The organism is Streptomyces sp. NPDC030840, from assembly GCF_055572015.1.
On sequence record NZ_JBVIEE010000001.1, the window covers coordinates 573652 to 631322 of the forward strand.

The following is a 57671-nucleotide window of genomic DNA, read 5'->3' on the forward strand; positions in this document are numbered from 1 at the left end:
GGGTTCCGGTGCCTGAGTCCTCGGAGCGCGGCCGGCCCGCCCCCGGCGGGTCCGAGACCCCCGCGGTTCCGCCCAATGACTACGGGATGGACGGCGGTGAGGCCGTCGCCATCCCCGACGTACCGCTGCCGCATGCTTCAGCAGCGACATTCCTGGAGGTCGCCCCCGTGCAGACCCAGACCCTCACACAGCACGAGAACAGTACGGACAGTACGGAGCCCGACGCGGAGACCGCCGTCATCACGGCGGTGCCCCCACAGAGCCGGGCCGCGCACCACCCCGAGGCGGGCCCGGAGAGCCCGCCGGAGTTCGATGAGCCGCCGGTGGCCGCCGTGGAAACACTGGAAGCGGCGGAACCCGCAGAGCCGGTGGAACCCGTGGAGCCGGTGGAGCCGCCGCGCGGACGCGCCGACACCACCGGGCCCTCCTCGGACCTGTTCCGCCAGTACCTGCGGGAGATCGGCCGCATACCACTGCTCACGGCCGCCGAGGAGGTGGAACTCGCCCGCAGGGTGGAGGCCGGACTGTTCGCGGAGGAGAAGCTCGGCAGCACCCCCGACCTGGACACCCAGCTGGCCATGGACCTGGACAGGCTGGTCGTGATGGGCCGGATGGCCAAGCGGCGGCTGATCGAGGCGAACCTGCGGCTGGTCGTGTCGGTGGCGAAGCGTTACGTCGGGCGCGGGCTGACGATGCTGGACCTGGTGCAGGAGGGGAACCTGGGCCTGATCAGGGCGGTCGAGAAGTTCGACTACGCCCGGGGCTACAAGTTCTCGACCTACGCCACGTGGTGGATCCGCCAGGCCATGTCCCGGGCCCTGGCGGACCAGGCCCGCACGATCCGCGTCCCCGTGCACGTGGTCGAACTGATCAACCGGGTGGTCCGGGTCCAGCGCCGTATGCTCCAGGAGCGCGGCTACGAACCGACCCCCGAAGAGGTGGCCGCCCACCTCGACATCCCCGGCGAGCGCGTCAGCGAGGTCCTCCGCCTCGCCCAGGAACCCGTCTCCCTCCACGCTCCCGTGGGCGAGGAGGACGACGTGGCCCTCGGCGACCTGATCGAGGACGGCGACGCGGCGAGTCCGGTGGAGTCGGCGGCGTTCCTGCTGCTGCGGGAGCACCTGGAAGCGGTGCTGTCGACGCTGGGGGAGCGGGAACGGAAGGTCGTGCAGCTCCGCTACGGCCTCGCGGACGGTCGCCCGCGCACCCTGGAGGAGATCGGCCGCATCTTCGGCGTCACGAGGGAGCGGATCCGCCAGATCGAGTCCAAGACCCTGAACAAGCTCCGTGACCACGCGTACGCGGACCAACTGCGGGGCTACCTGGACTGACGGAGGGGCTCAGTTCTCTCCGGCCGGGGCCGGCATGCGGGGGCGCGGGGATGTGCGCGGTTCGTCAGGGGCGCGGGGAACTGCGCGGTCTTTGAAGGGGCGCGGGGAACTGCGCGACCAGCCACACACCACCCGCACCAACCCACCCACCCCAACCACTTCCATGGAGGCTGGGGGCGGAGCCCCCGAGGATGGGACGGGTAGGGGCGGCGGGGGCGAGGAAACCCCCGGCCCCCACCCGCCCCCGCCCCACCCCTCAGTCCACCTCCGCCACCGCCTGCGCGAACTGGGCCTTGTACAGCCGGGCATACGCCCCGTCCGCCGCCAACAGCTCCCCATGCGCGCCCTGTTCGACGATCGACCCGTTCTCCATCACGAGAATGGTGTCGGCGTCCCGGATCGTCGACAGCCGGTGCGCGATCACGAACGACGTGCGCCCGTGCGCGAGTTTCGCCATCGCCTTCTGGATCAGCACCTCCGTCCGCGTGTCCACCGAACTCGTCGCCTCGTCCAGCACCAGGATCACGGGATCGGACAGGAACGCCCGGGCGATCGTGATGAGCTGCTTCTCACCCGCGCTCACCCCCGCTCCGTCGTCGTCGATCACCGTGTCGTACCCCTCGGGCAACGTACGGATGAAGCGGTCCGCGTGCGCCGCCCGCGCCGCCTCCTCGATCTCACCCCGGGTCACCTCCCGCGAGGCCCCGTACGCGATGTTCTCCGCGATCGTCCCGCCGAACAGCCACGTGTCCTGCAGCACCATCCCGATCCCGGCCCGCAGTTCGTCGCGGGACATGGAGGCGATGTCCACACCGTCCAGCGTGATGCGTCCGCCCGTGACCTCGTAGAAGCGCATCAGCAGGTTCACCAGCGTCGTCTTCCCCGCCCCCGTCGGGCCGACGATCGCCACCGTGTGCCCCGGCTCGACCTTCAGCGACAGGTCCTCGATGAGCGGCTTCTCCGGGTCGTACCGGAAGGAGACCCGCTCCAGCGCCACCCGCCCCCGCAGTTCCTCCGGCCGCGCCCCCGGCTGGGGGTCCCCCCGCTCGAGCGAAGCCGAGAGTGGGGGAGGGTCGGCTTCCTGCTCCTCCGCGTCCAGCAGCTCGAAGACGCGCTCGGCCGAGGCGACGCCCGACTGCACCAGGTTCGCCATCGACGCCACCTGCGTCAGCGGCATCGAGAACTGCCGCGAGTACTGGATGAAGGCCTGCACGTCACCGATGGACAGGGCCCCGGACGCGACGCGCAGTCCGCCCACCACCGCCACCAGCACATAGTTGAGGTTCGACACGAAGAACATCAGCGGCTGCATGATCCCGCTGTTGAACTGCGCCCTGAACCCGGCCTCGTACAGCCGCTCGTTCTCCTCGGCGAACTGCTTCGCCGACTCCTCCTGCCGCCCGAACACCTTCACCAGCGTGTGCCCGGTGTACATCTCCTCGATGTGCGCGTTGAGTTTGCCCGTGGTCCGCCACTGCTGCACGAAGTGCGGCTGCGACCGCTTGCCGACCCGGGTGGCCACCACGAACGACAGCGGCACGGTCACCAGCGCGACCAGCGCCAGCAGCGGCGACACCCAGAACATCATCACCAGCACGCCGACGATCGTCAGGAGCGAGTTGACGAGCTGCCCCAGCGACTGCTGGAGCGTCTGGCCGATGTTGTCGATGTCGTTGGTGGCGCGGCTGAGCACCTCACCGCGCTGCCGCTGGTCGAAGTACGACAACGGCAGCCGCGACAGCTTCTCCTGCAGCTCCTGGCGCATCCGGGCCACGGTGAGGTTGATCGCCCGGTTGGACAGCCGGGTGGCCGCCGCCATCAGCAGACCGGCCACCAGGAAGACGACGAGCGCGATCAGCAGGACGTGCCCCACGGCGGTGAAGTCGATGCCCTTGCCGGGCGTGAAGTCCGTGCCCTGGAGCATGTCGGCGACAGCGCCGTCGCCGCGCTCCCGCATCGACGCGAGCACCTCGGCCTTCGTGGCGCCCTCGGGCATCTCACGGCCGACGACCCCCGCGAACACCAGGTCCGTCGCCCTGCCGAGGATCCACGGGCCCAGCACCGACAGCCCGACACTGAGCACGCCGCACACGAGCATCGCGTACATGGTGGCCTTCTCGGGCCTGAACTGGGCGAGCAGCCGCTTGCCGGACCCCTTGAAGTCCATGGAGTGCTGGTCCGGGCCGCCCCCGGCCATCATCCGTCCCATCGGCCCGGCCATCAGGCAGCCTCCGCTTCCGTGAGCTGGGAGAGGACGATCTCCCGGTACGTCTCGTTGCCGGCCATGAGCTCGTGATGGCGGCCCGTACCCACGACCCGGCCCTCGTCGAGGACGACGATCCGGTCGGCGTCCCGGATCGTCGACACGCGCTGGGCGACGATCACGACGGTCGCCTCGGCGGTCTCCCGGGCCAGCGCCGACCGCAGCAGAGCATCGGTCTTGTAGTCGAGCGCGGAGAACGAGTCGTCGAACAGGTAGATCTCCGGGCGCTGGACCAGTGTCCGGGCGATGGCGAGCCGCTGACGCTGACCGCCCGACACGTTCGTCCCGCCCTGCGAGATGGGGGAGTCAAGGCCGTTCTCCAGGCTCTCGACGAACTCCTTGGCCTGCGCCACCTCCAGCGCGTGCCACAACTCCTCGTCGGTCGCGTCCGGATTGCCGTACCGCAGGTTCGTCGCGACGGTGCCCGCGAAGAGGTACGGCTTCTGCGGCACCAGCCCCACCGTCCGCGCCAGCAGCTTCGGGTCGAGGGTCCCCACGTCCACCCCGTCGACGAGGACCTCGCCCTCGGTGACGTCGAACAGCCGGGGCACCAGTCCGAGCAGCGTGGACTTGCCGCTGCCCGTCGACCCGATGACGGCGGTCGTCTCGCCCGGCCGTGCCACCAGGTCGATGGACCTGAGCACCGGCTCCTCGGCACCCGGATAGCGGAAGCCCGCGCCCCGGATCTCCAGCGTCCCGTGCCGCCGCAGCTCCGTCACGGGCGCGGCGGGCGGCACGACACTGCTCTCGGTGTCGAGGACCTCCTGGATGCGCTCGGCGCAGACCTCCGCGCGCGGCACCATCATGAACATGAAGGTGGCCATCATCACGGACATGACGATCTGCATCAGATAGGCGAGGAACGCGGTCAGCGCGCCGATCTCCATCCCGCCGCTGTCGATGCGGTGCGCACCGAACCACACCACCGCGATCGACGACAGGTTCACCACCGTCATGACGATCGGGAACATCAGGGCCAGCATCCGCCCGGTCCCGAGCGACACCTCCGTGAGGTCGGCGTTCGCGCCCCGGAAGCGGTCCTTCTCGTACTCGTCCCGCACGAACGCCCGGATCACCCGGTTACCGGTGATCTGCTCGCGCAGCACCCGGTTCACGGTGTCGAGCCGCTCCTGCATGGAACGGAACAGGGGGCGCAGCCGGCGCACGATGAGGCTGACGGAGATACCGAGCACCGGCACGACGGCCAGCAGCACGCCCGACAGGGGCACATCCAGCCCGAGCGCCAGCACGATGCCGCCCACGCACATGATCGGCGCCGACACCAGCAGCGTGAACGTCATCAGGGTGAGCATCTGCACCTGCTGGACGTCGTTCGTCGTCCGCGTGATCAGCGAGGGCGCGCCGAAGTGTCCGACCTCACGCGCCGAGAACGACTGCACCCGGTCGAATACGGCGGCCCGTATGTCCCGGCCGACCGCCGACGCCGTACGGGCGCCGTAGTACACGGCCCCGATGTTGCAGACGACCTGTGCCAGCGAAATGCCGATCATCAGCGCGCCGAAGGACAGGATGTAGCCCGTGTTCCCCTTCACGACGCCGTCGTCGATGATGTCCGCGTTGAGAGTCGGCAGGTAGAGGGTGGCGCAGGTCTGCACGAACTGCAGCAGCACCAGTAAAGCGATGGGTTTCGTGTACGGACTGAGGTGGGCCCGTAGGAGTCGTATGAGCACGCGAGATCTCTCGGTCGGCGACGGGGATGGATGCACCACCCACCATCGTCGGACACTCCACCTGCGTTACCCCAACCAATTAACCCAAGAGTGGCCCATGGTCCGGCCAGGTACTGGTCCGGTCACCTACACGCGGAACGCCCCGGGGTGCGTCTGCTCCCGGACCGACACGTACTGCTGCCGCACGGCCTGGCCCACGGCCAGGTCCTCTCCCGGCTCCAGGTACTGCGCGGGCGCGCCCTGCCAGGGCGGAGGGGTGCGCGGGTCGAGGGTGCCCTGGGTGACACCGAGCGCCCAGGCCGCCTGCCGGGCCGCGCCGATCGCCGCGTAGTCGCCGGGCTGCGGCACGACCACCTGCACGCCGAACAGCGCGGGCGCCGCCGCCTGCACGGCCGGCAGCTCCGCCGCAGCGCCCAGCAGGAAGATCCGCCGTACGTCGACCCCGCGGCCCCGCAGCACGTCCAGCGCGTCCGCGAGCCCGCACAGCATGCCCTCGAACGCGGCCCGCGCCAGGTGCTCGGGCTTCATCGCCTCCCGCCGCAGCCCGGTCAGGGTCCCGGCGGTGTGCGGCAGGTTCGGCGTCCGCTCGCCCTCCAGATACGGCAGCATCACCAGCCCGTGCGACCCCGGCGTCGACTTCATCGCCAGGTCGGACAGCCCCTCCAGATCGGGTACGCCCAGCATCTCGGCGGTACCGCGCAGGGTGCGCACCGCGTTCAGCGTTGTCACCACGGGCAGGTGCATACCGGTGGCGTCGGCGAGCGAGGTGATCATTCCACTGGAGTCGACCAGCGCCTCCGGATGCACGGCCATGACGGACCCGGAAGCGCCCAGCGACACCACCGCGTCCCCCAGCCCGATGCCCAGCCCGAAGGCGGCGGCCATGGTCTCGCCGGTCCCGGCGGAGATGAGGAGCCCCTCCGGTGTCGTACCCGCCGCGTCGGACGGCCCGAGCACCTCCGGCAGCATGGCCTGGTGGCCGAGCGCGAGCTCGACGAAGTCGGTGCGGTACGAGCCGGTGGCCGCCGACCAGTACCCGGTACCGGAAGCGCCACCGCGGTCGGTCGTTCTCCTGACCGGCCGCCCGAGCAACTGCCACACGAGCCAGTCGTGCGCCTGCATCAGCACGGCCGAGCGCAGCGCGGCGTCGGGATCGGTCCGGGCGAGCCAGCGCAGCTTGGTCACCGGCTGCGCGGCCTGCGGTACGCACCCCACGGCCTCCGCCCAGGCCTGCCGCCCGCCGAGCGCGTCGATCAGATCGGCGGCGGCGACCTGCGTCCGCTTGTCCCCGCCGACCATCGCCGGACGCACGGTGTTGCCCTGCGCGTCCAGGGCGATCAGCCCGTTCTGCTGCGCGGAGACCCCGATCGCCTGCACACCCTCCAGCAGCCCGCCGCCGGCCGCCTCGCCGAGGGAGAGCAGCCACGCCTGCGGGTCGACGTCGGAGGGACGGCCGCCGCTCTCCGTCTTCTCCAGCGGATGCGGGGCATACCCCTGCCTGAGCACGGCCCCGGTGTCCGTGTCACAGACGACGATGCGAGTGAAATCGGGCGAACTGTCCAGCCCGGCGACTATCCCCATGGCGGAAATTCTGCCGTACGGAACCCGGTGGGGCTGCCGCACGGGACGGACCCCGGCCGGTGTGCGACAGCATGGCCGAAGGGCCACGGCGGCGCGGCCCGAAGAGGCCCTTCACGCTGCCGCGGCCCTTGGCGTCGGCGGATACCGCGTACCGGTGCCGTACCGGTGCGCGGGGCACCGGCCGTGGCTCCCCGGCTAGGTGGTGCTGGTCCCCCAGTCGTCCGTACCGCTCCCGTTCGTGTTGCGGTCACGCAGCGAACGGACCCGTGAGGCGACCGAATCGGGCACGTGCACGTGATCCCCGACCTTGTCGCTCACCACGTGGTACGCCTTGCCCGCGAAGGCGCGCCCCTGCTGGGCGGCCGATTCGGCGGTGTTGCGCACCGCGGGGTTCTCGGCGACCTGGCGGGCGGACTTCTTCAGTTGCTCGTACCGCTCGCGCCCGGCCCGCGTGCCCAGCACGTAGCCCAGAGCGATTCCGGCGACGAACGTGAGCCGATAGCGCATGGCGGCCACCTTCCCTTCCGTCTGCGTCGGACGTGTCCTGCCCTTGTCATGTCCTGCTCTGCTCTGCCACGGGGTACTGATTGGCGAAGCACCCCCCTGCTTGCGCTAATGTATGTGTCGCAGCGAGCGCGCGCCCCCTGGCGGATACCCAGGAAGGTACGTTCGATGCAACGAGGCATTCCTCCGTAGCTCAATTGGCAGAGCAGCCGGCTGTTAACCGGCAGGTTACTGGTTCGAGTCCAGTCGGGGGAGCTCGGTCCTCCGTAGCTCAATTGGCAGAGCAGCCGGCTGTTAACCGGCAGGTTACTGGTTCGAGTCCAGTCGGGGGAGCAGCCTGAAGGGGACCCCGTTGGGGTCCTTTTTCATGTCCGCCGGAACCGGTGGAGCCACCGGCGGGCTCCTTGAGGGCAGGCGAAGCCGACCATCCGAAGCAGGAGATCGTATGAGCGGCTATGCTGCGGCAGACGGCGCGCACACATGTACGCGACGCGCCGTGACGGGGCGGTAGCTCAGCCGGTTAGAGCAGCGGACTCATAATCCGTCGGCCGTGGGTTCGAGTCCCACCCGCCCCACCAGTGCAGTGCTGTGACCTGCGGAAACGTTCCTTTTTGGGTGTCGGAGCGTCAACTTCGCCCGAACGGACTGAATCCGCTGCTCGTGAGATTGGTGCCAGGATGGGCCTGCGTCAGTCGATGCCCCTCTGACCTGCATGGATGTGCCTGGCCCCGTGGCGGGCTAGACGTGGTCTGGTCCGTCTCGCTGCGGCAGCGACAGTTATTGAGGCCCGCCTGAGGCCGGAGGGCGGGGAGAACCCCCAGAAGTGGGGTGCGATCCGCTGCACCGAGCGAACCGTGGAGATCAGTGGATTGGTCGGGACCCGAGGCGTTGGTAGCACCGTTTCAGGACTGCAGGACGCCGTCAGTGCGGCGTATAGCCCGTGGCCGATGCTCCCGGACCTACGGAGGAGGATGAGCATGACGGGGCGCACAAGGCACCGGCACATACCGTTGTCAGTACGTCGAGCCGCCAGACGTCGGTCCAGTTGCTCGCTGTCGACTCAAGCTGGGACGCTAGCCGTGGGCCAGTCTCGGCGACGGAGGGTCCCGGCGGCAGTAACGGTCGGATGAGGGCAGAAGAGCCTGCGGCAGCGGGTGCTGCGCCCGGCGGACGGCGTCGTAGCCGGGGCACGGCAAGGGGCACCAGGAGGTGTCCGCGCCCTCTGAACTGGCGGTCTCCAGGCCGCCTGTCAGGCTGCCTGTGTGGTCAGGGGACTACGCGGGGCTACGGCGGTAAGGCCATCCGTATTACCGTTTCCGACGTTCTTCGACGGCGAATACGGCCACGTCATTGCCGAAGCCGACACACAAGCTATGGACGTCGGCGAACGCGAGGCTCTGTGCCGCGCGCGGCAGGAAGAGCGAGTCGAGCGGGGTGGGCCCGGTTTCATGGAGAGCCCAAAGACGCACGGTGCGGTCGTTTCCAGCGGCGGCGATGACAGGAGCGGTTCCGGGGGCGGCGGTCGCCGCCAGCGCGCGGACGGGACCGGCAGCACCTGCCAGTACATGCCGAGGGCTCCCGTCGCTCATGTCCCAGAGGCGGATGCGGCCGTCCTCATCTGCCGATACAAGGTCGGAGCGGTCGTTCGGACCCGGTATGGGTGCCAGTGCCAACACCGCTCCTGTGTGGCCGCGTAGCACTCCGGCAGGACGCCGGGAGCCCACGTCCCAGTAGCGGATCTCACCGCTGTCGTCCCCGGAAACCAGGCCGGGACCACCATCAGCGAGGGGAAACGAGAGGAGGACGTTGATCCTGGCCCTGTGCTGTCCCAGAGGCCTTAGCCACAGCTGCCGACTCTGTAGATTCCATACGCAGATGCGCTGGCTGTCCACGCCGGCGACCAGAGGCTCACCACCGACAGGAACCTCGACGGCTGTCAGCTTGCTGATGGACCCGACATGAGGGAAGCCGTGTCGGCTGCGGGTGCGCGGTGCCGGCAGGGGCTTTCCGTGGATCCTCTGCCGGTACAGGTCCCAGACCTCCACATGGGACGGCTCACCGACAACGAGTGCCAGTGTGGCGCCCCCCGGGGAGCCGGCGAGCGTGAACGCGTTCGAAGAGGAGGGATGGCCGGCCTTCAGCGGCTCCTGAACCAGCTGCCCGGACCCGAGGTCCCGTACCTGCACAGAACCGTTCTCGGCTGCGCTGACCAGAACCGGCGACCCGTTCTTGTGCGCCGTGACAACGGCGGCCACGGGCTCGAGGTATCCCGGTAGCGGCTGGGCCTGCTTGTCGTCGAACGCGGGGAGCGCCGACGCCAGGTTCCAGCAGCGGACCGTACCGTCTCGGGCAGCCGTGACCGCCCGCGGGGAAGTGCCGGAAATCCCGCAGGCCGCGACCTGGACCACCGCGTTGGTGTGCCCGTGCAGTTCCCGGCCGGACGCCTCCGACGACCCGTCCAGGTCCTGGACACTCACCATGCCCGTCTCATCCACGATGACCACGACGGGCCCGGCGGCAGACGGTACGGCGGCGATCGACACGACCGAGCTGCCCGTGGCGCCGCGGACCTGAGCGCGCGACGGACCACGGACCTCTGCGTCCCACAGCCGGACGCTCCCGTCGAGGTGTCCTGTGGCGATCACCAGCCGCTCCTCCCCGAGGGCGAACGACGCGACGGCGGTGACTCGTTCCTCCGTCGGCAGTTCCGAGGAGGAGCCGTCGGGGTCCCAGCGGCGTGCGGTCCCGGCTTGGTCGACCGTGACCGAGACAGGGCCGGCGGAGCAGGGCACCACGATGATCGCCGTCACCGCGCCCCGGTGACCGCCCATGGGCGTGGACCGGGGCAGACGGGACTCCAGGTCCCAGAGCTGGGCTGTGCCGTCCCGGCTCCCCGTGGCGAATATCCCCGTTCCGTCAGTGAGCCGCGCCGAGGCCACCGACGTCACGGGAGCGGCATGGGCGAGAACTGCCTCGCCCAGAGGCTGTATGGTGCGCAGATCCCACAGCCGGACACACAGGTCGTCGCACGCGGTGACGGCGACCGGCGTGCCGTCGGCCCGTGTCATCGCGGTGACGGCGGTGGCCCGGTAGCCGGAGGCCGGGGGTACGTGGCCCACGGGGGCGAAGGTCTGCAACGTCCAAACCCACAGGCCCCCTTCATCGTCCAAGGCCACTGCCAGGGCGTCCGATCGCTCTCCTGACACGGTGGCGACTGCGGTCAGCGGTCCGCTCCGGCCCGACATGGTTCCGAGCAGACTGCGACTGAGCAGCGAGCCGGTGGCCCAGCGGACCCCCCGAAGGGCGGTGTGCCCGGGAAGTCCGGAGTCCGCCTGCGCCCACAGGCTTTCGGACAGTGTGACGGCGCCCCAGCGCGAGGCGTCCAGTGCGAGGATGCGCAGTCTGTCCTGCGGGCTCAGGCTTCGGTGCACCTCGGCGGATGTCCGGTAGACAGCGGCGTGGAGTCGCGCGTCGGGCGATCCGGCCCTGTCCAGGTACGGCAGTACCGACGCGGGATCCGCGTACATCAGGAAGCCGGGATCGGACAGCAGCCGCTCGAGCCTGTCGGCCTTGACAGCGTGGGCCGCCGCGTGGCGCAGCAGGTAAGGCGGGGCGAAGTGCCAGCCTTCCGCCTCAGGTCGGATGTTCCCGGCGGTGCCCTGCAAAAGGTGGGCGAGCACGCGCTCCGCATCGGCCCGGGGATCACTGGTGGGTTCGGCGGGGCCCATGGGGTGGCGGACCAGATGGTCAGCGAGAGCTTGGTGGAAGAGCCGGTAAAGGGTGCTGCCGTCCTCCTCGACAGAGCGACGGAGGTAGAAGGAAGCGATGGACAGGCACTCCTCGATATCCGCCTGCGTCGGGCTCTCGGAGTCACTGCCCGGCGCCAGCGCAGCGGCGGTGGCACGCAAGAGGGATCGGGGCAGGCCCGCACCTTCCGCGTGCGCGAGGACGGCCAGGACGGGACGCAGCCAGGGTCTGCCCCGGCCGAGGCCTTGCAGGTCCAGTTCGAGCATGCCCGCGAGAGTGGTGGGTACGGCGGCCTTCAGGGCCACAGGGCTGATGACCTCTTGGCCTCCTGTGGCCAGATAGTGGGCGAAGAGTCCGGCGACGAGAAATGCACCTTGGTGTTCGGCTGCGTCGGTGAGGCGGTCGGCGATCACTCGGGCGGTCGCGTCGACCACCTCACGTCCAAGACGCGCGTACGAGGAGGTCTCCGGGTCTTCCAACACTTCCGCGACGTAATCCGACAGTTCCTCGCGCAGCTGCACGGCGTCGACCGCGTCCAGGTCGACGAGAGTCCCGTCATCCTCGGCCGATCTGAGGAGTCTGTCGAAGACCTGCCAGGGGCGACAGCCCACGAGAAGCCGGCACAGGGGTCGGCCCTGGGCATCCGGGTCCTTTGCGCGTGCCTTGGTCAGTCGTAGGACGAGATCGGCCAACAGCGCGGGCTGTGCCGCCTCGTCGAGGGCGTCGATGACGAGCACAGGAGTCCGAGCCGTGTCATTGAGCCGTGCGACGAATTGATCGATGCCGCCCTCCTGGGAGCCCGGTGCGGGGACGGGAAGGCCCAACTGCCGTGAGATCGAGGCCATGACCTGTTCCAGCGACAGCCCGCGGGCATGCACGGCGGCCAGTCCCGCCCGTCGTCCGGCCGGTCGCTCCTTTCGCGGAATCCGGTTCTCCAGCGCGTCGACGACGCCGTCGAGAGAAGGATGCGCGAGGCATACGAGCACTCCGAGCAGCGCCGATTTGCCCACGCCCGGGCTACCGGTGACGACTACGAGGGGTTCCTGGTCGCCAGGCGAACCCAGCCAGGCGCTCAGCCTGCGCAGTTCCTCGTGGCGTCCCGTGAACAGACAGCGTCCGCTGCCTCGTGATTCACGTGGTGCGGCGAAGGCACGGCCGAGGAAGTGCGGTGCGTCCAACCCTGGGTCGAGCGTCTCGAGAAAACCACGCAGACCGCTCTCCGCCCTCTTGCGATACCACTCCGCGGGCGCTTGGTCATAGGCGGGATTACGGAAAAACGGCTCTGTGGGATTGGCGACCTCGGTCAGTCCGGTGAAGGAGACCGTCTGGCGGTTTGTGGTCCCCTCCGGATCCATCGCCGCGATCGCGCGGTGTATTTCGCGGGCCACCGTCTCCACAGGGACGAACTCGTAGGAGAAATGGATGTCGAGCGCGCCGTCTGCGAGTCTCCGTAGTACGGAGACAGCCGCCTTGGTGAACTTTCCCGAGTAAGCCGATTCTCTGTCGGTGGAGGCCCCGATGATCCAGCACTTTCGGGCAGGTTCTGGGATCGCGAGCCCCCCTTGGATTCTCGCGGCCTGGCCGGCATGACAGATATCGAGCAGAAGGAGTACACGGGGGCCCGCTGCATTCGCCTCCACGCTCCGGATGAGCGCGCCGACTTCCACGGCGGAGTCGCCGATGCGATCGGGATCAGTGTCGCCAGCGACGAGATGGAGTGAACCGAGGCGTGAGTCCCGCACGCCGTGGCCGATGAAATGGATGACAAGCCCGTCGTCCTCTGCTCCTTCCCGCCGAGCCGCGAGCAGGGCGTCCGAGAGTGCCGCCCGGTCGGGGTCGTGCAGTGCGCCACCACCGTGCAGCTCATGCCCCAGGTCGCTGAGGACCGAGGCCATTTCGTCGGCCAGGCCGCCCGCGAACTCCAGGCGGGTGTACGGCTCGGGAGCATGGGGATCGGGTTCGCCGGGAGGTGAGGTGCGGGAGAAGTCACCGACCGCCGCCACCAGTGCTCGCGTAATGGCCAACTCCCCCTTGTGTCACGCCCGGCGCCGGGTGCAAACCGCTTTCTCAGGGGTCTCGTCCCGTCCTCAGCAGCATAGACTCGGCGCCTGCCCGCCAGGGCTCGGAACGGAGAACATCGAAACAGCGCACAGGGGGGGGCGATGGCAGACATCGTCGCGGTACACGGCATCTGGAACCATCAGTCGCATCGGAAACCCGCGCAGGCTGCAACGGATCTTGGCAGGGGGTGGGAGGAGAAACTCCGCTGCGGATACCTCGAGGCGGGCCTCGGGCACCTTCGCGAGCCGAGTATCGCCGCCGCGTACTACGCGCACCTTCTGAGGGATGAAGGCGAGCAGGCGGGTGTTCTGGACCCCGAGAGTCTGACGCCGGCTGAACGGCGTCTCCTATGGGATTGGGCGCTCGCGCATGGAATGCCGCAGGAAGCGGCTCAGGGACTACCCACTGCGATCATTGAGCCCGCTCTGAGCTGGGTCCTGCGCGCCTCCGGAGGCGTGGGGAGACGAACGGCGGGCCTTGCCGCGAGGGCCTTGCGAGAAGTCCGCACCTACCTGGACCAGCGGGACCGCCGGGAGGCGGTGCAGGAGGTGGTGCGCGACACACTGACCGAGCATGCTCCGGCCGTGGCGATCGGGCATTCGCTCGGCTCGGTGGTCCTCTACGAAAGTCTGTGGCGCGAGCCGTACCCGGAAGTGGACCTTCTCGTCACCCTGGGGTCACCGCTGGCCCTGCCCGGAGGGGTTTTCGACTTGCTCGACCACGGTGGGCTGACCGTACGGGGCGCCAGACCACCCGGCGTGAGGTGCTGGGTGAACCTGGCGGAGGTAGGCGACCTCATTGCCGTGCCGCGTCCGCTGTCGGACCGGTTCGACGGCGTGCACACGGACGAAGTCGTACACATGGCACACGTTGACTGTCACACCATGGGCATGTACCTGTCCTGCGGCATGGTCGCCGCAGCGATCGCCCCCTATCTCGGCTCGCCGGAAGGACTTACGTTTTCGGCATCCGCGGACTGAGGCCGATCAGCCGTCCATGATCAGCAGTCCAATCGGGACAGGCTCGTGCCGTGGCTCATCGCAGCCTGGAGCACAAGGGACGCCACTCGGACGACGCCGGCAGGGGTGGCTCCCCCACAATGCAGGGATCAAGCACATCGTTGGTCTGGGCGTATCAGGACACCAACACAGTTGAGGTTCAGAAGTTCACCAAGGACTTCCTCAAACACCTCAGGGAGCAAGCACAGCCGAGAGCGGTTGTCCGTTGGGCACTGCTGGCAACCCAGTCGTTCAGTCGACGAGTCCGTACTCAGCCAGAACAGAAGGGAATCTGCGCAGCAAAGACTCCAGCTCGCTGGAGGACCACAAGTCGATACTGGGTCGGAGTGCCGCTCCGTTGTGCTTCTCGACCCACCGAACAGCCTCTTGAGTAAAGGCCCCGGTAGTAGCCACGATCAGTACTGGGACAGGCTCCCCTTCCCATAGCGGAAGTTTGGTGTGCACAAGGTCTCCGATCTCGGATGCACCAATACCCCGAGTCGGCCAGTGCTTCGCTTGCACGATTACTCGTTCATGATGCTCTGCCAGAAGGCCGTCGCTGACCCGGACCCCTCGATGTCTCGTCCAGCATCGGCCGCGTTGACATTCATCAGCCTCGAGATGCGAAGGTACGAGCCGGACTGCTCCAACAGACGAGTAAGGAGACGCTCGAAAACATCGGCATCGATACGTTCCCAATGGACCTTCGTGGGCACAGGCGCGCTCGCGGACCTGCCAACGCTGACCAACTCGTCAGCATCAACCGAGACGGGATCTTCGTCCCCGTACAGGGCGAGTTCGACGTGCGGCCGAAACGCAGGCCAGTCCATCATCGCAATGTCCCGCAGATCGTGAGGCTCCCCAAAACCAAGGTGCCGATACAGATCCCCCCTTCGCGGGCCAGCCTCAAGAGACTCGCCAAGCAACCTCTCGATCTCATTGATCGCCACCTTGATCGCGTTGACGGCGACCGTCACCTCCGTCGCCGGAAGCTCTTGATCGATGCCTTGAGGCACCGGCGCCAGGATCTCATCCACGACCCGAGCCGGGAGTGTCTAATCAACGGCGGATCTGCTGATCAAGGGAGAGACGCCAAGTGAGCGAGACGATCGAGCACGAGTCCGTGGACGAGCCGGCTGGTGGTGCGATGCCGTCACCGCGTGGGACGAGCAGCTCGTCGCGATGCTGGTTGACCGGGCACGTAGCGAGGGCCTGCAACTCACCGGTGGGAGGGCGGGCTGTTGCAGATGTTGACCAAGCGGGTGCTGGAGTCCGCCCTGGAGGGCGAGATCACCGATCACCTCGGCTACGAGAAGCACGACCAGTCCGGCTCACCGGGACGAGCTTGCTGAGGAGTTGCACGCTCTCTGCATGCTCTCGCCGGTCCCGAAGAACGCCTGGCGCTGGGTCGAGACCGCCCAGTACAAGCTCAGGCAACAAGGCCAGCATCGGGCGGCTGGAGCGATCGATTTGCTGGTGTGCGCGACCGCGCTGCACCACGGGCGCACCGTGCTCCATGTGGACAACGACTTCGCAACGGTCGCCGGGGTGCTCAAGGAGGTCCAGCAGCGCGACGTGCGAACCTGACACTGTGACCCGCGGTCAGCTGTACTTGCTTCAGCTGCTCTTGGTTCACCGTCAAGTTCTGGGCGCGTGGGTGACTGCCTCGACTCGCCGTGCGGAGGGCCTTTGGTAGGCGCCCTCTGGGCAACAGTCATCCTCCGCCCTACGCGCCCGGTCCTCCGCCTCCCGGACCCTCGAACGTAGCGATCACCGGCAGTCGGATGCCAGGGGGAGCCGAAACGCTGATCTCCTGCTGCTGAGGCCTTTGGCTCAGCGGCGCAAGGTGGTCTTCCGCTCCAGATGCGACAGCTTCTCGGGATTGCGCACGGCGTAGAGGCCGGTGACGAGGCCGTCGTCGATGCGCATCGCCATGACAGTGTCGATCTCGCTGCCCAGCCGGACGATCAGCGCCGGGTCGCAATTGACCCGTGTCGGCTGCAGCGACGTCGCGGTGGCGATCCTGCCCAGCACGTGGGCCACCTGGTCGGCCCCCACGACGGGCGCCAGCGCGGCCTGCACGACTCCGCCGCCGTCGGTCAGCAGGACGACGTCCGGCGCGAGGATGTCGAGCAGGCGTTGCAGGTCGCCCGTTTCGACCGCCTGCCGGAACGCCTCGACGGTGCGGCGGGTCTCGGCGGCGGAAGCGACCCCGCGTGGCCGGCGCGCGGCGACGTGGGCCCGTGCCCGGTGGGCGATCTGGCGGACCGCGGCCGGGCTCTTGTCGACCGCCTCCGCGATCTCGTCGTACCCGAGATCGAACACCTCGCGCAGCACGAACACCGCCCGCTCGGTCGGGGCCAGTGTCTCCAGGACCAGCATCATCGCTATCGAGACGCTGTCGGCCAACTCGATGTCCTCGGCCACGTCGGGCGAGGTCAGCAGCGGCTCGGGCAGCCAGGGGCCGACGTAGGACTCCTTGCGTCGGCCGAGGGCGCGCAGATGGCTCAGGGCCTGCCGGGTGGTGATCCGGATCAGGTACGCACGCTGATCCCGCACGGTGTCGAGATCGACGCCCGCCCACCGTAACCAGGTTTCCTGTAGGACGTCCTCGGCGTCGGTGGCCGAGCCGAGCATCTCGTAGGCGACGGTGAACAGCAGGTTGCGGTGGGCGACGAACGCTTGGGTGACGCTGTCCATGCGGTCGCGACGAGCGACCGGCTCGGATGGGTCCCTTGTCCCGTCGCTCATGGTTCGATCGTTCATCGTCGGCTCCTGCCCGTTCGCTCTCGACTTCGCCGTACACCAGACGCCGGCCCCCACCGCTTCGTGACACCGGCGGCCGGTGACGCACGCCACATCACTGCGCCGTCACAGGGGTCGGGCCGTCGGCATCTTGTGTTCGTCCAGTGCGGCAGCACGCAACACCACGAGTGAGGATGACGTCATGGAACCCCGCTTCAATCTGTTCGACAGCCCGACCGCCGCGAAGGTCGCCAAGCGGTTCTACAACACCTCGTTGGCCCTGGAAGGGTCGACGCTGCCGAAGGCCCTGCGGGAACTGGTGGAGCTGCGGGTCGGCCAGATCAACGGCTGCGGCTTCTGCGTCGACGTCCACACCAAGGAGGCTGCAGCCGCTGGTGAAACCGCGCTCCGGCTCAACCTGGTCGCCGCCTGGCGGCACAGCACCGTGTTCACCGAGGCCGAGCGGGCCGCGCTGGCGCTCGCCGAGGAAGGCACCCGGCTCGGCGACCACGGCGTGTCCGACGAGACCTGGACCGAGGTGCGCAACCACTACGACGACGACCAAGTCGGTGCGCTGGTCTGCCTGGTGTCCCTGATCAACGCGGCCACCCGGATGAACGTGATCGTGCACAACCCGGGCGGCTCCTACGAGCCCGGCATGTTCGCCGGCGCGTCGAGCTGACCCGCGGGCGAAACGGGGCCCGTCCCAGGACCGTTCGAGCCGGGCCGGGCCGCGCATGCCACACACAACAAGGATTCGCACCGTCCCTTCCTACGAAAGGAATCGCCAGGTGGTGTACCAGGTGGTGGCGATCTTCAAGCTGGACCCGGCCAACGTGGCCGAGGAGGTGCGCCGCGCCGAGACCACCGCGGCGGTGCTGCGCGAACAGAGCGGCTTCATCTCCTTCGACGTAATGAAGCCTGATGAGGAGACGGTCGTCGTGACTCAGCACTGGACCTCACAGCACGTATTCCTCGATGGCATGAACGCGATGCGTGAAGCGGCCGGGCAACTGCCCCCGCCCATCGTCAACACCCGCTAGACCTACAGCGGCGAAGTAGCGGTCAGCGTGCACTGACCCGATCGTCATCGTCTCCACGGACTCGGGACCGCCCCAGCCTCGCCGCACTGGCTCACGCTGGTGTGGGTCGCCGCTGAGCGATAACCGGTGCCGAAGACGTTGGCCTACTGAAACGGCCACAGAGGCTCTGCCCTGACACCGGGGGGCGGAGCCTCTGCGCGTTGGAAGGGGGATCCGCTGCGGACAGGGTGCGAGACCCGCTCGCGAGCTGGAGTGACCGTCCGCCCTTGGCCTTCGTCCCGGGCGCCCAGGGCCTCATTGAGGCCGCGTTGAGGCCACAAGGACAGGCACAGACTGACAAGGGCTGCGAAGGATCAGCAGAGGTTCGCAGCCCTGACCTGCAAAAATGCCAAGAATGAGTGAAGACACGCAAGGACCGCCAAGATCCTCAAAGGACTCGTAATCCGTCGGCCGTGGGTTCGAGTCCCACCCGCCCCACCAGTGCAGGGCTGTGACCTGCGGAAACGTTCATTTTTGGGTGTCGGAGCGTCAACTTCGCCCGAACGGACTGAATCCGCTGCTCGTGAGATTGGGTCCGGGTCGGCCTGCGACGGCTGGAGGGCGCGTGACCTGCACGGATGCGGGCAGACGCGTAGCTGGGGAGACCTGTTCTGCTGGGCCGTGCTGCGATAGCGCCATGAATTGAGGCCATCCTGAGGCCGCAGGTAACAGGAGTGTTCAGGCATGCGCCCCGGCTGCGGTCGGGTCAGGGCTTCCCTGAAACTTCTTGTCGAACACCGGGTTCAGGACATGGCGGGGCGCTCCGTCCTGGCGGCCGTCCTGCGGTAGGTGGCGGGGCTGGTCCCGAAGCGGGACTTGAACGCCCGGGAGAAGTGGGAAGCGTCCTTGAACCCGACGTGCAGGGCGATGCTGCTGATGTTCTGAGCGTCGCCTCCGGGCCCCGACAACATCGCGCGGGCGCGGTCGAGTCGCTGGGCGTAGAGCCATGCGCGCGGTGTGGTGTCGGCCTCGTGGAAGAGCTCGTGCAGATACCGCAGTGAGAAGCCCAGGTCGTGGCTGGCGGCGAGGAGGGTGAGGTCGGGGTTGTGGAGCCGGTCGGAGAGGTAGGCCTTGGCGCGCCGAAGGTCACGCCGGTGGACGGCCGCACTCGCCTTCCCGGAGACGTCCGAGCCGATCGCGTTACAGGCGGTGGCCAGGAGATCGAGGAGGTTGCTCATGAACGATGCGGCGGTCGTCTCGTCGAGGTCATTGGCCTGCTGGGCCAGGGCGCGCAGGACGGGACTGACGAAGGCGCCCGTGCCGTGCGCGGTATGGAACGGTACGGCGGTGATGTGCTCGGCGGCGGCGCAGCGGGAGGTGAGCATCGCGCGGGGGATCTGCAGGACCACCGAGCGGAACGGGCGGTCGAAGCGGAACACGTAGGGGTGGGCGCTGTCCACGAGGGCGAAGTCGCCGGGACCCACCTCCGCGGCGCGGTCGCCCTGCCGGAGTCTGGCCGACCCTTCGGTGAGCAGCGTGAGGAAGAAGTCCTCCCCTGCCGCTCGCTTGATCAGATCAGGCGTACGGGCGGCCTCGTGCGGATCCGCCCGCATGGTGCTGAGCGGCAACCCGCCCGTCACCCGGGCGGCGGCGGAGGCGGCGAAGCCGCGCTTCCCGGAGACGCGGGCCGCGTCGGGCAGCGCGGCCGCGCGCATGGCGACGAACGCCGTACGGGTCACCTCGCTCCAGTAGTCCCACTGGTCACGGTCCAGGCCGAGCGTGGTGAAGCGCCGCTCGGCGTCCGCGCCGGCGTCGCCGCTGCGCTCCGGTGCCAGAAACGGCGCGCTCCCAGTCATGTCACGGATTCCCAGGTTTCCTTAGCGTTACCGCACGGCCCAGAGGATGCCACGCACTGAGTGGAACGAAAAGGGCCGGTCAGAGAGGAATGCTCCATGATCACCGATATCTTCTCGGAGCAGCGAGGCGGACTTCGTTTCGATGTGTTCGCGGGCTCCGAAGCGGCTCTGTCGCCGAACTGCGTCCTCGTCAGCGGCGAGCACGACGCGATCCTGATCGACGTGCAGTTCGTCATCGATGAGGCACGTGAGCTCGCCGACCGCGTCCGTGAAAGCGGCAAGCAGCTCAAGGCGGCCTTCATCACCCACGCGCACCCGGACCACTACGGCGGCATGGGTGAGATCGCAGCCGCCTTCCCCGACGCGCCGATCCTGGCCCGGCAGGGCGTCATCGACGGGATCCTGGAGTGGCCGGCCAAGCGCCTGCACTGGCAGGAAGCCTACGGCGACCAGATTCCCGACGACATGCCGGTACCCGAGCTGCTGACCGGGGACAGTTACTCCCTCGAGGGGCACGAAGTGGTGTTCGTCGACCTCCCGGTGGCCGAGACGGTGCACGCGACCGCCTTCCACGTGCCCGACGCGCAAGCCCTGATCGCCGGGGACCTGCTCAACCACCACTCGCACTGCTATATGGCGGACACCAACAACCCCGCGTCATGGCTTACCGCACTGGACAAGGTCCAGGCCCTGGGAGAACACCGGATCGTGGTCCCGGGCCATGGCCCGGTGGGCGGGGAAGAGGTGATCGACGACACCCGCGCCTGGCTGGAGGACTACCAGGAGGTGGCCAAACCACGGGTACCTGTCGCCGACATCGCCCGCGAGATGAGCCGTCGGCATCCCGACCGTGCCCTGCCCATGCTGCTCTGGCTCACCCGAGGTCCTTCGTTCGGGCTTGTCGGGCCCAAGGAGCTCGGAGTGCCGCCGGAGGTGTTCGGGGGTTGAACCCGGTCGTACGCGCCTCCCACTTCCCCGCCGCTGGCGACGCAGCCGAGTCGGGAACGGCGCGAGGTGCTGCTCTGTACCCGACCACGGCATGACCGCGAACGGGCTCCAGAACCTCGGGAGAAAGCAGCTTCCAGATACTGCCTGAGGAGAGCCCGAAGAAGCCGTCGTGAATGCGTCGGCTTCTTGGGTCGGAGCAGGCCCGGACCGGGCTGTCGGCCACCTGGGCCTCGTCAGGGGCCGGGGTCTGTGGAAAGAGGTGGCCGTTTTGAACGTCGAGGGTGCCGTCCCTCGTTGCGGGGAACGCCTCCAGAAGGGCCTCTTTGGTTTCCTCGACGGAGGTGGCCGAGGCCAGCAGGGGGAGCGGGTGAGGCAGTCGGGGACCTCAGGGCCGCCCGGCGCGCAGTGGCCGGGCAGAGAGCAGCGGTGGGACCTCTGGCCAGGCCCCTGTGCGGGCACACGACCCAGACATCGATCGGAGCGATCGGTGGCGGCCAAGCGGCGCCGCGCCCCAGGCTATGTTGGTGATGTACCGTACCTATGTACATCGTGGATGTGGAGGTGCCCGGTGTCGGTGACCCAGATTGATCTCGATGACGAGGCGCTTGCGGAAGCCATGCGGCTCATGGGTGCTACAACGAAGAAGGAGACTGTCAACGCGGCTCTGCGAGACTACGTGGCGCGGATCAAGCGGCTTGAGGCCGCGGAGAAGCTGGCTGCGCGGGGCGCGCGGGGTGAGTTCGAGCAGGCGTCGGCGGCGCGTGACGCGCAGAAGCGTGGGCGGCGAGCGGCCTTCGAATGATCACGTACCTATTGGACACCTCTGCCCTGTGGCACTTGTTCCGCATCCCGGGTGCGTTGCGGCCCTGGGAGGGGCACATCGCTGCCGGGGTGTTCCACATCTGCGAGCCGACGCGAACGGAGTTTCTCTACTCGGCGATCAGTCCAGCTCACCGGGACGAGCTTGCTGAGGAGTTGGACGATCTCTGCCTGCTCTCGCCGGTTTCGAAGACCGCCTGGCGCTGGGTCGAGACTGCCCAGTACAAGCTCACGCAACAAGGCCAGCATCGGGCGGCTGGAGCGATCGATTTGCTGCTGTGCGCGACCGCGGTGCATCACGGGCACACCGTGCTCCATGTGGACAACGACTTCGCAACGGTCGCCGGGGTGCTCAAGGAGGTCCAGCAACGCGACGTGCGGACCTGACACTGTGACCCGCAAACGTTCCGCTGCGACCGGGTACCTCCTGACCTGCGGAAATCACAGGTAGGTCGTCGCTGAGCGATAACCAGCACCGAAGACGTTGGCCGCTGAAACGGCCACAGAGGCTCCGCCCCGACACCGGGGGCGGAACCTCTGCGCGTTGGAACGGCGATCCGCAGCGGACAGGGTTCGAGGCCCGCTCGCGAGCTGGAGCGACCGTCCACCCTTGCCTTCGTTCCGGACGCTAAGGGCCTCATTGAGGCCGAGTTGAGGCCGCAAGGACAGGCACAGACTGACAAGGGTTGCGAAGCATCAGCAGAGGTTCACTGCCCTGACCTGCAGAAACGCCATGGATGGGCGTTGATCGGCAAGGACCGCCAAGATCCCCAAAGGACTCATAATCCGTCGGCCGTGGGTTCGAGTCCCACCCGCCCCACTTTCGCAGGTCTCTGACCTGCGGAAACGTTCATTTTGTCCTGTCGGATCGTCAACTTCGCCTGAACGGGCTAAATCCGCTGCGCGTGAGTTCGGCTCCGTTGTGGTCGGCGTTAGTCCACGCCGCTCTGGCCTGCACAGATGTCGTGCACCGGCGATGGAGCAGGTTGCCGCGGGTGGCGTGTGCGAGGCGTTGGGCGCCGGATTCTGGACGCTGGCTGGACGCGAGGATTCAAAAGTGCTGCCCGGGGGCCTTCGAGAGGCGGCTCTGCCGGGCCGGCGGCTGGGTAGGGGGCCGGCCGATGGGGTGCGGTCCCTCCTGGGGAAGTGACGGCTGCCGCTCAGGTGCGACGTGATCCGCTGCCAGGCGTCGGTGGACTCAGGCCGACTTCGGCGGAGCCGTGCGGCCCGTGCGTTTGACGGTCGCCAGCAGCGGGGTGGTGTCGATGGCGTGACCCCGTAGAGGGGGGCCGGGCAAGCTGGCCGGTTCCGCGAGCGTGGGGAACTCACGGGCGAAGGCCTTGCTCGGTCGCCTACCTTGTCGACCGAATGACGCATGGCCATCGTCCGCGACCACCCGCGCGCCGACGATCTCACCTTCGCCGCCGCAGACAACCGCCGGGAACCTGGCGGCAGAGGAAACGACGGCCGCAGAGACGTGCCCCCTCCGGCACCTCGTCGAGCATGCCGTCGGCCTCGGCCTCGGCATCGACATGGAGATCACTCAGCGCAAGGCCGGGACCAGGGGGTTCACCTCGATCCCGAAGCGGTGGGTGGCCGAGCGGACCTATGGCTGGCTCATGCTCCACCGCCGCACGGCCCGCGGCTGCGAAACCCGGCCCGCCAGATGACGGAAATTGGCGCCTCTAGCACCCGTCAACCACTTCTGGCACGGGAGCAGCCTCGGGGACGTCTCGGATCGGGAGGGCGTGTCCCCCGACAACGACACGCTGCACTCCTGGGCCTGGGTGGACCTGGGTGCCCGAAGGTGGCGGTGGCGGCAGGCGAGCGAGTATCGGAGAGCGGGCAGGTGCCCGTGCTGTCCGGGGCCGCGGATGAGGACACCGCACGGCATCGAACGGGGACACAAGCGCATGGCGTCAGCATCCGAGCGGCTGCGCGTACCGCCGCGAGCCCCTCCGGCTCCTGTTCGATGGCCGGCCGACGGCGTTCCGGGACGTGGGTACGCAGCGCACCTCGCACATGCGTGGACATGAGTTTGTAACGAGCCATTGACAGGAGCTTTGGCCGAAGGCACTCTCATGTCCACACGGTTGGCTAAACGGTTAGGCAACCCGGTTTCAACCAGTATGGGCGGGGATGATGGTGCGCCGGATCGGGATCAAGGACGTGGCTGCGGCGGCGGGTGTGTCCACCGCGACGGTGTCGCACGTCCTGAACCGGGTCGAGGGCAAGCGGATCAGCCAGGAGACCCAGCAGCGCATCTGGCGGGTCGCCGAGGAACTCGGGTATGCGCCGAACAGTCTGGCGCGCGCGTTGAAGACGCAGCGGTCGCAGACCATCGGCTTCGTTAGCGACGAGATCGCCACCACCCCCCACGCGGGCCGGATGATCCTGGGTGCCCAGGAGGCCGCCGCGGCCAAGGGCCTGGTGCTGCTGCTGGTCAACACCAGCGGCGATGCCGACCTGGAGAGCACCAGCATCGAGATGCTTCTCCAGCGGCAGGTGGACGGCGTGCTGTACGCGGCGATGTACCACCAGGTCGTGCGCCTGCCGGACAGCCTTCGCTCGACGCCGACCGTGCTGCTGGACGCGCGCTGCGACGACACGGCTGTCCCCTTCGTGGTGCCCGACGAGGTCCAGGGCGGTTACACGGCGGTGCGCGAGCTGATCGGCCATGGTCACCGCAGGATCGGTGCGACCGTGCAGACCCGCGACCTTCCCGCCCGGCAGGGGCGTTTGGAGGGCTACCGCAAGGCGCTGGCCGAGGCCGGCATTCCCTACGACCCGTCCATGGTCGCCGCCGAGTCGGCGGTGCCCTTCGACACGGTCGGCGGTGATGTGGACTCGGGTTACCGGGCCGCCCGGCGGCTCCTGTCAGCGCAGCCGCGCCCGACGGCGCTGTTCTGCTACACCGATCGGATGGCCGCCGGCGCTTACCGGGCTGCCGCCGAGTTGGGACTGTCCATCCCCCGCGACCTGTCGGTCGTGGGGTTCGACAACCAGGAGCTGGTCGCCGAGGCGCTCTACCCCCAGCTGACCACGGTCCAGCTCCCGCACTACGAGATGGGAGCGCGGGCCGTCGCACAGCTGCTCGCGCTCACCGGAACGCCGGGTTCGCCATCAGGCCCGGTCGCACAGGAAATGCTGCACTGCCCGCTGGTGGCGCGGGCATCGGTCACTTCGCCGCCCCGGCTCTGAACCCGGGACGGCGAAGCATTTCGCACAACGACAGGCGACCGTCGCAACCGGTCGTCATCCCTGTCAGTACTTGAAACACAGTGAGGGTACACGCATGTCCTCTGGGATAATCAAGGAGCCGTTCAGCCGCCGTGGCGTGCTAAGAGCCGGCGTCGCATCCGCTGCGGTGGCGGGCGTGGGCGGGCTGGCCTCCGCCTGTTCCTCCGGCTCGTCCAGCTCCTCCGGCTCGAAGGTGCTGAACGTGCTGGTCTTCACCGACCAGGCGTCCGCGAACAAGCTGAGCAAGGCGGCCGCGCCGTTCGAGAAGGCGCACCCCGGCTTCAAGGTGAAGTTCACCGGCATCACGGGCACGGACTGGAACGACTTCTTCAGCAAGCTGCTCACCCAGATCGCCGCCGGCAATGCCCCCGACATCGTCTCCGTCGCCACCGAGGGCCTGCAGCTCTTCGCGGCCAAGGGGCTGGCCGAACCGCTGGACGACTACGTGAAGCGGGACGCCGCCGAGCTCAAGTCGTACTTCGCCGATGTCCACCCGGCGCTGGTCGAAGCGATGATGTATCAGGGCCACCTGTACGAACTGCCGACCGATTTCAACGCCGGCAACATGTTCTACAGCACCTCTCTGCTGGAAAGCGCCGGCGTGGGACGCCCGGCCGACGACTGGACCAAGGACGACTTCTACGACATCGCCAGGAAGATCGCCCGCAAGGGCGGTTCGGCGGTCCCCTACAACTGGGTGGTCCGGCTGTGGGGCAGCTGGACGTCCTGGATGTACGCCAACGGCGGCAACCTGCTGACTGAGGGCAAGTGGGACGGTGGCGATTGGATGTGGAAGACCTTCTACCCGAACGACCCCGCCGCCTCGGGCCGCAAGGGTGGCTGGCGCTGGGGGGATCCGACCGCCGACTCCGCTCCGGTCGTCGAGTCCCTCGACTACATGATCCAGCTGCAGAAGGAGGGTCTGTCGGCCAAGCCTGACGTCGGTGGCGGCGCCACGCTGCAGGGCCTGTTCGCCAGCAACAAGATCGGCATGTCGATCGGCGGCGGGTTCTGGGCGGGCGGCCTGCACAACGCCGGCATGGCGGACGGCTCCTTCGACGTGCAGTACTTCCCCAAGTGGCGCTCCCAGCGCCATCTGTTCGGCGCGGGCGGCTACGGCATCCTCAAGTCGTCCAAGAACAAGGACCTCGCCTGGGAGTTCGTGAAGTCGCTGGTGTCCGCGAAGAACCTGGAAGTGCTGATCCCGGGCAACACCACCACCTTCCCGCGCAAGTCGATGATGACGGCCGAGAGGTACTCCACCACCGGTCCCAAGAACTGGCAGGTCTTCTACGACACCCTCACCAAGTTCCCCGAGACCGCGCCGATCCCGGCCCCGCCGTACTACCAGGCGATGGCCATCGCGCTGAACAAGCGCACCACCCAGGCCATGTCCAGCGGCAACGCGAAGTCGGCCCTGGACGGCCTGCAGGGCGACCTCGAGACCGCCATGAAGACAGGGTGAGGCGTTGATGTCACAGGTTGTCCGCAACCGTGGCCGTGCGTCCGTCCCGGCGGGCGCACGGTCCGGCCACCCTCCTGAGCCCCAGGCCCCCCAGAGCACGACGCTGCGTCGCCGCGCCCAGAACAGGCGCGCCCGCCGCGAGGCGCTGTTCGGCTACGCCATGGTGGCCTCCGCCCTGGTCGTGGTCGTCGTCTTCACCGTGGCACCGATCATCGCCTCGTTCGTCCTCGCCCTGTTCAAGTGGGACGCCATCTCCAGCCCTCAGTACGTCGGGCTGGACAACTTCGACGCGCTGCTGAGCGACAAGACGGTCACCCACTCGCTGCTGGTGACCTCCGGCCTCGCTGTGATCATCGTCTTCCTCCAGGTCGCCCTCGGCCTGGGGCTGGCGCTGCTGGTCGCCCAGCGGACGTCGAAGATCGTGCAGAACCTCTTCCGCGCGGCGTTCTTCCTGCCGTTGCTGGCCTCCGCGGCGTCCATCTCGATCGTGATGGCGTATGTGTTCAACGATCAGTTCGGCGTCATCAACTACTACCTGAACCTGCTTCATCTGCCCGAGGTCTCGTGGCTGAGCTCCAACGGGGGAGCGACGGCGACCATCGTGCTGGTCGCCGTGTGGCAGCAGCTGGGCTTCACCTTCATCCTCTTCGTCGCCGCCCTCGGCTCCGTGCCGGGCGACGTCCTGGAGGCCGCACAGATCGACGGCGCATCGTCCGCCCGCATGTTCTGGCGGATCAAGCTACCCCTCATCAGCCCCACCGTGCTGTTCGCCTCCACCGTCGGACTGATCAACACGATGCAGCTGTTCGACCAGCCGTACGTGATGACCAAGGGTGGCCCCGGCGAGTCGACCTACACCACCGTGCTGCTCGTGTACCAGACGGCTTTCCAGAACCTCCAGTTCGGCTATGCCTCGGCCATCTCCGTGGTGCTGTTCGCCGTCCTGCTGATCATCACGGCCGTGCAGTTCACGGTGAGCCGAAAGTGGGTGTTCTACTCGTGACCGCCATCCTCGACAAGCAGCCCGCAGCCACCGCCCGCGCCCCGCGCCGGCACCGACGGGTGCGGATCGGACGTCTGCTGTCGCTCACCGTGCTGACGGTTACGGCCGTGCTGGTGGTGGCGCCGCTCGTGTGGGCCCTGGCCACCTCGCTGCGTACCCCGGCCACCTCGTTCGACAATCCGCCGCAGTGGATCCCCACGGATCCGGTCTTCTCGAACTACCAGGCCGTCTTCGACAAGGTCCCCCTGGCCGGGTTCTTCCTCAACAGCGTGTTCGTCACCGGGCTCATCGTGGTCGGCCAGCTCATCACCTCCACGATGAGCGGCTACGCCTTCGCCATGGTCCGCTTCCGTGGCAACAAGGCCCTGTTCGCCATCATCCTGGCGACCCTGATGGTGCCGATCCAGACGACCATCATCCCGGTCTTCCTGATCATCAAGTACCTGGGCCTGACCGACAGCCGCATGGCGCTCGTCCTGCCCGCCGTCGGAGGCGCCTTCGGCACCTTCCTGATGCGGCAGTACTTCCTGCAGATGCCGCGCGAACTCGGCGAGGCGGCACGGGTGGACGGGGCCTCCCACTTCCAGGTCTTCGCCCGCATCTACGCCCCCATGGCGCGTGCCCCGATGGCCACCCTGGCGGTGCTGACCTTCTCCGCCTACTGGAACGAATTCTTCCGCCCGCTGATCTTCCTGCAGTCGACCGACAACTTCACCCTGCCCCTGGGCCTGGTGACCTTGCAGGGCAACCTGGGCACCGGCAGCATCTCCATCGTGCTCGCCGGAGTGATCATCGCCCTCATCCCCAGCGTGCTGATCTTCCTTGCCGCACAGCGGTACTTCGTCGAGGGAATCGTGGCCGGCTCCTTCCGCTGAGCCTTTCCCACCGATGGCCTCCCGCCGAGTGGTGCAGCCATCCAGGCCGCGCCGGTCCCCATCGCCGTTGACGGCCGACGCGGCCGCACGACCGCGCCGTTGCGTGAGCCGGTCGGGGCGGCACGGGCCGCCCTGCGCCCGGGTGCCAGGCCGATCACCGCTGCGACCTGCGAAGCCGCGAAGGCTGACCGCCCACACCACTCGGCGGGACGTGCCTTCTCACTTCCCCGGCGTTCTCCCACATACCGAAAGGCACGCGTGTGTCCACCGCGCCCTTTGACGCCCATCGTCCTGTCGCGCACCTGCGCCCGCCTCGTAACTGGATCAACGACCCCAACGGGCTGGTCCACCACGACGGCCACTACCACGTCTGCTACCAGTACAACCCGTATGGAGCCGACCACGCCAACATGCACTGGGGCCACTTCCGCAGCCCCGACCTGATCAGATGGGAACCGCTGCCGATCGCCCTGACCCCCACTCCCGGGGGCGAGGACGCCGACGGCTGCTTCTCCGGCAACGCGGTCTCCGACGGTGACCGGATCGTCGCCTTCTACTCCGCGCACCGCCAGGAGCGCCCGCAGCATCAGCTGATCACCACCGCCACCTCCCGTGACGGCGGCCTGACCTTCCATCCCCGCGGCGACCTGCTCATACCCGAGCCGCCCGACGGCACCACCATGTACCGCGACCCCTACGTCTGGCAGGACGGGAACATTTGGCGGATGCTGGTCGGCGCCGCACTCGCCGACGGCCGCGCCGCGGCCCTGCTGTACGAATCGCCCGACCTGCAGACCTGGGCCTATCGGGGACCCTTCTGCGCCGGCGAACCAGAGCCCCTCGGCGACAGGGGACTGCTCACCGGCGAAGGCTGGGAGTGCCCTCAGTACCTGCCGGCGGCCGACGGGCGAGGCGCCCTCATCCTCTCCGCCTGGTACGAGCGCGACGGCCCGCACGGCGTGCTGGCCCTGGCCGGCGAGGACCGCGGCGACGTCTTCGAAGCAGGCCCGCCCCAACTCCTCGACCACGGCCCGGACTTCTACGCCCCCGCCCTGCTCCGCGCACCCGGCCACAGATGGCTGCTGTGGGGCTGGTCCTGGGAAGCCCGCGACAAGGAGTGGTCCGAGGCCGAAGGCTGGGCCGGAACGCTCACGCTCCCCCGCGAGATAGAACTGACCGAGGACGGTCACACGTACCAACGGCCCGCCGCGGAACTGCTCGCGCTGCGCGGTGAACGTACCCTCCACGCAGCCGGGCTGGCCTCGAACTCCACCCCCGTGGACCTGGGCGAAGTCAGCCGCAGCTTCGACCTCACGGCCCGTCTCGAAGCCACCGGCAAGACCGGCCTGCGCCTGGTCACCGCCCCCGACGAGACCGAATACCTCGACATCCTCCTCGACGCCGACGCAGGCCAGCTGATCGTCGACCGCGACCGTGCCTCACTGGACCCGCGCGCCCACGGCGGCACCTACACCATGCCCTGCCCCAGCGGCCGGCCGGTCGACCTCCGTATCGTCGTCGACCATTCCATCGCCGAGATCTTCCTCTCGACCGGCCAGGTCCTCACCGTCCGCTTCTACCCCGTGGGCGAAAGCCCCTGGCACCTGCAGGTTCACGCCGCGCCCGGCGCCCAGCTCAGCTACACGATCGACACATGGCAGCTCCTGCCGCTCGAGATCAAAGAATCCGGCATCGACACGCCCAACACGAAAGGCCGCGCGGCGTAGCCGCCTCGATCAGCGTGCGATTACCCCAAGATCCGGCAGAACCCGGCCGTAGAGGACGACACCCCCACGATCTCCAGTCCCGCCACGCCGCCTTCCTGCCGTTCCCGAATGAACCATTCGACCTGAAAGCGCGCTCTCCACCACCTCGCTCGCCCACATCCTCAAACCGGGAGAAAGACCCATGACGCCTGCCTCGAACTCCTCCTCGCCCGGACGTCCAACCGTCGCCCGCCGCACCGTTCTCGGAGCGGCAGGCGCCGCGGCCGCCGCCGTGGCAGTCACCCTTCCCGTGCCGGCGTCAGCCGCCCCCCAGACCAAGCGGCAGCGGCCCCTGACCGGCGGCGGCGATCTCGGCCCGAACGTCATCGTCTTCGACCCGTCCACCCCTGGCATTCAGACCAGGCTGGACGAGGTATTCGAACAGCAGGAGGCGGACGAGTTCGGCACCGGCCGCTACGCGTTCCTGTTCAAGCCCGGCACCTACAACGGGCTCAACGCCCAGATCGGCTTCCACACCTCCATCGCCGGCCTCGGGCTGACCCCAGACGAGACGACCATCAACGGGGACATCACCGTCGACGCCGAATGGAACGGCGGCAAGGCCACGTCGAACTTCTGGCGGTCCGCCGAGAACCTCGCGGTGGTACCGGCCAACGGCACGAACCGCTGGGCCGTCTCCCAGGCGGCGCCCTTCCGGCGCATGCACGTCCGCGGGAACCTCAACCTCGCCCCCTCCAGCTATGGCTGGGCCAGCGGTGGCTACATCGCCGACAGCCGCATCGACGGCCACGTCGGACCGTACTCCCAGCAGCAGTGGTACACCCGCGACAGCGTGATCGGCGGATGGCTCAACGCCGTCTGGAACATGGTGTTCTCCGGCGTCCAGGGCGCACCCGCGCAGAGCTTCCCCAACCCGCCCTACACCACACTCGACACCACCCCCATCTCACGGGAGAAGCCGTTCCTCTACCTGCGAGGAAGCGAGTACCGGGTCTTCCTGCCCGCGAAGCGCACCAACGCCCGCGGAGTCAGCTGGGGCAACGGCACGCCGCGAGGCACCTCACTGCCCCTGTCGCGCTTCTACGTGGCCAAACCCGGTGTCAGCGCGGCCACCATCAATCGGGCGCTCTCCCAGGGACTCCACCTGCTGCTGACGCCGGGGATCTATCACCTCGACGAGACGGTTTGCGTCAGGCGGCCCAACACGGTGGTGCTCGGACTCGGCTACGCCACCCTGATCCCGACCAACGGCGTCACCGCCCTCAAGGTCGCCGACGTCGACGGGGTGCGCCTGGCCGGCTTTCTCATCGACGCCGGGCCGGTCAACTCCCGGACCCTGCTCGAAGTCGGCGAACGCGGCTGCTCAGCCGGCCACAGCGACAACCCGATCACCGTGCAGGACGTGTTCATCCGCATCGGCGGAACCGGCCCCGGCAAGGCGACCACCAGCATGGTGATCAACAGCCGTCACACCATCATCGACCACACCTGGCTCTGGCGCGCCGACCACGGCGACGGCGTGGGCTGGGAGACCAATCGCGGCGACTACGGCATCGTCGTGAACGGCGACGACGTCCTCGCCACCGGCCTGTTCGTCGAGCACTTCAACAAGTACGACACGCAATGGAACGGAGAACGCGGCCGCACCATCTTCTACCAGAACGAGAAGGCGTACGACGCCCCGAACCAGGCGGCCATCCAGAACGGCTCCGCCAACGGCTACGCGGCCTACAGGGTGGCCGACTCGGTGACCACGCACGAGGGATGGGGGCTCGGCAGCTATTGCAACTACAACGTCGACCCGACCATCGTCCAGCACAACGGTTTCGTCGCCCCGAACACACCGGGCGTGAAATTCCACCACCTCCTGGTCGTCTCACTCGGCGGTAACGGCCAGTACGAGCACGTCATCAACGACATCGGCGCCCCGACATCAGGCACATCGACCATCCCGTCCACCGTGGTCTCCTATCCCTGAGCTGTCCGCTCACTGCTCATGCGGCGGTCCACGGCCCCACCTCCTACCTTGTCGACCCGCTCCTCGAACCCCGTGACGAGCAGGTTCTGCTCTGCTGCTCCGTTCCGGCGGCCGATCTCATGGTCGACGAGAGCTGACGGATCGCGTGCCCAAGGACTACAAGGAGGGTGCTGTGAAGGACCGTTGCGTCAACGCACACGAGGTTGAGCTCGCCCCGCAGCCACCGGAAGCGCACGACATCCTCTCGGGATGTCCGGTGGCAGCCGCGAAGATTCTTGGCGAGTTCGGGGGCACCGAAGCCGGAGTGTGGACATTGACGACCGGTGCGGTGTGCGATGTCGAGGCCGACGAGGTCTTCGTCGTATTCGCCGGCGACGCGACCGTGCGATTCGAAACCGGGGACAGCATCGAGCTGACCCCCGGCGTCCTGGTACGCCTGCGGGCGGGGGAGCGGACCGAGTGGGAGGTCCGCTCCCCCCTGCGAAAGGTCTATGCCGCTGTCGGCTGAGACGCCGCTGGGGCGCTGACGGCATAGATGCTGCGCTTGACCACAGGCATGGAGTCTCGAGGGGTCGGAAGCTGCGGCAGCTGAAATCCCATCCGGGACGCGTTCTGGACGCAGGTTGGACACAAGGATCGGAAACGACTGACGAGGACCGAGAATAGAATTCAACAGCAAACAGCGTCTGAGCTGGTGAAACGGCCAGGATGAGCATGAATCGACAAGGGTCGCCAAGATCCTCAAAGGACTCATAATCCGTCGGCCGTGGGTTCGAGTCCCACCCGCCCTACCACTCGCTATGCCTGGAAAATCGATCTGACCAGCAACTATGCAGGTAGGGCAGCGAGTGTGAGCCATGCTGGTAGCGCGTCTCGATGCGAGTTTTCATGATCGAAAGGACAGATTCGAAACACCGATTCCAGTCAAGTCGGCCATGGGCTCCATGGGGTCATTCGTGTCGGGATGCAGCAGACCCAGCTGATCCGTCCTGCGTCGGGAAGCAACCCAATCGAAGCCCCTCGGCACCCAGCGCACCCTTGAGCGATCGTTGCGATCGGTGGCCGTATTCGATGTTGGCGATGTATCTTGGATGCATACATTGTGGATGTTGGAGGGTGTCCGGTGTCCGTCACGCAGATTGATCTCGACGACGAGGCGCTGGCCGAGGCCATGCGGCTCATGGGTGCCACGACGAAGAAGGAGACCGTCAACGCGGCTCTGCGGGACTACGTGGCACGGATCAAGCGGCTTGAGGCTGCCGAGAAGCTGGCCGCGCGGGGCGCACGGGGTGAGTTCGAGCAGGCGTCGGCGGCGCATGAGGCGCAGAAGCGTGTGCGGCGAGCGGCCTTCGAATGATCACTTACTTGCTGGACACCTCCGCCCTCTGGCATCTGTTCCGCATCCCGGGTGCGTTGCGGCCCTGGGAAGGGCACATTGCTGCGGGGGTGTTCCACATCTGCGAGCCGACGCGAACCGAGTTTCTCTACTCGGCGACCGGTCCCGCTCACCGGGATGAGCTTGCGGAGGAGTTGGATGCTCTCTGCCTGCTCTCGCCGGTTCCGAAGAACGCCTGGCGCTGGGTCGAGACCGCCCAGTACAAGCTCACGCAACAAGGTCAGCATCGGGCGGCGGGAGCGATCGACCTGCTGGTGTGCGCGACCGCGGTGCACTACGGGCACACCGTGCTCCACGTGGACAACGACTTCGCAACGGTCGCCGGGGTCCTCAAGGAGGTCGAGCAACGCGACGTGCGGACCTGACACTGCGACGGCAGTCAGCCCGCAGTAGGCTGCAGCAGCTCTTGGCCTGCCGCCAAGTTCTCGGCGCTGCGCTTGGCGGTTGCTGCCGTAGACCTGCCACCCTGGCAGGGGGCTGTCACCATGGGCGTCAACGGAGCCGCCACGACCTGTCCTCGGAGTGTCGGTCGTCCTTGGAGGTCGGGAACGCGCCGCTCTCGGGTGCAGCAGCCATGCGATCGAGCCTACGAGGTGACCCGTCGAGAGTCTCCGAGGCGGTCGGCTGCCGATGACGCGTCGGTGTTGCGCAGGGCTAGCTCCGCGACCGCCTGCGCGTCGAGTGTCCGGCCGGCGTCCACCGCTTCCTCGTGGGCGTCTTCTCCCAGCACGGCCCGTGCCGACCCCTCGGCCGCGGCCCGCAGGCTCTGGTCGGGGTGGTAGTACGCGTAGACGTCGGCGCCGACCGTCTCGCGGAGGCCTGTCGCGGCCCCGAGCAGAGTGGCGACGCGGATGTGGTTGCCTTCCTGCGATTCGATGACCGCCAGCGTCTCGACGAAATAGGCGAGGTTGGCCAGGTCGCGGGTCTCCTGGGAGAGGGCGATGCCCTCCTCGACGTGCCGGCGGGCGAGGGGATGATCGCCGAGGGCGAGGGCGGCCTGAGAGAGGTTGTAGAGGGCGACGTACGTCGACAGCCGGTCGCCTCGGGCGCGGGCGAGGCGGAGGCCGCGTTCGATCTCGGGTACGGCGGTCGCGGGTGCGCCGCGGAGTAGGTGCACCGTGCCGAGCCAGACGTGGGCGAGGGATGCGGTCCAGGGCGAGCCGCGGTCCTGGAGGGCGAAGTCGAGGGCGGCGTGGAAGCGGTCCTCGGCGGCATCGAGGTCGCCGTCGGCGAGAGCGGAGAGGCCGGTGCCGGCGCGGGCCTTGCTGCGGACCTCGGGGTCGTCCTGACCGGCTGCGATGCGGTCGGCCTCGGCCCAGCACGAGGCGGCCGTGGCATGGTCGCCGGCGGCGTACGACATCGTGGCACCGGCCAGGTGGACACGACTGCGTTCCCAGGGCGGGAGGTCGGTGGTCAGGCACCGGTCGGCGAGGCGACGGCCGACGCTGAGCTGGCCGCGCAACCACCAGTAGAGCCACATGAACCAGGTGATACGGGCGGCGGTGCGGGGGTCACCGGCGTCGAGGGAGCGGTCGACGGCGACGAGGATGTTGGCCTCCTCCTCTTCGATCCGGGCAAGCCAGTCCACCTGGTCCGCGCGCTCGTAGCCGGTGGCCGCCTGCTCGGCGAGGTCGAGGTAGACGCGGGCGTGGGTGCGCCCGATGCGGGCGGCGCGGTCGCCGACGAGGAGGCTGCGGGCGTACTGCGCGATGGGTTCGAGCATGTCGAAACGGTCGCTGCGGGCGCGCACCAGGGAGTGCTCGACGAGCTCATGGAGGATTCCGAGTGCGTCTCCGGCGGCGATCTCGTCGCCGGCCTCCGCCACGGCCTCTATCGCTTCGAGTGTGGCACCGCCGCGGAACGCCCCGAGCAGCGTGAAGAGGCGCTGCTGACCGGGATCGAGCAGGCCGTAGCTCCAGTCGAGGGTGGCCCGCATGGTGCGTTGCCGCTCGGGCAGATCGCGGGCTCCCGACGTCGTGCCGGCCGCCTCCAGCCGGTTGAGGAGGGCGGTCGGAGACAGCAACCGTAGCTGTGCGGTGGCGAGTTCGATGGCCAGGGGCAGGCCGGCGAGGCGGTGGCAGAGCTCGGCGGTAGCCGGCACGTCGTCCGCGGACGGTCGTGCTCCGACCGACCGTGCCCGGTCCAGTGCCAGGGCACCGGCGGGGTGGGCGCGGAGCTCGTCGACCGTCCTGGCGTCGCGGGCCGGCAGGCCGAGGGGCTCCACGACGTACTCGCACTCGGCCCTCACCCGCAGTGGCGAGCGGCTCGAGACCAGCACGGTGAGCTCCGGGCACAGCGCGGTGAGCTGCCCGACCCGGACGGCCGCGCTGAGCAGGTGCTCGAAGTTGTCGAGCAGCAGTAGGAGTCGCGATGTCCGCAGATGCGCGGCCACCAGGTCGTAGGCGCCTGGGCCATCGACACCGGCGAGTCCCAGCGCGCGCCCGATCGTGGCCATGAGCGCGGAGGCGTCGGCGAGGGGCGCGAGGGAGACCTGCAGGACACCGTCCGGGAATTCCCCGGCGAGTACGTCCGACACCGCGGCGGCCAGCCGGGTCTTGCCGACCCCGCCGGGTCCGGTGAGCGTGACCAGGCGGGCTCCGGAGCGTACGAGGTCGGCGACGGCGGCGATGTCGTCGTCGCGGCCGAACAAGGGAGTTGGCGGGATCACCAGGCCCGACGGCCTGCTCACGCTCGCCACGCTTGTCACGGGTTCAGCGGCGGACCGGCGGCGGGGGACCGCGGCGAGGAGCGCGGCCCGGTCGCCCTCACAGGCGCCGAGGGCGTCGGCAAGGGCGCGGACGGTGTGCGGGTACGGGCGCGTCCGGGTTCCCCGTTCCAGCGAACTGATGGCGTGTGGGGTCAGGTCGGCGCGCTCGGCGAGCTCCTGCTGGGTGAGTCCGGCGCGTTCGCGGAGGGTGCGCAGGAGGCCGCCGAAGGTCCGCATCGGTCTTCTCCTCGTCCCCCGGGCACGGATGGCGCGTAACTGATGGCGCATAAGTGTCCTACACGGACGCTCAACTGTGCGAGCAGTGTGCGAGTGCTGCCCGTGGTCTGTTGCGCGCGCGGCCATGAGGCTGGGTGCCATGACAGCAACCGCTTGGCTCCCGGAGGGGTGGGACCACCCCCTCCGGGTGCCGCTGAAAACAGGCCACCACCTGCGCCCGATTCGCGCCACCGACGTCGATCTGGACATGCAGGCGGTGATGGGCTCACAGGAGCGGCTCTGGTCGCTGTACGGCGAGGCCTGGGGGTGGCCTCCCGCGACGATGACCGCCGAGCAGGACCGCGAGGACCTGGCCCGGCACGAGGCGGAGACGGAGCGGCACGAGTCGTTCAACTACGCGCTCTTCGACAACGGCGAGACCGAGTTGCTCGGCTGCGTCTACATCGACCCGCCGATCCACGACGGGACGGACGCCGAGATCTCGTGGTGGGTCGTCGACTGGCTCGTGGGCGGACCGATCGAGGCGGCCCTCGACGAGCTCGTACCGCGCTGGATCGCCTCGGACTGGCCCCTCACCAACCCGCACTACACGCACCGCCCGAACCAAGGAGATCCGGCATGAGAAGAACGTCCGTCACGACCTGCGGCGCCGCGCTGGCGCTCGCACTGCTCGCGGTCACCGCCCCCTCGGCCACCGCGGACCCACACGAGGTGGTGGTGGAGAATCCCGAGCCGACGGCGTCGTGCGACGGGACCACCACGGACGACTCCCTGATCGAGTTCCATCTCGTGACGAACGCCGAGGGGCAGGTGACGGAGAGCTACCTCCAGATCATCGAGGCCGGCTGGGGCGAGCACCTGGCCAAGGGCGTTCCCCTTGAAACCACCTTCGCCGACGGCAAGGTCGACGCCGCCTTCGAGCTCGTGGACCCGTCGGGCGATTCGGTGGGGACCGCTCGCTTCGTCGGCACCTACACCGTCGGGGAAACGGTGACGACGAAGGACCGCTGGCGCTCGAACAACACCCAGTGGCACTCCGAGCACTCCTTCACCCCGTACTCCCTCACCTGGTCGAGCGTGGAGCTCGGAGGCTGGCAGGTCGGGAACCTGGACTGCACCGCGTGGGCCAGCGAGGGCACCACCTCCTTCACCGCTCCGCATCGCGGTGTGGCCTCCGGCGCCTACTGGAACCTCTCGCCGGAGTGCCGCACCGAGGAGATCCGGTTCCTCGATGTCGTGACGATCGAAAACGACACGTTCCTGCTGGTCGACACCCCCGACGCGCGGGCGGTGGTGGCTGTCTCGGGCGACGGCGCGCAGACCGGCACGGTCGACTGGTACGACCTCGAGGACGAGCCGCTGGGCACTGGGTCCGCCTCGGTCACATGGCAGCAACTGAGCCCGCGCAAGGCCAACGCGGCGTCGCCGACCCAGGCGTCCAACCGCGTCACGCACACCACCGCGTACCAGCTCGCCTTCGACCTGGAGCGCGTGGACGGCGGGCGCCTCGCCAACACGTGCGGCGTCGACTTCGTCGAGTGGCGCCAGATCGGTGGCATCGAGGAGTGACGGCATTACGACGACAAGCCCGCCCCGGCAGGGGCGGGCTTCTCGTCGTCAACGCGTCCACCCACGTACGGCGGGCGGTCGTGGTCGCCGGCTCCGTCTCACGAGCGACGGCCGGATCGACCCTCGCGCCGACCTGGACGGACGCAGGCTGCCGCAGGTCTGGAGTACGTCTGGATGACGCTCAGGGGTCGAACAGGGGCCACAAGGACAGGCACGGATCGACGAGGACCGTACCGGGCCGACATTGATTGGTGCCTCTGACCTGGGAATTGGTTGGGGTGGGCGTCAGGCGTCGTTGTCCGCCGTGCCAGGGCAGGGTGCGAGGCAGATCAGGGAGAACGTCTGGCCTGCAATAACGGCCAAAGAGGCTCCGCCCCAGTGTGAGGGGCGGAGCCTCTGCGTGTGGGAAAGGGGATCCGCTGCGCGCGCATTCGGCCCCCCCGCTTCCGAGCTGGCGAGATCGTCCCGCACGGTATCGGTCTGGCCCCTGGGGCCTCATTGAGGCCGCGTTGAGGCCACAAGGACAGGCACATACTGACAAGGGCTGCGAAGCATCAGTAGAGGTTCACGGCCCTGACCTGAAAAAACGCCAAGAACGAGCGAAGGAGCGCAAGGACCGCCAAGATCTCCAACAGACTCATAATCCGTCGGCCGTGGGTTCGAGTCCCACCCGCCCCACTTCAGCAGGTATCTGACCTGCGGAAACGTTCATTTTGTCCTGTCGGATCGTCAACTTTGCCTGAACGAAGAATGAATCCGCTGCGCGTGAGTTCGGCCCCGCTGCGGTCGGTGTTGGTTCACATCGCTTTGACCTGCGCAGATGTTGTGTTCCGGTGCTGGTGCAGGTTTCTGCGGGTGGCGTGTACGAGGCCTTGGCGCCGGATTCTGGACGCTGGCTGGACACGAGGATTCGGAAAGTGCTCTCCGGCGATCTTGGAGTAGGCCCCCACGCCGGGACCGGAGGGTCGGGAAGGTCCGCGCGCTGGTGTTGCGCCTCGTGGCGGAGAATCCGTCGTGGGGGTACCTGCGGGTGCACGGGGAACTGCCCACCCTCGGGGTCAAGGTCGCCGCGTCGACGGTCTTGGGAGATCCTGCGTGAGGCGGGGATCGATCCGGCCCCGGAGCGGGCGCCACCGCCTGGGCGCGGTTCCTGCGCTCGCAGGCCGAGGCGCTGCTGACCGCGGACTTCCTCGGAACGATCACGCTGACCGGCACCCCGCATGTACGTCCTCACGGTCATCGACCATGCCGGCCGCAGCATCCGGGTCCTCGGTGCGACCGCGCATCCGAACGCGGCGTGGGTGACCCAGACGCCCGTAACCTGGTGATGGACCTCGAGAGGCGGGATGCCGGGTGAAGTACCTGATGCGCGACCGGGACGGAAAATACCCGGCTCTGTTCGACGCGGTCCTCGCCGACGCCGCTATCAACGTTGTGCTCAGCGGCGTCCGGATGCCCCGGATGAACGCGGTGATGGAGCGGTGGGTGCGGACCTGCCGCCGCGAACGGCGCGACCGCACTTTGATCTTCAACCAACGGCACCTGCTGTACGCGCTACGCGAGTACGAGGTCTTCTAGGAATGAAGCGCGATCTGCTCGTGCCGTGCAGAGATCCGATAGTCGCGCGGTGACAGGCCATAGGTGGCTTTGAAGGTGCGGGCGAAGTGCGAGGCGTCCAGCAGGCCCCAGCGGGCGGCGATGGCGCTGACTGCCATGGTGCCGAATTTGGGGTCAGTCAGGTCGAGGCGGCAGCGTTCGAGTCGCCGGTTACGGATCCAGCCTGCCACGGTGTCGCCTTGACTTTCAAAGATCTTCTGAAGGTAACGCACGGAGATGTGGTGCGCTGACGCTATCGTCGCCGAGCAGAGAACCGGGTCGTCCAGCCGCGCGTCGATGAAAGCCTTGACACGCAGGATCAGCGCGTGCCGGTGCGCCTCTGCCGGCACGACCGCCTCGCAGTCCAGCTGTTCGCTGAAGGTCGCGGCGAGCAGATGCAGCACGGCATCGGCCAGGTGCACGGTCGCAGTGGTGTCGTCGCCCTCCATTTGCCCGGCCAGACCGACGAGGAACGGTGAAACCAGCGCGCCCGTGCCGCGCCGGCCGGAGACCCGGCGCGCCGTCAGGCCCGCGACATCGGAGGGTTTGAGGCTCAGCAGGGCGCGCGGGAACATCACCACGAGCATCTGGAAGTCCTGCTCGAAGGTGAGTGAGTACGGCCGGGTGGTGTCGTAGATCGCGAAATCACCCGGGGTGAGCGCCGCCTCGCGCCCGTCTTGATCGACCACGCAGTAGCCGCGCACCTGCATGCCGAGCTTGTAGTATTCAGGGTCGTCGCGGCGGATGGCACGGGTCGTCCGGTCGACTCGTACGGCTCCGCCGCTGACCTGACTCAGTTGCACCTGCCCGAGGTCGCGGGATACCAGGTCGCCGCCGAAGGCTCGGTCGGTGAGCGCGCTGGCCTCGAGTGGGACGAAGGTCGACGAGACCGCGTCGCGCCAGCAGTCGAACGGCTGGGCGGCGAGTACACGGTCGCGATGGGTCAAGTCGGCCATGATTGTCCTCCCTCGGTCGTGGGCGCAGGCTCCGCCGGGCGTCGAGACTGCGCCCTCAGGTGGTCATGGCACAAGCCCTCAACCGACCGATCATGCGTAGTTGTCTTTGGGGCGGTCGTCGACGATGCGCCGGGCCTTGCCGATCGAGCGTTCGAGGCCGGTCGGTGGCACGACTTCGACCCGTACAGAGACGCCGACGTTGTGTTTGACCAGTTCTCCGAGCTGGCGTTCGATAGTTTCCCGCTCGGTGTCGGCGAGGTCCTCGGTGCGTGACTCGACCCGGACCGTCATCTCGTCGAGACGGCCAGGCCGGTCCAGCACGCACTGGTAGTGTGGCGCCAGGCCGGGCACGCGCAGGATCAGCTCCTCTATCTGGGTCGGAAACACGTTGACCCCCCGCAAGATCATCATGTCGTCGCTGCGGCCGGTGACCTTCTCCATCCTCCGCATGGTGCGCGCCGTGCCGGGCAGGAGCCGGGTCAGGTCGCGCGTGCGGTACCGGATTACCGGCATGGCCTCCTTGGTCAGCGAGGTGAACACCAGTTCACCGGGCTCGCCGTCGGCAAGGACGCTCTCGAGCGACGGATCGATGATCTCCGGGTAGAAGTGGTCCTCCCAGATGTGCAGGCCGTCCTTGGTCTCGACGCACTCCTGGCTGACGCCAGGGCCGATCACCTCGGACAGGCCGTAGATATCGACGGCGTGCAAGTCCAGGCGTTTCTCCGCCTCCTGGCGCATATCCTCGGTCCACGGCTCGGCACCGAAGATGCCGATCTTGAGGCTGGTGCTCTTCGGGTCGATGCCCTGGCGTTCGAACTCGTCGAGGATGGTCAGCATGTAGGACGGGGTGACCATGATGATGTCCGGCTCGAAGTCGGCGATCAGACGAACCTGGCGTTCGGTCATGCCGCCGGAGACCGGGATGACGGCACAGCCCAGCCGCTCGGCGCCGTAGTGCGCGCCGAGCCCGCCGGTGAACAGGCCATATCCGTACGCCACGTGCACGCGGTGACCGGGACGGCCGCCGGCTGCGCGAATGGATCGGGCCATCACGTCGGCCCAGATGTCGATGTCGCGCTGGGTGTAGCCGACAACGGTGGGCCGGCCGGTGGTGCCGCTCGAGGCGTGGATCCGGGCGATACGCTCCCGAGGCACGGCGAACATGCCGAACGGGTAGTTCTCCCGCAGGTCCTGTTTCGTCGTGTACGGGAACCGCGCCAGACTCTCCAGCGAGCGGCACTCATCCGGGTGCACGCCGGCCGCGTCGAACTTGCGGCGATAGAACGGGACGTTCTCGTACGCGTGCCGCAGCGTCCACTGCAACCGTTGCAGTTGCAGCGCACGCAGTTCATCGAGGGAGGCCGTCTCGATCGGGTCGAGGTCCTCGGGGCGGGGAGTCAGGTCGAGCACATCAATATCCTTTCCGGCCATCGTTCAGAGGACGACGGTGACGACCTTCTCCTCAGTGTTGGCCAGGATTCCGCTCCAGCCGAGCTCCCGGCCGATGCCGCTGGATTTCATCCCGCCCCAGGGCAGTGCCGGATCGATCGCAGCCCAGCCGTTGACCCAGACGGCACCGGCGCGGACGCCCCGCGCGAGGGTGTGTGCGTGGGCGACGTCGCGGGTCCAGATCGTCGCGGCCAGGCCGTACCGGGTGTCGTTGGCCAGGCGGACGGCCTCGGCAGGGTCGTCGAACGGAATGACGGCGCCGACCGGTCCGAAGATCTCGTCCTGGGCGATGGTCATGCCGTTGCCCACGTCGGCAAAGATCGTTGGCTCGACGAAGAAGCCGGGCAGGTCAGGGCGTCCGCCACCCGCCACGAGACGGGCTCCATCACGACGGCCAGTGTCGATGTAGGCGAGCACCCTGTCCCTCTGCGCAGCGTTGACCAGCGCGCCCATCGTGGTCTTGGGGTCGAACGGGTCGCCGAGCACCTGAGAGCGGGCGGCGCAGGCGAGGGCCTCGACCACTTCGTCGTACCGGGACAGGTGGACCAGGATCCGACTGCCGGCGGCGCAGACCTCACCCTGGTTGAAGAACAGCCCGAGGGCGGTGCCACCGACGGCCGCCTCGATGTCAGCGTCGGCCAGGATGATCTGTGGCGACTTTCCGCCGAGTTCCAGGGTGACGCGTTTGAACGTCTGCGCGGCGCGGATCTGGATCTGCTTGCCGACCTCGGGACTACCCGTGAAGCTGATCTTGTCGACGCCGGGGTGGTCGACGAGGGCCGCGCCAGCGATGTCACCCAGCCCCGGCACGACATTGACCACACCGGCCGGGAAACCCGCCTCCTCGACGAGTTTCGCCAGATGCAAGATCGACAGCGGCGCGTCTTCCGAAGGCTTGACCACGACGGTGTTCCCGGCGGCCAGAGCCGGTCCGAGCTTCCAGGCCGCGATCATCAACGGGGTGTTCCACGGGATGATCGCTCCGACTACACCGACCGGCTCCCGCACCGTGTAGGACAGCGTCGGGCGGCCGAAGTACCCGGCAGTGGGGATGACATCACCGGTAATCTTGTCGGCCCAGCCGGCGAAATGCCGGAAGGTGGCGACGGCGTTCGGAACGTCCAGCATGCCGGGCTGCCCGACCGGCTTGCCGATGTCCAGAGCCTCCAGCCGGGTGAAGACATCGGTGTCTCGTTCGATGAGGCCGGCGAGGCGTCCCAACAGGCGGCCGCGGGCAGCGCCCGGCAACGCGCCCCACTCCCCGTCGAGTTGAGCGCGCGCAGCCCGTACGCCCGAATCGATGTCCTCGATGTCGCCGGCGGCGATGTCGGCCAGGTGCCGCCCGGTGGCCGGGTTGAGGTCGGCGAACGTGCCTGCGCCGCCGCTGCGCCAGGCGCCGTCGATGAACAGTTCGGTGGTCAGCGGCAGGGTCTCTGGGTCGGCGGTAGCGGTCATGATCAGGCCTCCAAGCTGGTCGAGAGCAAGTCGGCAGCCTTCTCGCCGACCATGATCGTCGGGGCGTTGGTGTTGCCCGACGGAACAAACGGGAAGATCGAGGCGTCGGCGACGCGCAGGCCCCGCACTCCGCGGACCCGCAGCGCCGGGTCGACCACCGCGTCGTCGTCAACTCCCATCCGGCAGGTGCCGACCTGGTGGTGGTAGGTGCCAACCGAGCGGCGTACGTACTCGCGCAGGTCATCGCGGGTGCGGGCCTGCGGGCCGGGGGCGGCCTCAACCTTGCGCCACTCGTCGAACGCGGCGTCCCCGCCAATCTCCCGGCAGATCTCGACGGCGTCGACGAGGGCTTCCAGGTCGTACTCGTCGGAAAGGATGTTCGGGTCGCACAGGGGCGCGGCGGCAGGATCGGCGGATTGCAGGCGCAGGGTGCCGCGCGAGCGCGGACGCACGATGCCGGGCGCGACGGTATAGCCGTGCTCGGGCATCTCGTAGCCCTCGGCGGGATACACGAGGTGCAGAAAGAGCGGCTGCAGGTCCGGACCGGGCCCGTCGTTGCGTTTGCTGTCGGTGTACAGCTGCGCCTCGAGCAGATTGTTGCGGCCGGCCGGCAGTTCGCGGGTGGACTCGTACACGTTGCTGACCAGCAGGTGGTCGTGCAGGTTCTCACCCACGCCCGGCAGATCGACACGGACGTCGACGCCGACCTCGCGCAGATGGGTCTTGGGGCCGATGCCGCTGAGCAGCAGGACCTTGGGTGACCCGATCGCGCCGGCGCACAGGATGACCTCGGCGCGCGCCGACGCCATCTCGGTGGTCCCGCCGATGGAATACTCGACCCCGGTGGCCCGATCGCCGTCCAGCAGAACCCGGTGTACCAGCGCGCCGGTCGTCACGGTCAGCAACGGGTTGTCCAGCACCGGCAGCACGAACGACTGCCAGGCGCTCATCCGCCGCCCGTCCCGGACAGTCATGTGGTTGTAGCCGACCCCAACCATATTCTCGGCGTTGAAGTCATCGGTGGGCTGGTGGCCCAGCGAACGCGCGGCCGCGACGAATGCTTCGGCCGCCGGGTGCGGCGCGCCGATCCGGGTCACGGGCAGCGGGCCGCCTGCGCCGTGCCATGGGGAGGCGCCGTCGACGTGGTCCTCGGAGCGGCGGAACAGCGGCAGGACACTGTCCCAGTCCCAGCCCTCGCAACCAGCCGCGGCGTATCCGTCGTAGTCGCTGCGATGGCCCCGGATGTAGATCATCCCGTTCAGCGAGCTGGAGCCGCCGAGAACTCGTCCGCGCGGCCAGAACAAGGAGCGGTTGTTGGCATGCCGCTGCGGCGTGGTCATCACCGCCCAGTCCAGCGGTCCGCCCAGCAGTGCAGGCCAGCCCTGCGGGCTGTGCACCTCCGCGGCCTCGTCGACCGGTCCGGCTTCGATGACGTGGACCGAGCGGCCCTGGTCGAGGAGCCTGCGGGTGATCACGCTCCCAGCCGATCCTGCTCCGACAACGACATAGTCGTGATTGATGGTCTGGTCAGGCATCGGGACCTCCTGGTTGCAGCTGCCCTGACGATGCCGTTTCACAAATGTTTCCGTCTTGCGTCAACGCGCACGCTCTCTGCGACACATGCGCCCTCGAGTCACCGCTGTCGTTGCCACGGCTGCCGGAGCCGACCGCCCGGGACGTGGTGTTCGGAGTGGCGTGCCTTGACGCCGGAGGCCGGATTCTGGCCCGGTCGACCGTGGCAAGCCTGCAGTGGTCACTTGGCGACCAGATCCGGTTCACCATCCGCGACGGCCTGATCGTCGCCATGACCGACCCGGTGGGGGAGCGGGACCTAGGGGAGCACGGCCTCGTTCGGTTGCCGGTCGCGGTGCGCCGCGCCTGCCGACTGCAGACTGGAGATCGGATTCTGCTCGCTGCCCTACCCGCCCGGCAGCGGCTGATCATCCACCCGCCGGCGACCCTCGCCCGGCTGACCGCAGCCGTGCACGAGAGCGTGGCGGGCGGTGAGGGCCGATGACGGCGTCTCCGGAGGTATCTTGCCGCGGCGCGACTGGTGCTCGCCCAGATGGGCCTCAGCGCGGTCGGACGACGAAGACCGCGAAGGCTCGGTGAGCCTCGGGCCAGGCTCGTACAGAACGACTGCACAGATCGATCCGGTGCGCGGCCTGCTGCCCACTGCCGCCGCGTAGCAGTCTCGGTCGCCTGGGCCGCCGGGGCGAGGGGTGCGGCAAGCAGGAGCGCGGCTCCGGCCCGGCACCGGCCCCCGTCCGATGGGGATCGACGGCGACCGGCGGACCGGTGATGCGGAAGACCTCCGACCTCGACCTGGACGGCCTGCTCACCACGCCTCTCGACTACACCGACCCGTCGCAGCCGCCGACGCGCACCGTCTCCATCTCCCGAGCGGACGCCGACACACCGGGCGGTCTCAAGCTGGGCAAGACCTTCGAGGGCCCCAGCGGCAAGGGCTACACCTTCAAGTGAGCCCTGCCCCCGACCCACGGAGCGAGCAGAGTTCCCAGCTCTCCGTCTCCGACCACCGGCCCGGCGGAGCGCGCGGGGGCTGCCTGGGTGGGCAGGGGCCCGGGCCGGGTGCCGGGAAACGGCCCGTTCTGGGAACGGCCCATCCGTGGGGGCGGGTGCACGTGCAGGGAATGTGGACCGCTCGTCGGTGGGGTGTCGCCGCGACACCATCACCGGGCGAGTGGTTTGGTGAGCGGCTTGGCGCCCGTCCGTGCGAGCGGGCGGGCTCTACTGTCTGACGTCGATCGTGCGGACCGGCTGCCCTGTCGTACGGGCGATGGTCTCGAAGTCGCGGTCGTAGTGGAGCAGGGTCAGTCCGGCTTCTTCCGCGGCGGCGGCCACCAGGAGATCGACGGGGCCTGCGCTGCGATGCTCCCCTTTGGCGGTCAGTTGCTCCTGGACAGTGCGGGAGCGGCGGTAGACGCCGTCCGGCATGGGGCACCACGTGTAGTGGGCGTCGAGTGCCGCCTTCAAGCGGGCGCGGTCCGTGGTCGAACGGGCCGAGTAGAGGACTTCCAGTTCGGTGAGGTCGCAGATCGCGACGAGGCCGGCGCCGATCCTGTCGTCCCATTCGGCCGTGTTCTGGCGGAGCAGGACGCGGGCGAGGGCGGATGTGTCGATGAGGTAGTCGGCGATGGTCACTCGCCCGCTCCGGTGTCGCGGTCGTCGGTTGCCGAGCCCGTGGGGCGGTACGCGCGCTTGTCCAGCAGCAGATTCATGTCGAGAGCGCCGTCGGCCGCCAGTTCACGGGCTTCCTCGAGCGCGCGCAGCCGCCGATAGCGGGCCGTGACTTCTCGCAGCGCGGTGTTGATGGTGTCGCGCTTGGTGGCGGTGCCGAGCTCCTTGGCCGCCGCCTCCAGTGCTTCGTCGTCGAGATCGATGACCGTCCGACTCACGATGACCTCCTCCGCCCGGATGTATCAATTAGAGTGTATCAATATACAAGATCCTTTGTGTATTGCTGCCGGTGGAAGGGGAATCCGCTGCGGACGGGTTCGAGGCTCCTCTCCGAGCTGGAACCAGGAGCCCCGTCCCCTTGTCCCTCCAGGACGCATTCGGGACGAGGGCCGCCAAGTTCCTCGAAGGGCTCAATCTGGACCGCGCAGGCCGACTTCCAGGCAGATCTCCTCTTCCACCCCGCCAGGCCGAGCTGGTCCCGGGGCTGCCGGAGAGAATCCGCCGTTTCAAGGAGGCGGTCGACAAGATCCGATCTACCGCGTGCTGCTCGGCTTCTACGCCGTCGCCGCCAACCCGCGCGTCCGCGACGCCCTGGGGCACTATGGCGAGTCGTTCACCGAGGGGATGTCCGGCGATCCAACGCAGGTGGAAGCCGTCGAGCAGGGCGGTGATGGTGGTGGCGAGGTGTTCGACCGTGTAGGGCGCGCGCCCGCGTAGCCCGTAGGCGTCCAGCAGCGTCTGGTACGCCTCGCTGGCGGCCTCCCTCGCCACTCGGGCCGCCTTGACGGTGTTCGACCAGTTCAACGAACCGGTGTAGGTGGGCGCGCACGTCCATGCGTCGATGAACTCGCCGAAGGCCGCCCGGCAACGTCGCGGCGGACGCCTTTGTTGCCGGAGACGTCGAGAGGCGCCGGAACCGGCGCCTCTCCCAGTTGGTCACGAGTCTTGGCATAAGGTGCGGTCGAGTTGATGTTCGGATCGTTCATCCATAGTGATCAAAGGGCAGATCAATCATGCCGTTCACGGTGCCTCAGGCGGTGATACGCCGAACCGAACGTTGGCTTGTCCGGCGAGGTGCACCCACGATGATCGAGGGGTACGGCTTCGTCGATCACGCGCTCCCCCGAATGCTGCCGTCGCTGGCCGTCGTGGCGCTGGCCAGCCTGGCCTGGCTCGTCCCGCTCAGATCCGCAGGCTCGCACGGGTGGATCCTCCTCGGTGGCGTCGCCGTGATGACGCTGGCCGCGTGGGGCGCAAGTACCGTCCTCGTCCAGCGGCTTCCCCGTTTCTCGCACAGGACCGCCATCGCGATCCTCGCCGCGTACGCCACGATGCCCGTCGCAGTACCTCTGTTGCAGCTCGCCGTCGACGGAGCCGTCACACCGCCGGGCGGCAACGTGGTCGGGCTGCTGGGTTTCGTGATCTTCTTCGCCGCCGCCTTCGTCGCCACACTTCTGGCCACCACGTACGGTCTCGGCACACTGCTACGCCGGGCGGTCCGCCACTCGGCCTTCGACCTGCGCAACAGCGTGCACCTGCTGGGCCGGGCGCTGCCCGCGTTGCTCTTCGTCACGCTCTTCCTGTTCTTCACCGGCGAGTTGTGGCAGGCCATGAACCGGCTGGCGTGGTGGCGGGTCGTGCTCGTCGTCGTGCTGTTCGCCGCGATCACCGTGCTTGCCGCCGCTGCCCGCCTGCGCGACGAGATCGGCCGGGTCGAGCAGGACCTCAGCCGGTCCACGCTCGCGGCGGCGTGCCGGGGCACTCCCTTGGCCGATGTGCCGGTCGAGCGGCTGGCGCCCGACGGTCAACTGCCTGCGATGCCGTTGACCCCACGGCAGGAACGCAACCTGCTGCTGATGCTGGCCAGCCGCCAGCTCGTGCAGGCGGCGGTGGTCGGCCTGGCGCTGTTCACCTTCTTCCTCGCCCTGGGCGTGCTGGTGGTCACGCCCGAGACAGCGGAACAGTGGATCGGCGAGAAAGCACAGAGGTCTGCCCTTTTCCCCGTGATCCCCGTCGCGATGTTGCGGAACGCCACGCTCTTGGCTGCGTTCGGCAGCATGTATTTCGCGGTCACTTCGATGACGGACGCGGACCATCGACAGCGGTTCTTCGCGCCGATCATCGACGAGATCGAGCACGTGCTCACGGTGCACGCGGTGTACCTGGCCGTGCGCGAGCGGGCCCCAGCCGCGCCCCAGGGCCCGGGCATCGGATGACCTCTGGGCCGGCCAGGGGCATCACTCAGCACAGGACTGTCCTGCGATGACGTCTTCCGAGGGCGCGATGCAGGATCACCCACGGAACCGCAGCGGCGATCCGTATGAGAGGCGCAAAGAACAGCAAAGTCATGCCGTTGGCTCCTGCGCTGCTGCCGATGTCACAAGCAGCCCATGCCCTCCCGATCGCAGCGACGGTCACCACTGCGGTCAGCCCACTGAAGAGGACACCGAAGCCAATTCCGCTGAACCAGCGGTTCGGAGGACTCGGCGGCTCTGCTTCCACGATCATCTCTCCCGCCTCGGCCTGGATGCGGAGAGCACCAACGCTCTGAAGCAGCCCGCTGGGCCCTGGCCTGCCCTGACACCGGTCAGTCGTTCTTGGGCTTCCGGAAGCCGTCTCCAGCAGATGAGGCTGCAGGCGAGGGAGACGAAGGCGTCGTGGAGTTTGCCCAGGCCCTCGATGTGCGGGCCGCCCTTGCGGGAGATGACCGGCAGGATCCTGCGCTTGCGCAGTTCTTCGCGGTGGGGTCGAGTTGTAGCCCTTTTCGACCACCGGTGTCGCGGCGGGTTGGAATGGAAACCCGCTGCTCGCAGTTTCGGAGCCCGGCTCTCAGCTGCAAGGACGGACTCTGCCGCGGCTGAATTCGTCCATCCGGGACGCGTGCTGGACGCAGGTTGGACACAAGGATCGGAAAAGACTGGCAAGGGCCGAGAAGGGCTGAGGCGCCAGACCTCGTATGACCTGGGAAAACGACCAGGACGAGCATGGATCGACAAGGGTCACCAAGATCCTCAAAGGACTCATAATCCGTCGGTCGTGGGTTCGAGTCCCACCCGCCCCGGGGCGCCAAAGGACGCGGTGGGCACCAGCCGCCCCGCATGGGGGCGAAGGACATCGTGGCGTTGTCGCCTCCCCAGCACTGGTCCCCGGATGCCTTGAGGACCTTGTTGCCGCCGCTGTCCAGGAGCGTGCCTCGCTTGCGGGGCAGCGTGGCCGGCCGCGTCGTGCCGCCGCGGTCTCGGCCGACTCATCGCCGCGTCGGTACCCCGGGTTCGGCGAGCCCTTCTGTGACGGCCCTGCTCGGAGCCGAAGAAGGCCGTCAGCAAGCTGACGGCCCTCAACGAGCGATCGAGGCTAGCTGCGCAGGCTCCACTTCTGGCTGGAGCCGCCCCAGCAGTCCCACAGCTGGAGCTTCGTGCCGTTCGCGGTACCGAGACCAGCGGCCTCCAGGCACAACCCTGACAGGGCATTGGTGATCGTGCCGTCGGCGTTGACGGTCCACTGCTGGTTCACATTCCCTGTGCAGTCCCAGATGGCGGCGGGAGTGCCGTTGGTGGTGCCCCAATTGGAGGCTTCCAGGCACTTGTTGCCGTACACCCTCAACTGCTTGCCGGGCGTGTAGGTCCACCGCTGGTTCGAGCCACCCCAGCAGTCCCACAGGTGCAGCTGGGTACCGTTGGTGGTGCTCAAGCCCGGCACATCCATGCACCGGCCGGACCCGGTGCCCACGACCTCCTGGCCGACCTCCGCGTAGCCGGCGGCGGTGATGTTGGCCTGGACCGCGTCCTCGGTGGCGTCCGACGGGTAACCGGAGGTCATCACGCCTTCGTAGAAGGTACCGGCGCCCCAGATGCTGTTGTCGCCGCCGATGCCGAGGACGATGGCCCCCTCCTTGTGCATCGGGTTGTAACCCGGGTCGCTGGGGCGCGGTCCGCTGTAACTGGTCGACAGGCCGCCCGATTGCGCGTCACCCGACCGGATGGCCCAGAGGTTCGCTGTGCCCTTCACGATGGCGTGCAGGAAACGGTGGTTCACGCTCGGGTTGTTCGCGTTGAAACCCCTGTTGACTCCGGAGAACACGCCCTCCTCGAGGTCGGCCATGACCCAGGGGCCGTTGCCCGCGCCCCAGCCCCACTGGTTGCTGTTCCCGAAGTAGATGGCTTCCATGTGGCCGTTGCCGGTGGAGGCGTTGCCCGGCTCGGCGTTGCCGTAGTCGAAGCAGCAGCCAGGGCTGTAGTGCGTGCCGTCGAGGACGGCGTAGATCCCCTCCGGCTGGTCTCCGGTCGCGATGCCGTTGGTGTTGTTGTTGCGGTAGCCGGTGCCGGGAGCGATGAAGACACCGTAGGCCTTGCTGCCGTTGACCTTGACCGGCGCGGCGGTCGCGTCGGCGAGGTTGTCCGGGCCTGGCGCCGCGAGGCCGCCGGGCGCCTGGGTGAGGTGGTTGCCCCGACCGGACTGGTCGTAGATGACGGTGATGACGCAGCTCGTGCCGGCGCAGAACGAGTCCTGTGCGGCGGCGTTCGCGACGCCTCCGGCGCTCAGTACGCCGATGTCGCGGGTGGTGTTGTCCGACGACCGTCTGACTTGGTACAGCGGGCCGTTGTAGGACCCGTACAGGGCGCGGGTGGTGCTGTGGGCCGCGACGCAGGGTGTACTGCCCGCGAGGTAGATGTCGCAGGGCCCTTGCGTGGCGGCGTGCGAGGTGCCGGGGGAGACGACCAGGCCGGCGAAGGCCAACGCCACCGTGCCCAAGGAGGCGACCAGCCTGTTTCTCAGTCGGCGGGAAGTGCGGAACGCAGGCAACATGAACTCCCTTGTCCATGGGTGTGGATCACCAGACGCGCCCGGCCGAGTCAGCGGTGGGGCTGTCGGGGGCGCGGGTAGGTATGGGCAGCCAGACTCCTTGTCAGAGCCGCCCGAATTGTTAACGCTCACAACCTTGCCGCGGCCGTCACCTGACTGACCGTTCCGCTTGCGCCATCACTATCAATGAACGCCGGATTCCGGTCAAGACCTGCTCAGCCTCTTCTCTTTGTGAACGCGAGCATGCCTTCCTTCGTGCGGTCACCGCGTTCCCAACACGCCGGCAAGAAGGCGGCGTGGGTCTATCGGCGGCGGTGGGCGACGGCCCCGTGCTCGCCCGCGAGGGGGCCCGCACACTGAGCCGGTTGCGGACCTCTTCGGACAGGTGGGCGGATCCCCCGCACCGTGGCCCAAGTGGTGGCCTCAACTGCCCGCTCGCCGAGGACAGTCAGCGATCTCACTGTCTGAGAACGCACGAGCCCTGCAGTGGCGGTCGACCGATTCTCCGCCTCTCGGTGCTGACAGCAGAGTTTGCGGCTCTGGAGACTCGCCGGTCCGTCCGACGGGATCCGGCTCTCGCTACCGAGGGCGGCCACGAGCCCGACCGCCGCGAAGCAGCAACCCCACCCTGTTTCATGGCTGTGATCTCAGGCGGCCGCGCTCTCGGACCCGGGTCCCGGACCTGGCCTGTCGGGTGGTTCGAGCGTGGGGGAGTCGGTCACTGACGACAACGTGGCAGACGCGGGTGCCGGGCCCCATGACGTCGGCATGTTGGCCCAGGCCTGGGTGCAGTCGGACTCACCGGTCGCCGGCGCACACAAAGCGCGCTCCGGTGGTGTCGGTGATCCTCGCACCCCTTCTCGGTACATCCCATGGATGGCTGGGCTGCCACGGCGCCGGTCGGACGCTCATCCGGAGGTGGGCAAGGATTTTGTGCCGCAAGACTAGACAGAGGCAGCGTTCATATCCGTTAATCCATCCCATGTGTCAGCGAAGATCCTTGTTCCATATTTCGGACGACGTTTGAAATATCGAACAGCGAGGAAGGTGTCGTCGGTCTGTCGGCCGTAAGGCCGCCACGTCGGCAGCACACAAGGCCGTGACGCGCCGCGTCCGACCGTCGGACGTGTGAGCCGGCACATCAAAAGTCCAAGCAGCGGTTCTGCCGTATCGAAAGGTGCACAATGTCTTCCTCCGTTAGTAGACGGCGCCTCCTGCAACTGGCCGGGGCCACCGTAGCCGCCTCTGCCACCGGGTCCTTCATTGGCGCATCTCCCGCCCAGGCGGCGGCCGTTCCTCCCGCAAGGGCTGACATCGGGGCCCTGGCGCACCCCTTCGAGCTCGGCCAGGTCCGGCTCACCGCGAGCCGGTGGCTGGACAACCAGAACCGCACGCAGAACTACCTGCGGTTCATCGATGTCGACCGGCTGCTGTACAACTTCCGCGCCAACCACCGGCTGTCCACCAACGGCGCGGTTGCCACCGGCGGCTGGGAGGCACCGAACTTCGCCTTCCGCAGCCACATCCAAGGGCACTTCCTCACGGCATGGGCACAGCTGTACGCCGTGACCGGGGACACCACCTGCCGGGACAAGGCCACCCACATGGTCGCGGAGTTGGCAAAATGCCAGGCCAACAACAGCGCCGCCGGTTTCAACGCCGGGTACCTCTCCGGCCTCCCCGAATCCGACTTCACCGCTCTCGAGCAGGGGACCCCGCGGGGCGTGCCGTACTACACCATCCACAAGACCCTCATGGGCCTGCTGGACGTATGGCGCCACATCGGCAGCACACAAGCCCGGGACGTGCTGCTCGCCCTGGCCGGCTGGGTCGACCTGCGCACCGGCCGGCTGACCAGTGAGCAGATGCAGGCCACGCTGCGAACCGAGTTCGGCGGCATGAACGCCGTACTGACCGATCTCTACCAGCAGACAGGCGACGCGCGATGGCTCACCGTCGCCCGGCGGTTCGACCACGCCGCGGTGTTCGACCCCCTGGCGTCCAACCAGGACCGGCTGAGCGGACTGCACGCCAACACCCAGGTGCCCAAGTGGATCGGGGCCGCGCGGGAGTTCAAGGCGACCGGCACCACCCGCTACCGGGACATCGCCACCAACGCCTGGAACTTCACCGTCAACGCGCACACCTATGCCATCGGTGGCAACAGCCAGGCGGAGCACTTCCGCGCCCCGAACGCCATCGCCGGCTACCTGAACAAGGACACGTGCGAGAGCTGCAACACCTTCAACATGCTCACCCTCACCCGGGAACTGTTCGCGCTGGACCCGGACCGGGTCGCGTTGTTCGACTACTACGAGCGGGCGTGGCTGAACCAGATGATCGGCCAGCAGAACCCGGCCGACGACCACGGCCACGTCACCTATTTCACCCCGCTCAACCCGGGAGCCCGACGCGGTGTGGGCCCGGCGGTGGGCGGCGGCACCTGGAGCACCGACTACGGCACCTTCTGGTGCTGCCAGGGCACGGGCCTGGAGATGAACACCAGGCTGATGGACTCCATCTACTTCCGCAGTGACAACACCCTGATCGTGAACCTGTTCGTGCCCTCGGTGCTCAACTGGTCGGAGCGCGGCATCACGGTCACCCAGACCACGTCCTACCCGACCAGCGACACCACGAGTCTGCAGGTCACCGGCAACGTCAGCGGAACCTGGGCGATGCGCATCCGCATCCCGGGCTGGACCACCGGGGCCACCATCAGCGTCAACGGCGTCACGCAGAACATCACCACCACACCAGGCAGCTACGCCACCCTGACCCGCTCCTGGGCCTCCGGCGACACGGTCACCGTCCGCCTGCCCATGCGGATCGTCATGCGAGCGGCCAACGACAACCCGAACCTCGTCGCGGTCACCTACGGCCCGGTGGTCCTGTCCGGCAACTACGGCGACTCCGCGCTCAGCTCCCTCCCGACGCTGACCACGTCCTCGATCAGGCGGACCAGCAGCAGTTCGCTCGCCTTCACCGCCACCGCCAACGGCTCCACCGTCAACCTGGGCCCGTTCCACGACGCGCACGGCCACAACTACACCGTCTACTGGAACACCAGCGGCACCGTCCGTCTCGCCAACGTGGGCAGCGGTCTCGTGCTGGGCATCCAGAGCATGTCCACGGCCAACGGTGGCCGCGCTCTGCAGTGGCGTGACTCGGGCACCGCCGACCACGACTGGGAAATGATCCCCGACAGAGACAAGGTCCGCTTCCGCAACGCCCACAGCGGCAAGGTGCTCGGTGTCTTGGACATGTCCACGGCAGACGGCGCGACCGTCCTGCAGTGGACGGACAACGGCACCGCCGACCACAGATGGATACTGCTCGACCAGGGAGACGGGACCTACAAGATCCGCAACGAGAACAGCGGCAAGTTGCTCGCCATCGCGGACAACTCCACCGCTGTCGGTGCGTTCGCCGTCCAGGACTCGGACGACGGCACCGCCGACAACCGGTGGCGCATCGTGAGGAGCTAGTGCCCCAACCAGGCAGGAGGGCTTCCGGCCGGCACGCCGAGAGCACGCACCGAACGCCGCTCCTTGACGGGCGAACGTTGCCTGCCGGGGCGCTGGCTTGATCTTTAACCTGGGGGATCGAACGGTGTCTCGTACTTGATCACTCGGGTTGGTAACTGCCGTACGTGCAGGCGGCCTTCGGCTGACCATGTGCTCCGACCAAGGAACGCACACACCCGGCACGAAGGCCGTGGGATGAGTCTGTTGCACCCTGCCGTCCGGCAGGAGACGTTCGCGGAACTGTCACGCTTCCGGGGCGAGTTCTACTCCTGCCTGGCCAGGCGTTCGGATGCGCTGTTCGAGCTGACCGACGCCGTGCTGTGTGCGGACGGACCGGTCCGCTCGCTGGTGGAGCTGTCGCTGGTGGGCGAGCATCGCCGCGGACACGGCGGACTGTATGACGCCCTGGCCGCGGGCCGGGTGGACATTGCCCGACTGCGGCGGGCCCTGGCCGCGGTGCCGCTGCCACGAGCAGCGGATGGCCGGCTGGTCCTGGCCGCCGACATCACCTGCTGGCTGCGTCCCGACGCCCACACCTCACCGCAGCGGATCCTGTGCCACACCTACGGACGCGGCAAGGACCAGCACATCCCCGTCCCCGGCCGGGCCTACTCGATCGTCTGCGCATTGGAAGCAGGCCGCAGCTCGTGGACCGCACCGTTGGACGCCCTGCGTCTGCTGCCGGGAGACGACGCCGCCACGGTCACCGCCCGGCAGATGCGAGAGCTGACCGAGCGGCTGATCAAGGCCGGTCAGGGGAAGGCGACCCGGAGATCCTCATCGTGGTGGACGCCGGATACGACGTGCCTCGGCTGTCCCACCTGCTGGGAGATCTGCCGGTGCAGGTGCTGGGCCGGATGTGCTCGGACCGCGTTCTGCGCCGGGCGGCACCGCCCCGCGAGCCAGGCACCCGCGGCCGCCCACCCCGCCACGGCGGCGAGTTCGTCTTCGGCGACCCGGCCACCTGGAACGCTCCGGATGCGGCGACCGTGACCGAGACCCGCCTGTGCCGCAAACCATGCACTACGAGACAGCGAACGAAGAAGTCAACGACCCCACGACCTCGCCGCACAGGTTTTCGCTGGGCGGCTGGAGTGTAGCGGGTCATGGAGTGGTGAGAGGTGGTCTTACGGAGGCCGCCCCTCGAACGTGTGCCGTCGCCGCTGGTAATGGCAGCGCCGGGCGACTGCCTGGCGTCGCCGACGCATGCGGCTCATGGGTGCCACGACGAAGAAGGAGACTGTCAACGCGGCTCTGCGGGACTACGTGGCACGGATCAAGCGGCTTGAGGCCGCCGAGAAGCTGGCTGCGCGGGGCGCGCGGGGTGAGTTCGAGCAGGCGGCGGCGGCGCGTGACGCGCAGAAGCGTGGGCGGCGAGCGGCCTTCGAATGATCACGAACCTGTTGGACACCTCTGCCCTGTGGCACCTGCTCCGCGTCCCGGGTGCGTTGCGGCCCTGGGAGGGGCACATCGCTGCCGGCGTGTTCCACATCTGCGAGCCGACGCGAACGGAGTTTCTCCACTCGGCGACCAGTCCGGCTCACCGCGATGAGCTTGCTGAGGAGTTGGACGATCTCTGCCTGCTCTCGCCGGTTCCGAAGAACGCCTGGCGCTGGGTCGAGACCGCCCAGTACAAACTCACGCAACAGGCTCAGCATCGGGTGGCTGGGGCGATCGATTTGCTGGTGTGCGCGACCGCGGTGCACCACGGGCACACCGTACTTCATGGGGACAACGACTTCGCTACGGTCGCCGGGGTACTCGAGGAGCTCCAGCGACGCACGTGCGGACCTGACACTGCGATGAGGGCGGCACCCAGGCTCTTCCCGGCTCAAAGGCCTGGGCGAGCACTTACCGGCAGCCGACTCGCGATTCGCTTGCGAGACATCGGCCTTCCGTCCGAGGCCGGACCGGATGCCGCAGGTTCGACTCCTGCCGCCCCTGCCAACGATCACCGCTCCCGGGTCGTCAGGCCTCCGGTCACGGGACAGGGAGAAGAGGCTGCCTCCGCGGTACGGGAGCGCCGGGTGCGGTTACCCGGCGCTCGCCGCGGAGCCTCGTTATGCGGTGAACTGATGTGTGCCGGAGCCGACCTGGTACACCGCGCAGCCGTCCTCCTGGCGCAGGAACGTCCCGTGCGTACTCGTGACCGCTTCCGGAGCGGACGCGGGGACCCACACCTCGGCGGTCGTGTTGGGCGGCACCGTGCAGGTCAGGCTGAAGCGGCCGGCCTTCTGCCGCCACCGGGTGGAGACCGGGCCGTAGACCGAGGTGAAGGTGGCGCGCGCGGAGGTGACGGCTCCGCCCGGACGGGGGCGGACGACGATCTCACGGTACCCGGGCCGGCCCACCGAGATACCGGCGATGTTCGTGTACATCCATTCCCCCACCGAGCCGTAGGCGTAGTGGTTGAAGGAGTTCATGCCCGCGTCCTGGAAGCTGCCGTCGGGCCGGATGGAGTCCCAGCGTTCCCACATCGTGGTGGCGCCCCGGTCGATCTGGTAGCCCCAGCTGGGGTAGGAACGCTGCTGCAGCAGGCGGTAGGCGACATCGGTGTGCCCGGTGTCGGTCAGTACGGGCAGCAGCCGGGGTGTGCCGAGGAAGCCCGTGGACAGATGCCAGTCCCTGGCCTCGATCAGGGCGACGAGCCGGTCGGCCGCGGGCCCCCGCAGCGCGTCCGGCAGCAGGTTCATCGACAGCGCCAGGACATAGGCGGTCTGCGTATCACCCTTCACCTTGCCGTCGGAGGTGACGTAGGCGTTCTGGAAGGCCGTCCGGATCCGTGCGAAGAGATCGCTGTACGGGGCGGCGTCCTTGCCGAGCACTTCGGCCGTCCGGGCCGCGAGATCGGTGCTGTGCGCGAAGTACGCGGTGGCGATGACGTCCTTGGGGGTCTCGTCGGCGACGTTCAGCCAGTCGCC

43 protein-coding genes, 3 tRNA genes and 6 pseudogenes (1 of these 52 running past the window's edge) are annotated in these 57671 nt (G+C 68.2%); 34 read left to right on the top strand and 18 right to left on the bottom strand.

Annotated elements, in window-relative coordinates:
• Positions 1 to 8 precede the first annotated feature (8 nt).
• A complete protein-coding gene (locus ACZ49J_RS02395; protein ID WP_467447365.1) occupies positions 9 to 1331 on the top strand; it encodes an RNA polymerase sigma factor in 1323 nt (440 codons plus the stop codon).
• A 256-nt stretch (positions 1332 to 1587) separates the two neighbouring features.
• Here ACZ49J_RS02395 and ACZ49J_RS02400 read toward each other — a convergent pair whose 3' ends face one another.
• The 4 genes from ACZ49J_RS02400 to ACZ49J_RS02415 all read right to left on the bottom strand — a co-directional run bounded on the left by ACZ49J_RS02400 (position 1588) and on the right by ACZ49J_RS02415 (position 7373).
• The gene (locus ACZ49J_RS02400; protein WP_467447366.1) at positions 1588 to 3552 is read right to left on the bottom strand and encodes an ABC transporter ATP-binding protein; all 1965 of its coding nucleotides are present in this window, start codon (positions 3550 to 3552) and stop codon (positions 1588 to 1590) included.
• The gene (locus ACZ49J_RS02405; protein ID WP_467447368.1) at positions 3552 to 5285 is read right to left on the bottom strand and encodes an ABC transporter ATP-binding protein; all 1734 of its coding nucleotides are present in this window, start codon (positions 5283 to 5285) and stop codon (positions 3552 to 3554) included. Before ACZ49J_RS02405 ends, ACZ49J_RS02400 begins: the two co-directional genes overlap by 1 nt.
• Before the next feature lie 126 nt (positions 5286 to 5411).
• A complete protein-coding gene (locus ACZ49J_RS02410) occupies positions 5412 to 6866 on the bottom strand; it encodes an FGGY family carbohydrate kinase (protein ID WP_467447369.1) in 1455 nt (484 codons plus the stop codon).
• A gap of 195 nt (positions 6867 to 7061) precedes the next feature.
• Positions 7062 to 7373, bottom strand: coding sequence for a YtxH domain-containing protein (locus ACZ49J_RS02415; RefSeq protein ID WP_467447370.1), 312 nt, complete (start codon positions 7371 to 7373; stop codon positions 7062 to 7064).
• Positions 7374 to 7552: 179 nt separating this feature from the next.
• On the opposite strand from ACZ49J_RS02415, the gene ACZ49J_RS02420 reads away from it, so the two are divergent.
• From ACZ49J_RS02420 to ACZ49J_RS02430, 3 genes are all read left to right on the top strand, one after another.
• A tRNA-Asn gene (locus tag ACZ49J_RS02420) sits at positions 7553 to 7625 on the top strand.
• Between the two features lie 5 nt (positions 7626 to 7630).
• Positions 7631 to 7703 (top strand) — tRNA-Asn (locus tag ACZ49J_RS02425).
• Between the two features lie 168 nt (positions 7704 to 7871).
• Positions 7872 to 7948: transfer RNA gene (locus ACZ49J_RS02430), tRNA-Ile, on the top strand.
• 729 nt (positions 7949 to 8677) lie between these two features.
• Here ACZ49J_RS02430 and ACZ49J_RS02435 read toward each other — a convergent pair.
• Entirely contained in the window at positions 8678 to 13141 is a 4464-nt protein-coding gene (locus tag ACZ49J_RS02435; RefSeq protein WP_467447371.1) for an AAA family ATPase, read from the bottom strand.
• 138 nt (positions 13142 to 13279) lie between these two features.
• On the opposite strand from ACZ49J_RS02435, the gene ACZ49J_RS02440 reads away from it, so the two are divergent.
• Positions 13280 to 14158 carry a hypothetical protein gene (locus tag ACZ49J_RS02440; RefSeq protein ID WP_467447372.1) on the top strand — a complete coding sequence of 293 codons (879 nt, stop codon included), beginning with the start codon at positions 13280 to 13282 and terminating at the stop codon, positions 14156 to 14158.
• Between the two features lie 270 nt (positions 14159 to 14428).
• Here ACZ49J_RS02440 and ACZ49J_RS02445 read toward each other — a convergent pair whose 3' ends face one another.
• Entirely contained in the window at positions 14429 to 14698 is a 270-nt protein-coding gene (locus tag ACZ49J_RS02445; protein WP_467447373.1) for a hypothetical protein, read from the bottom strand.
• Between the two features lie 2 nt (positions 14699 to 14700).
• Positions 14701 to 15213 (bottom strand): hypothetical protein, encoded by a 513-nt coding sequence (locus ACZ49J_RS02450; protein ID WP_467447374.1) that lies wholly within the window; start codon positions 15211 to 15213, stop codon positions 14701 to 14703.
• 145 nt (positions 15214 to 15358) lie between these two features.
• Here ACZ49J_RS02450 and ACZ49J_RS02455 point away from each other — a divergent pair.
• A pseudogene (locus tag ACZ49J_RS02455) lies at positions 15359 to 15516 on the top strand (IS256 family transposase); the annotation flags it as partial.
• Positions 15491 to 15763 (top strand): annotated as a pseudogene (locus ACZ49J_RS02460) (PIN domain-containing protein); the annotation flags it as partial. The pseudogenes ACZ49J_RS02455 and ACZ49J_RS02460, both read left to right, overlap by 26 nt.
• A gap of 246 nt (positions 15764 to 16009) precedes the next feature.
• Here ACZ49J_RS02460 and ACZ49J_RS02465 read toward each other — a convergent pair.
• On the bottom strand, positions 16010 to 16927 hold the full coding sequence (locus tag ACZ49J_RS02465) for an RNA polymerase sigma-70 factor (RefSeq protein WP_467447690.1): 918 nt from the start codon (positions 16925 to 16927) through the stop codon (positions 16010 to 16012).
• Between the two features lie 196 nt (positions 16928 to 17123).
• Between ACZ49J_RS02465 and ACZ49J_RS02470 the strand changes: the two genes are divergently transcribed.
• Both ACZ49J_RS02470 and ACZ49J_RS02475 read left to right on the top strand, forming a co-directional pair.
• On the top strand, positions 17124 to 17603 hold the full coding sequence (locus tag ACZ49J_RS02470; protein WP_467447375.1) for a carboxymuconolactone decarboxylase family protein: 480 nt from the start codon (positions 17124 to 17126) through the stop codon (positions 17601 to 17603).
• A 109-nt stretch (positions 17604 to 17712) separates the two neighbouring features.
• Entirely contained in the window at positions 17713 to 17964 is a 252-nt protein-coding gene (locus ACZ49J_RS02475) for an antibiotic biosynthesis monooxygenase (RefSeq protein WP_467447376.1), read from the top strand.
• A gap of 782 nt (positions 17965 to 18746) precedes the next feature.
• Here ACZ49J_RS02475 and ACZ49J_RS02480 read toward each other — a convergent pair.
• Positions 18747 to 19799, bottom strand: a complete 1053-nt coding sequence (locus tag ACZ49J_RS02480; protein ID WP_467447377.1) for an AraC-like ligand-binding domain-containing protein — start codon at positions 19797 to 19799, stop codon at positions 18747 to 18749.
• A gap of 96 nt (positions 19800 to 19895) precedes the next feature.
• Between ACZ49J_RS02480 and ACZ49J_RS02485 the strand changes: the two genes are divergently transcribed.
• The 14 genes and pseudogenes from ACZ49J_RS02485 to ACZ49J_RS02550 all read left to right on the top strand — a co-directional run bounded on the left by ACZ49J_RS02485 (position 19896) and on the right by ACZ49J_RS02550 (position 33615).
• Positions 19896 to 20747 carry an MBL fold metallo-hydrolase gene (locus ACZ49J_RS02485; protein ID WP_467447378.1) on the top strand — a complete coding sequence of 284 codons (852 nt, stop codon included), beginning with the start codon at positions 19896 to 19898 and terminating at the stop codon, positions 20745 to 20747.
• Between the two features lie 568 nt (positions 20748 to 21315).
• On the top strand, positions 21316 to 21549 hold the full coding sequence (locus ACZ49J_RS02490) for a type II toxin-antitoxin system VapB family antitoxin (protein WP_467447379.1): 234 nt from the start codon (positions 21316 to 21318) through the stop codon (positions 21547 to 21549).
• Positions 21546 to 21953 (top strand): PIN domain-containing protein, encoded by a 408-nt coding sequence (locus ACZ49J_RS02495; protein ID WP_467447380.1) that lies wholly within the window; start codon positions 21546 to 21548, stop codon positions 21951 to 21953. Before ACZ49J_RS02490 ends, ACZ49J_RS02495 begins: the two co-directional genes overlap by 4 nt.
• Positions 21954 to 23053: 1100 nt before the next feature.
• Positions 23054 to 23233 (top strand): annotated as a pseudogene (locus tag ACZ49J_RS02500) (IS5 family transposase); the annotation flags it as partial.
• A 9-nt stretch (positions 23234 to 23242) separates the two neighbouring features.
• The gene (locus ACZ49J_RS02505; RefSeq protein WP_467447381.1) at positions 23243 to 23602 is read left to right on the top strand and encodes a DUF1254 domain-containing protein; all 360 of its coding nucleotides are present in this window, start codon (positions 23243 to 23245) and stop codon (positions 23600 to 23602) included.
• Positions 23603 to 23705: 103 nt separating this feature from the next.
• Positions 23706 to 24767, top strand: a complete 1062-nt coding sequence (locus ACZ49J_RS02510; protein ID WP_467447383.1) for a LacI family DNA-binding transcriptional regulator — start codon at positions 23706 to 23708, stop codon at positions 24765 to 24767.
• A 94-nt stretch (positions 24768 to 24861) separates the two neighbouring features.
• Positions 24862 to 26271 (top strand): ABC transporter substrate-binding protein, encoded by a 1410-nt coding sequence (locus ACZ49J_RS02515; protein ID WP_467447385.1) that lies wholly within the window; start codon positions 24862 to 24864, stop codon positions 26269 to 26271.
• 7 nt (positions 26272 to 26278) lie between these two features.
• Complete coding sequence (locus ACZ49J_RS02520; RefSeq protein WP_467447387.1) at positions 26279 to 27274, top strand: carbohydrate ABC transporter permease; 996 nt, start codon at positions 26279 to 26281, stop codon at positions 27272 to 27274.
• Positions 27271 to 28149 (top strand): carbohydrate ABC transporter permease, encoded by an 879-nt coding sequence (locus ACZ49J_RS02525; RefSeq protein WP_467447388.1) that lies wholly within the window; start codon positions 27271 to 27273, stop codon positions 28147 to 28149. The genes ACZ49J_RS02520 and ACZ49J_RS02525 overlap by 4 nt, the downstream gene beginning before the upstream one ends.
• A 260-nt stretch (positions 28150 to 28409) precedes the next feature.
• Complete coding sequence (locus tag ACZ49J_RS02530) at positions 28410 to 29876, top strand: glycoside hydrolase family 32 protein (protein WP_467447390.1); 1467 nt, start codon at positions 28410 to 28412, stop codon at positions 29874 to 29876.
• A 181-nt stretch (positions 29877 to 30057) separates the two neighbouring features.
• A complete protein-coding gene (locus tag ACZ49J_RS02535; RefSeq protein WP_467447391.1) occupies positions 30058 to 31854 on the top strand; it encodes a coagulation factor 5/8 type domain-containing protein in 1797 nt (598 codons plus the stop codon).
• 145 nt (positions 31855 to 31999) lie between these two features.
• The gene (locus ACZ49J_RS02540; RefSeq protein ID WP_467447392.1) at positions 32000 to 32362 is read left to right on the top strand and encodes a cupin domain-containing protein; all 363 of its coding nucleotides are present in this window, start codon (positions 32000 to 32002) and stop codon (positions 32360 to 32362) included.
• 615 nt (positions 32363 to 32977) lie between these two features.
• Positions 32978 to 33211, top strand: coding sequence for a type II toxin-antitoxin system VapB family antitoxin (locus ACZ49J_RS02545; RefSeq protein WP_467447394.1), 234 nt, complete (start codon positions 32978 to 32980; stop codon positions 33209 to 33211).
• Positions 33208 to 33615 (top strand): PIN domain-containing protein, encoded by a 408-nt coding sequence (locus ACZ49J_RS02550; protein ID WP_467447396.1) that lies wholly within the window; start codon positions 33208 to 33210, stop codon positions 33613 to 33615. Before ACZ49J_RS02545 ends, ACZ49J_RS02550 begins: the two co-directional genes overlap by 4 nt.
• Positions 33616 to 33836: 221 nt before the next feature.
• On the opposite strand, the gene ACZ49J_RS02555 is transcribed toward ACZ49J_RS02550, so the two are convergent.
• Complete coding sequence (locus ACZ49J_RS02555; protein WP_467447397.1) at positions 33837 to 36194, bottom strand: ATP-binding protein; 2358 nt, start codon at positions 36192 to 36194, stop codon at positions 33837 to 33839.
• Between the two features lie 139 nt (positions 36195 to 36333).
• On the opposite strand from ACZ49J_RS02555, the gene ACZ49J_RS02560 reads away from it, so the two are divergent.
• The 3 genes and pseudogenes from ACZ49J_RS02560 to ACZ49J_RS02570 all read left to right on the top strand — a co-directional run bounded on the left by ACZ49J_RS02560 (position 36334) and on the right by ACZ49J_RS02570 (position 39341).
• Positions 36334 to 36816 carry a GNAT family N-acetyltransferase gene (locus ACZ49J_RS02560; RefSeq protein ID WP_467447398.1) on the top strand — a complete coding sequence of 161 codons (483 nt, stop codon included), beginning with the start codon at positions 36334 to 36336 and terminating at the stop codon, positions 36814 to 36816.
• Positions 36813 to 37763, top strand: a complete 951-nt coding sequence (locus tag ACZ49J_RS02565; protein ID WP_467447399.1) for a hypothetical protein — start codon at positions 36813 to 36815, stop codon at positions 37761 to 37763. The genes ACZ49J_RS02560 and ACZ49J_RS02565 overlap by 4 nt, the downstream gene beginning before the upstream one ends.
• 820 nt (positions 37764 to 38583) lie before the next feature.
• Positions 38584 to 39341 (top strand): annotated as a pseudogene (locus ACZ49J_RS02570) (integrase core domain-containing protein).
• Here ACZ49J_RS02570 and ACZ49J_RS02575 read toward each other — a convergent pair.
• From ACZ49J_RS02575 to ACZ49J_RS02590, 4 genes are all read right to left on the bottom strand, one after another.
• On the bottom strand, positions 39338 to 40315 hold the full coding sequence (locus ACZ49J_RS02575; protein ID WP_467447400.1) for an AraC-like ligand-binding domain-containing protein: 978 nt from the start codon (positions 40313 to 40315) through the stop codon (positions 39338 to 39340). The pseudogene ACZ49J_RS02570 and the gene ACZ49J_RS02575 overlap by 4 nt on opposite strands.
• A gap of 90 nt (positions 40316 to 40405) precedes the next feature.
• Positions 40406 to 41746, bottom strand: coding sequence for a phenylacetate--CoA ligase PaaK (gene paaK, locus ACZ49J_RS02580; RefSeq protein ID WP_467447401.1), 1341 nt, complete (start codon positions 41744 to 41746; stop codon positions 40406 to 40408).
• A 3-nt stretch (positions 41747 to 41749) separates the two neighbouring features.
• Entirely contained in the window at positions 41750 to 43219 is a 1470-nt protein-coding gene (gene styD / locus ACZ49J_RS02585; RefSeq protein ID WP_467447403.1) for a phenylacetaldehyde dehydrogenase StyD, read from the bottom strand.
• 2 nt (positions 43220 to 43221) lie between these two features.
• Positions 43222 to 44754, bottom strand: coding sequence for a GMC family oxidoreductase (locus ACZ49J_RS02590; RefSeq protein WP_467447404.1), 1533 nt, complete (start codon positions 44752 to 44754; stop codon positions 43222 to 43224).
• A gap of 200 nt (positions 44755 to 44954) precedes the next feature.
• Between ACZ49J_RS02590 and ACZ49J_RS02595 the strand changes: the two genes are divergently transcribed.
• On the top strand, positions 44955 to 45236 hold the full coding sequence (locus ACZ49J_RS02595) for a hypothetical protein (RefSeq protein ID WP_467447406.1): 282 nt from the start codon (positions 44955 to 44957) through the stop codon (positions 45234 to 45236).
• Between the two features lie 284 nt (positions 45237 to 45520).
• Entirely contained in the window at positions 45521 to 45703 is a 183-nt protein-coding gene (locus tag ACZ49J_RS02600) for a hypothetical protein (protein WP_467447407.1), read from the top strand.
• Positions 45704 to 45970: 267 nt separating this feature from the next.
• Here ACZ49J_RS02600 and ACZ49J_RS02605 read toward each other — a convergent pair whose 3' ends face one another.
• Positions 45971 to 46384 carry a PIN domain-containing protein gene (locus ACZ49J_RS02605; RefSeq protein ID WP_467447409.1) on the bottom strand — a complete coding sequence of 138 codons (414 nt, stop codon included), beginning with the start codon at positions 46382 to 46384 and terminating at the stop codon, positions 45971 to 45973.
• Positions 46381 to 46638, bottom strand: coding sequence for a type II toxin-antitoxin system VapB family antitoxin (locus ACZ49J_RS02610; protein ID WP_467447411.1), 258 nt, complete (start codon positions 46636 to 46638; stop codon positions 46381 to 46383). Before ACZ49J_RS02610 ends, ACZ49J_RS02605 begins: the two co-directional genes overlap by 4 nt.
• Positions 46639 to 46960: 322 nt before the next feature.
• Between ACZ49J_RS02610 and ACZ49J_RS02615 the strand changes: the two genes are divergently transcribed.
• The gene (locus ACZ49J_RS02615) at positions 46961 to 47137 is read left to right on the top strand and encodes a hypothetical protein (protein ID WP_467447413.1); all 177 of its coding nucleotides are present in this window, start codon (positions 46961 to 46963) and stop codon (positions 47135 to 47137) included.
• Between the two features lie 368 nt (positions 47138 to 47505).
• A complete protein-coding gene (locus tag ACZ49J_RS02620; RefSeq protein WP_467447415.1) occupies positions 47506 to 48636 on the top strand; it encodes a hypothetical protein in 1131 nt (376 codons plus the stop codon).
• A 1138-nt stretch (positions 48637 to 49774) separates the two neighbouring features.
• Here the strand turns inward: ACZ49J_RS02620 and ACZ49J_RS02625 are convergent.
• Entirely contained in the window at positions 49775 to 51226 is a 1452-nt protein-coding gene (locus tag ACZ49J_RS02625; RefSeq protein WP_467447416.1) for an arabinofuranosidase catalytic domain-containing protein, read from the bottom strand.
• A 1181-nt stretch (positions 51227 to 52407) separates the two neighbouring features.
• On the opposite strand from ACZ49J_RS02625, the gene ACZ49J_RS02630 reads away from it, so the two are divergent.
• The 4 genes and pseudogenes from ACZ49J_RS02630 to ACZ49J_RS02645 all read left to right on the top strand — a co-directional run.
• Positions 52408 to 54711, top strand: a complete 2304-nt coding sequence (locus ACZ49J_RS02630) for a beta-L-arabinofuranosidase domain-containing protein (RefSeq protein WP_467447417.1) — start codon at positions 52408 to 52410, stop codon at positions 54709 to 54711.
• Between the two features lie 234 nt (positions 54712 to 54945).
• Positions 54946 to 55850: pseudogene (locus tag ACZ49J_RS02635) on the top strand (transposase).
• Positions 55851 to 55956: 106 nt separating this feature from the next.
• Positions 55957 to 56142 (top strand): type II toxin-antitoxin system VapB family antitoxin, encoded by a 186-nt coding sequence (locus tag ACZ49J_RS02640; protein WP_467447418.1) that lies wholly within the window; start codon positions 55957 to 55959, stop codon positions 56140 to 56142.
• A pseudogene (locus ACZ49J_RS02645) lies at positions 56139 to 56531 on the top strand (PIN domain-containing protein); the annotation flags it as partial. The gene ACZ49J_RS02640 and the pseudogene ACZ49J_RS02645, both read left to right, overlap by 4 nt.
• A gap of 279 nt (positions 56532 to 56810) precedes the next feature.
• On the opposite strand, the gene ACZ49J_RS02650 reads toward ACZ49J_RS02645, so the two are convergent.
• Positions 56811 to 57671 carry the 3' end of an alpha-L-rhamnosidase gene (locus ACZ49J_RS02650; RefSeq protein ID WP_467447419.1) on the bottom strand. The gene runs 2340 nt beyond the window's last position, so only the last 861 of its 3201 coding nucleotides appear in the window; the start codon falls outside the window, past its right edge; its stop codon occupies positions 56811 to 56813.

Coding starts and splice junctions, on each gene's coding strand:
- ACZ49J_RS02400 (WP_467447366.1), bottom strand. CDS start 3,552: ATGGCCGGGCCGATGGGACGGATGATGGCCGGGGGCGGCCCGGACCAG.
- ACZ49J_RS02410 (WP_467447369.1), bottom strand. CDS start 6,866: ATGGGGATAGTCGCCGGGCTGGACAGTTCGCCCGATTTCACTCGCATC.
- ACZ49J_RS02415 (WP_467447370.1), bottom strand. CDS start 7,373: ATGCGCTATCGGCTCACGTTCGTCGCCGGAATCGCTCTGGGCTACGTG.
- ACZ49J_RS02440 (WP_467447372.1), top strand. CDS start 13,280: ATGGCAGACATCGTCGCGGTACACGGCATCTGGAACCATCAGTCGCAT.
- ACZ49J_RS02465 (WP_467447690.1), bottom strand. CDS start 16,927: ATGAGCGACGGGACAAGGGACCCATCCGAGCCGGTCGCTCGTCGCGAC.
- ACZ49J_RS02470 (WP_467447375.1), top strand. CDS start 17,124: ATGGAACCCCGCTTCAATCTGTTCGACAGCCCGACCGCCGCGAAGGTC.
- ACZ49J_RS02480 (WP_467447377.1), bottom strand. CDS start 19,799: ATGACTGGGAGCGCGCCGTTTCTGGCACCGGAGCGCAGCGGCGACGCC.
- ACZ49J_RS02485 (WP_467447378.1), top strand. CDS start 19,896: ATGATCACCGATATCTTCTCGGAGCAGCGAGGCGGACTTCGTTTCGAT.
- ACZ49J_RS02495 (WP_467447380.1), top strand. CDS start 21,546: ATGATCACGTACCTATTGGACACCTCTGCCCTGTGGCACTTGTTCCGC.
- ACZ49J_RS02510 (WP_467447383.1), top strand. CDS start 23,706: ATGATGGTGCGCCGGATCGGGATCAAGGACGTGGCTGCGGCGGCGGGT.
- ACZ49J_RS02515 (WP_467447385.1), top strand. CDS start 24,862: ATGTCCTCTGGGATAATCAAGGAGCCGTTCAGCCGCCGTGGCGTGCTA.
- ACZ49J_RS02520 (WP_467447387.1), top strand. CDS start 26,279: ATGTCACAGGTTGTCCGCAACCGTGGCCGTGCGTCCGTCCCGGCGGGC.
- ACZ49J_RS02535 (WP_467447391.1), top strand. CDS start 30,058: ATGACGCCTGCCTCGAACTCCTCCTCGCCCGGACGTCCAACCGTCGCC.
- ACZ49J_RS02550 (WP_467447396.1), top strand. CDS start 33,208: ATGATCACTTACTTGCTGGACACCTCCGCCCTCTGGCATCTGTTCCGC.
- ACZ49J_RS02555 (WP_467447397.1), bottom strand. CDS start 36,194: ATGCGGACCTTCGGCGGCCTCCTGCGCACCCTCCGCGAACGCGCCGGA.
- ACZ49J_RS02560 (WP_467447398.1), top strand. CDS start 36,334: ATGACAGCAACCGCTTGGCTCCCGGAGGGGTGGGACCACCCCCTCCGG.
- ACZ49J_RS02565 (WP_467447399.1), top strand. CDS start 36,813: ATGAGAAGAACGTCCGTCACGACCTGCGGCGCCGCGCTGGCGCTCGCA.
- ACZ49J_RS02575 (WP_467447400.1), bottom strand. CDS start 40,315: ATGGCCGACTTGACCCATCGCGACCGTGTACTCGCCGCCCAGCCGTTC.
- paaK (WP_467447401.1), bottom strand. CDS start 41,746: ATGGCCGGAAAGGATATTGATGTGCTCGACCTGACTCCCCGCCCCGAG.
- styD (WP_467447403.1), bottom strand. CDS start 43,219: ATGACCGCTACCGCCGACCCAGAGACCCTGCCGCTGACCACCGAACTG.
- ACZ49J_RS02590 (WP_467447404.1), bottom strand. CDS start 44,754: ATGCCTGACCAGACCATCAATCACGACTATGTCGTTGTCGGAGCAGGA.
- ACZ49J_RS02600 (WP_467447407.1), top strand. CDS start 45,521: ATGCGGAAGACCTCCGACCTCGACCTGGACGGCCTGCTCACCACGCCT.
- ACZ49J_RS02620 (WP_467447415.1), top strand. CDS start 47,506: ATGATCGAGGGGTACGGCTTCGTCGATCACGCGCTCCCCCGAATGCTG.
- ACZ49J_RS02625 (WP_467447416.1), bottom strand. CDS start 51,226: ATGTTGCCTGCGTTCCGCACTTCCCGCCGACTGAGAAACAGGCTGGTC.
- ACZ49J_RS02630 (WP_467447417.1), top strand. CDS start 52,408: ATGTCTTCCTCCGTTAGTAGACGGCGCCTCCTGCAACTGGCCGGGGCC.
- ACZ49J_RS02640 (WP_467447418.1), top strand. CDS start 55,957: ATGCGGCTCATGGGTGCCACGACGAAGAAGGAGACTGTCAACGCGGCT.